Source organism: Pseudomonas sp. 3A(2025) (genome assembly GCF_054589175.1).
The window spans coordinates 90744-147911 of the sequence record NZ_BAAILM010000010.1 but is presented as its reverse complement, the minus strand read 5'-3'; the positions used below and the strand labels follow the sequence as shown (position 1 = coordinate 147911).

General features: G+C 61.9%; 47 protein-coding genes and 3 pseudogenes. 27 read left to right on the top strand and 23 right to left on the bottom strand.

Annotated features, from left to right (window positions below; all coding sequences use genetic code 11):
- Positions 1-78: 78 nt before the first annotated feature.
- A pseudogene (locus ACYP2A_RS04310) lies at positions 79-444 on the top strand (RES family NAD+ phosphorylase); the annotation flags it as partial.
- A gap of 288 nt (positions 445-732) precedes the next feature.
- On the top strand, positions 733-1353 hold the full coding sequence (locus tag ACYP2A_RS04305; RefSeq protein WP_459743067.1) for a glycoside hydrolase family 19 protein: 621 nt from the start codon (positions 733-735) through the stop codon (positions 1351-1353).
- A gap of 95 nt (positions 1354-1448) precedes the next feature.
- Here ACYP2A_RS04305 and betA read toward each other — a convergent pair whose 3' ends face one another.
- Positions 1449-3203: a choline dehydrogenase gene (gene betA / locus ACYP2A_RS04300; protein WP_459743065.1), complete on the bottom strand. Its 1755-nt coding sequence runs from the start codon at positions 3201-3203 to the stop codon at positions 1449-1451.
- Positions 3204-3352: 149 nt separating this feature from the next.
- Complete coding sequence (gene betB / locus ACYP2A_RS04295) at positions 3353-4825, bottom strand: betaine-aldehyde dehydrogenase (protein WP_459743063.1); 1473 nt, start codon at positions 4823-4825, stop codon at positions 3353-3355.
- Positions 4826-5181: 356 nt separating this feature from the next.
- Between betB and ACYP2A_RS04290 the strand changes: the two genes are divergently transcribed.
- Positions 5182-7185 carry a BCCT family transporter gene (locus ACYP2A_RS04290; RefSeq protein ID WP_459743062.1) on the top strand — a complete coding sequence of 668 codons (2004 nt, stop codon included), beginning with the start codon at positions 5182-5184 and terminating at the stop codon, positions 7183-7185.
- 6 nt (positions 7186-7191) lie between these two features.
- Here ACYP2A_RS04290 and ACYP2A_RS04285 read toward each other — a convergent pair whose 3' ends face one another.
- A complete protein-coding gene (locus ACYP2A_RS04285; RefSeq protein ID WP_459743061.1) occupies positions 7192-8349 on the bottom strand; it encodes an alpha/beta hydrolase family protein in 1158 nt (385 codons plus the stop codon).
- 277 nt (positions 8350-8626) lie between these two features.
- Between ACYP2A_RS04285 and ACYP2A_RS04280 the strand changes: the two genes are divergently transcribed.
- The 3 genes from ACYP2A_RS04280 to ACYP2A_RS04270 are packed head-to-tail and all read left to right on the top strand — an operon-like array spanning position 8627 to position 11821.
- Entirely contained in the window at positions 8627-9046 is a 420-nt protein-coding gene (locus ACYP2A_RS04280) for a hypothetical protein (protein WP_459743059.1), read from the top strand.
- Positions 9043-10398, top strand: a complete 1356-nt coding sequence (locus tag ACYP2A_RS04275; RefSeq protein WP_459743057.1) for a ParA family protein — start codon at positions 9043-9045, stop codon at positions 10396-10398. The genes ACYP2A_RS04280 and ACYP2A_RS04275 overlap by 4 nt, the downstream gene beginning before the upstream one ends.
- Positions 10382-11821: a hypothetical protein gene (locus ACYP2A_RS04270; protein ID WP_459743056.1), complete on the top strand. Its 1440-nt coding sequence runs from the start codon at positions 10382-10384 to the stop codon at positions 11819-11821. Before ACYP2A_RS04275 ends, ACYP2A_RS04270 begins: the two co-directional genes overlap by 17 nt.
- 57 nt (positions 11822-11878) lie before the next feature.
- Here the strand turns inward: ACYP2A_RS04270 and ACYP2A_RS04265 are convergent, their stop codons facing one another.
- The gene (locus ACYP2A_RS04265) at positions 11879-12817 is read right to left on the bottom strand and encodes a LysR family transcriptional regulator (RefSeq protein WP_459743054.1); all 939 of its coding nucleotides are present in this window, start codon (positions 12815-12817) and stop codon (positions 11879-11881) included.
- Positions 12818-13046: 229 nt separating this feature from the next.
- Between ACYP2A_RS04265 and ACYP2A_RS04260 the strand changes: the two genes are divergently transcribed.
- The 11 genes from ACYP2A_RS04260 to ACYP2A_RS04210 all read left to right on the top strand — a co-directional run bounded on the left by ACYP2A_RS04260 (position 13047) and on the right by ACYP2A_RS04210 (position 26263).
- Positions 13047-13988 (top strand): VOC family protein, encoded by a 942-nt coding sequence (locus ACYP2A_RS04260; RefSeq protein WP_459743052.1) that lies wholly within the window; start codon positions 13047-13049, stop codon positions 13986-13988.
- A 3-nt stretch (positions 13989-13991) separates the two neighbouring features.
- Positions 13992-14339, top strand: a complete 348-nt coding sequence (locus tag ACYP2A_RS04255; RefSeq protein WP_459743050.1) for a Rieske (2Fe-2S) protein — start codon at positions 13992-13994, stop codon at positions 14337-14339.
- Between the two features lie 135 nt (positions 14340-14474).
- Positions 14475-15599, top strand: coding sequence for an FAD-dependent oxidoreductase (locus tag ACYP2A_RS04250; RefSeq protein ID WP_459743049.1), 1125 nt, complete (start codon positions 14475-14477; stop codon positions 15597-15599).
- 56 nt (positions 15600-15655) lie between these two features.
- A complete protein-coding gene (locus ACYP2A_RS04245) occupies positions 15656-17326 on the top strand; it encodes a DUF1302 domain-containing protein (protein WP_459743047.1) in 1671 nt (556 codons plus the stop codon).
- 14 nt (positions 17327-17340) lie between these two features.
- Complete coding sequence (locus ACYP2A_RS04240) at positions 17341-18708, top strand: DUF1329 domain-containing protein (protein ID WP_459743046.1); 1368 nt, start codon at positions 17341-17343, stop codon at positions 18706-18708.
- Between the two features lie 49 nt (positions 18709-18757).
- On the top strand, positions 18758-19819 hold the full coding sequence (locus tag ACYP2A_RS04235) for a WD40/YVTN/BNR-like repeat-containing protein (RefSeq protein ID WP_459743044.1): 1062 nt from the start codon (positions 18758-18760) through the stop codon (positions 19817-19819).
- Between the two features lie 4 nt (positions 19820-19823).
- Positions 19824-22298 (top strand): efflux RND transporter permease subunit, encoded by a 2475-nt coding sequence (locus ACYP2A_RS04230; RefSeq protein ID WP_459743043.1) that lies wholly within the window; start codon positions 19824-19826, stop codon positions 22296-22298.
- Positions 22299-22313: 15 nt separating this feature from the next.
- Entirely contained in the window at positions 22314-23516 is a 1203-nt protein-coding gene (locus tag ACYP2A_RS04225; protein ID WP_459743039.1) for an MFS transporter, read from the top strand.
- Positions 23513-24505: a fumarylacetoacetate hydrolase family protein gene (locus tag ACYP2A_RS04220; protein WP_459743038.1), complete on the top strand. Its 993-nt coding sequence runs from the start codon at positions 23513-23515 to the stop codon at positions 24503-24505. Before ACYP2A_RS04225 ends, ACYP2A_RS04220 begins: the two co-directional genes overlap by 4 nt.
- On the top strand, positions 24496-25491 hold the full coding sequence (locus tag ACYP2A_RS04215) for an NAD-dependent epimerase/dehydratase family protein (RefSeq protein WP_459743036.1): 996 nt from the start codon (positions 24496-24498) through the stop codon (positions 25489-25491). Before ACYP2A_RS04220 ends, ACYP2A_RS04215 begins: the two co-directional genes overlap by 10 nt.
- Complete coding sequence (locus ACYP2A_RS04210; RefSeq protein WP_459743035.1) at positions 25478-26263, top strand: cyclase family protein; 786 nt, start codon at positions 25478-25480, stop codon at positions 26261-26263. Before ACYP2A_RS04215 ends, ACYP2A_RS04210 begins: the two co-directional genes overlap by 14 nt.
- Here ACYP2A_RS04210 and ACYP2A_RS04205 read toward each other — a convergent pair.
- From ACYP2A_RS04205 to ACYP2A_RS04195, 3 genes and pseudogenes are all read right to left on the bottom strand, one after another.
- A pseudogene (locus tag ACYP2A_RS04205) lies at positions 26255-27415 on the bottom strand (MFS transporter); the annotation flags it as partial. The gene ACYP2A_RS04210 and the pseudogene ACYP2A_RS04205 overlap by 9 nt on opposite strands.
- A 1-nt stretch (position 27416) precedes the next feature.
- Complete coding sequence (locus tag ACYP2A_RS04200) at positions 27417-29423, bottom strand: TonB-dependent receptor (RefSeq protein WP_459743033.1); 2007 nt, start codon at positions 29421-29423, stop codon at positions 27417-27419.
- 112 nt (positions 29424-29535) lie between these two features.
- A complete protein-coding gene (locus tag ACYP2A_RS04195; protein ID WP_459743031.1) occupies positions 29536-30441 on the bottom strand; it encodes a helix-turn-helix transcriptional regulator in 906 nt (301 codons plus the stop codon).
- 147 nt (positions 30442-30588) lie between these two features.
- On the opposite strand from ACYP2A_RS04195, the gene ACYP2A_RS04190 reads away from it, so the two are divergent.
- Complete coding sequence (locus ACYP2A_RS04190) at positions 30589-31776, top strand: FAD-dependent monooxygenase (RefSeq protein WP_459743029.1); 1188 nt, start codon at positions 30589-30591, stop codon at positions 31774-31776.
- On the opposite strand, the gene ACYP2A_RS04185 is transcribed toward ACYP2A_RS04190, so the two are convergent.
- Positions 31751-32389, bottom strand: coding sequence for a helix-turn-helix domain-containing protein (locus ACYP2A_RS04185; RefSeq protein ID WP_459743027.1), 639 nt, complete (start codon positions 32387-32389; stop codon positions 31751-31753). The genes ACYP2A_RS04190 and ACYP2A_RS04185 overlap by 26 nt on opposite strands.
- Positions 32386-32553 carry a hypothetical protein gene (locus ACYP2A_RS04180; protein WP_459743025.1) on the bottom strand — a complete coding sequence of 56 codons (168 nt, stop codon included), beginning with the start codon at positions 32551-32553 and terminating at the stop codon, positions 32386-32388. The genes ACYP2A_RS04185 and ACYP2A_RS04180 overlap by 4 nt, the downstream gene beginning before the upstream one ends.
- Before the next feature lie 235 nt (positions 32554-32788).
- Between ACYP2A_RS04180 and ACYP2A_RS04175 the strand changes: the two genes are divergently transcribed.
- From ACYP2A_RS04175 to ACYP2A_RS04160, 4 genes are read left to right on the top strand one after another with little or no spacing between them, the layout of a single operon-like run.
- Positions 32789-33454: an amino acid ABC transporter permease gene (locus tag ACYP2A_RS04175; RefSeq protein ID WP_459743023.1), complete on the top strand. Its 666-nt coding sequence runs from the start codon at positions 32789-32791 to the stop codon at positions 33452-33454.
- On the top strand, positions 33435-34094 hold the full coding sequence (locus ACYP2A_RS04170; RefSeq protein WP_459743021.1) for an amino acid ABC transporter permease: 660 nt from the start codon (positions 33435-33437) through the stop codon (positions 34092-34094). The genes ACYP2A_RS04175 and ACYP2A_RS04170 overlap by 20 nt, the downstream gene beginning before the upstream one ends.
- Positions 34091-34873 (top strand): amino acid ABC transporter ATP-binding protein, encoded by a 783-nt coding sequence (locus ACYP2A_RS04165; RefSeq protein ID WP_459743019.1) that lies wholly within the window; start codon positions 34091-34093, stop codon positions 34871-34873. Before ACYP2A_RS04170 ends, ACYP2A_RS04165 begins: the two co-directional genes overlap by 4 nt.
- 27 nt (positions 34874-34900) lie before the next feature.
- Entirely contained in the window at positions 34901-35797 is an 897-nt protein-coding gene (locus tag ACYP2A_RS04160; RefSeq protein ID WP_459743017.1) for a transporter substrate-binding domain-containing protein, read from the top strand.
- 115 nt (positions 35798-35912) lie between these two features.
- Here the strand turns inward: ACYP2A_RS04160 and ACYP2A_RS04155 are convergent, their stop codons facing one another.
- The 7 genes from ACYP2A_RS04155 to ACYP2A_RS04125 all read right to left on the bottom strand — a co-directional run bounded on the left by ACYP2A_RS04155 (position 35913) and on the right by ACYP2A_RS04125 (position 42464).
- Positions 35913-37148 carry an allantoate amidohydrolase gene (locus ACYP2A_RS04155; RefSeq protein WP_459743015.1) on the bottom strand — a complete coding sequence of 412 codons (1236 nt, stop codon included), beginning with the start codon at positions 37146-37148 and terminating at the stop codon, positions 35913-35915.
- On the bottom strand, positions 37145-37636 hold the full coding sequence (locus ACYP2A_RS04150) for an L-2-amino-thiazoline-4-carboxylic acid hydrolase (RefSeq protein ID WP_459743013.1): 492 nt from the start codon (positions 37634-37636) through the stop codon (positions 37145-37147). The genes ACYP2A_RS04155 and ACYP2A_RS04150 overlap by 4 nt, the downstream gene beginning before the upstream one ends.
- A 55-nt stretch (positions 37637-37691) precedes the next feature.
- Complete coding sequence (locus tag ACYP2A_RS04145) at positions 37692-38843, bottom strand: branched-chain amino acid ABC transporter substrate-binding protein (RefSeq protein ID WP_459743011.1); 1152 nt, start codon at positions 38841-38843, stop codon at positions 37692-37694.
- 94 nt (positions 38844-38937) lie between these two features.
- Entirely contained in the window at positions 38938-39654 is a 717-nt protein-coding gene (locus ACYP2A_RS04140; protein WP_459743009.1) for an ABC transporter ATP-binding protein, read from the bottom strand.
- Complete coding sequence (locus tag ACYP2A_RS04135; protein WP_459743007.1) at positions 39647-40420, bottom strand: ABC transporter ATP-binding protein; 774 nt, start codon at positions 40418-40420, stop codon at positions 39647-39649. Before ACYP2A_RS04135 ends, ACYP2A_RS04140 begins: the two co-directional genes overlap by 8 nt.
- Positions 40417-41517 carry an ABC transporter permease subunit gene (locus ACYP2A_RS04130; protein ID WP_459743005.1) on the bottom strand — a complete coding sequence of 367 codons (1101 nt, stop codon included), beginning with the start codon at positions 41515-41517 and terminating at the stop codon, positions 40417-40419. The genes ACYP2A_RS04135 and ACYP2A_RS04130 overlap by 4 nt, the downstream gene beginning before the upstream one ends.
- The gene (locus ACYP2A_RS04125; RefSeq protein WP_459743003.1) at positions 41514-42464 is read right to left on the bottom strand and encodes a branched-chain amino acid ABC transporter permease; all 951 of its coding nucleotides are present in this window, start codon (positions 42462-42464) and stop codon (positions 41514-41516) included. The genes ACYP2A_RS04130 and ACYP2A_RS04125 overlap by 4 nt, the downstream gene beginning before the upstream one ends.
- Before the next feature lie 169 nt (positions 42465-42633).
- On the opposite strand from ACYP2A_RS04125, the gene ACYP2A_RS04120 reads away from it, so the two are divergent.
- Positions 42634-43536 (top strand): LysR substrate-binding domain-containing protein, encoded by a 903-nt coding sequence (locus ACYP2A_RS04120; RefSeq protein WP_459743001.1) that lies wholly within the window; start codon positions 42634-42636, stop codon positions 43534-43536.
- Here ACYP2A_RS04120 and ACYP2A_RS04115 read toward each other — a convergent pair.
- Positions 43508-44476: a LysR substrate-binding domain-containing protein gene (locus ACYP2A_RS04115; protein ID WP_459742999.1), complete on the bottom strand. Its 969-nt coding sequence runs from the start codon at positions 44474-44476 to the stop codon at positions 43508-43510. The genes ACYP2A_RS04120 and ACYP2A_RS04115 overlap by 29 nt on opposite strands.
- Before the next feature lie 88 nt (positions 44477-44564).
- Here ACYP2A_RS04115 and ACYP2A_RS04110 point away from each other — a divergent pair, with 88 nt between their 5' ends.
- Positions 44565-45629 (top strand): Gfo/Idh/MocA family protein, encoded by a 1065-nt coding sequence (locus tag ACYP2A_RS04110; protein WP_459742997.1) that lies wholly within the window; start codon positions 44565-44567, stop codon positions 45627-45629.
- A 19-nt stretch (positions 45630-45648) separates the two neighbouring features.
- Here the strand turns inward: ACYP2A_RS04110 and ACYP2A_RS04105 are convergent, their stop codons facing one another.
- The 6 genes and pseudogenes from ACYP2A_RS04105 to ACYP2A_RS04080 form a co-directional block, all read right to left on the bottom strand.
- Positions 45649-46692 (bottom strand): type VI secretion system protein TssA, encoded by a 1044-nt coding sequence (locus tag ACYP2A_RS04105; protein ID WP_459742995.1) that lies wholly within the window; start codon positions 46690-46692, stop codon positions 45649-45651.
- Positions 46693-46724: 32 nt separating this feature from the next.
- On the bottom strand, positions 46725-47831 hold the full coding sequence (tssA, locus tag ACYP2A_RS04100) for a type VI secretion system protein TssA (RefSeq protein WP_459742994.1): 1107 nt from the start codon (positions 47829-47831) through the stop codon (positions 46725-46727).
- A 2768-nt stretch (positions 47832-50599) separates the two neighbouring features.
- Positions 50600-51472: pseudogene (locus ACYP2A_RS04095) on the bottom strand (type VI secretion system protein); the annotation flags it as partial.
- A gap of 176 nt (positions 51473-51648) precedes the next feature.
- Positions 51649-52416 carry a DotU family type IV/VI secretion system protein gene (locus ACYP2A_RS04090; protein WP_459742993.1) on the bottom strand — a complete coding sequence of 256 codons (768 nt, stop codon included), beginning with the start codon at positions 52414-52416 and terminating at the stop codon, positions 51649-51651.
- A 23-nt stretch (positions 52417-52439) separates the two neighbouring features.
- Positions 52440-53771 (bottom strand): type VI secretion system baseplate subunit TssK, encoded by a 1332-nt coding sequence (gene tssK, locus ACYP2A_RS04085; protein ID WP_459742991.1) that lies wholly within the window; start codon positions 53769-53771, stop codon positions 52440-52442.
- A 33-nt stretch (positions 53772-53804) separates the two neighbouring features.
- On the bottom strand, positions 53805-54275 hold the full coding sequence (locus ACYP2A_RS04080; protein WP_459742989.1) for a type VI secretion protein: 471 nt from the start codon (positions 54273-54275) through the stop codon (positions 53805-53807).
- A 162-nt stretch (positions 54276-54437) separates the two neighbouring features.
- On the opposite strand from ACYP2A_RS04080, the gene tssB reads away from it, so the two are divergent.
- The 3 genes from tssB to ACYP2A_RS04065 all read left to right on the top strand — a co-directional run bounded on the left by tssB (position 54438) and on the right by ACYP2A_RS04065 (position 57159).
- Complete coding sequence (gene tssB / locus ACYP2A_RS04075; protein ID WP_459742987.1) at positions 54438-54998, top strand: type VI secretion system contractile sheath small subunit; 561 nt, start codon at positions 54438-54440, stop codon at positions 54996-54998.
- Between the two features lie 34 nt (positions 54999-55032).
- Positions 55033-56595 carry a type VI secretion system contractile sheath large subunit gene (gene tssC / locus ACYP2A_RS04070; protein WP_459742985.1) on the top strand — a complete coding sequence of 521 codons (1563 nt, stop codon included), beginning with the start codon at positions 55033-55035 and terminating at the stop codon, positions 56593-56595.
- 63 nt (positions 56596-56658) lie between these two features.
- Positions 56659-57159, top strand: coding sequence for an Hcp family type VI secretion system effector (locus ACYP2A_RS04065; RefSeq protein WP_459742983.1), 501 nt, complete (start codon positions 56659-56661; stop codon positions 57157-57159).
- The last annotated feature ends 9 nt before the right edge of the window (positions 57160-57168 follow it).

Sequence of the window (57168 nt, the reverse complement as noted above, 5' to 3'; positions counted from 1 at the left end):
GGGCTGGTTTTGAGTCTATGGATTCATTATTTCGCTGTACGACACCTTCCGGCGCATCGATGCGCTGCGGGGTGGGCAATGGTGATGCCCGCTGAGCTGGCCGAATGCCCGGACCAGGCGCTGCAAGCGCATCGTCTGGTCAACTCGCGTTTTCCGCCCATCGATCTGTTCAACGACGTGGCCGATGCAGCCGAGTTTGAGGCGTTGTATCAGATTCAGGCGCTGACCAACCCGCGCGTGCTCAACGAGGTGGGGCGCATCGAATTGATCGCCTTGCAGGAGATTTCTTTCGCAATTGCCGGCTGCTCGTATGCCACCGCCCCGTTTACCCACGTCAACCCGGCCGGGTCGCGTTTCAGTAATGGCAGCTTCGGGGTGTTGTATCTGGCCGATGAAGTGCAAACAGCCGTCGCAGAGGTGCGTTATCACCAGCAGAACTACTATCCGGTAGGTTTCCAGCTCCTGTACTTGCATGGCGTCGATCACGCAACGAGGTCACGTGGCAGTGAGTGTCAGGCAGTTTTGAAAACAGGGCGAATATAACCGGTAGGAAAAATAATTTTCTCGATTGATTTGAATGATGCAGAGCGTTTGCTACGCTGCCGCTTTCGGCAACGTATTAAAATATCAAAGCAGTAAACATCGAGAGTAACAGTCAACTGTACTGACGTGTTTGTTCGACAGGCCAGCGCTGCCGATTATTTTTCATGACGATCGTGTTCAGGAGTTTTCATGGGCATCAACAGGGATTTTTTCTTCGACCATATCCGTGAGTCTTTATTCAAGGGCTCGCTCATACAGGGGCAGCGCGATGGGCTGAATGCGATCCTTGACAAGTGGGAGGCGGAGTCTCCTGAGGGGGATGATCGATGGCTGGCCTACATGCTTGCTACGACACACCACGAGACCGGTAGAACCATGCACCCCGTCCGTGAAACCTTCGCAGCCACGGACGACGAGGCTATTAACCGGCTTGAGAAGGCTTGGGCCGCCGGTAAATTACCGTGGGTTAAAACGCCCTATTGGCGGCGCGATGCTAACGGTGACTCATGGCTGGGGCGAGGGTTTGTCCAGCTCACGCACAAGGCCAACTATCAAAGGGTGGGGGCGATTATCAAGGTTGATCTCATCACTCATCCCGATCAGGCAATGGCGCTCGATACGGCACTTAAAGTGCTGTTTGTAGGCATGCGCAGTGGTCTCTTCACTTCTGCAAAGCTCTCTGACTTCTTTAACGAGTCCAAGAGCAACTGGGTGCAGGCGCGCAAAATTATCAACGGGCTGGAAAGTGCCGATCTCGTGGCAAGTTACGCAAAAAGCTACTATGCCGCGATTAGCTACACGGTCGGCTGAGTGGGGTAAGCGGCGTTGACTTGTTGACCACGCTGTCGAGTTCATCGACAGCGTGGGTAATTCCATCAGGCCATGCGACCCTGCAGGCTGTTATATCAATGAGCAACAGGCTCGAGCGGGGCTTGCACCGGCAGCACTTGCGCCGCCGCCAGGCCTTCGGTGTGCTCGGTCGGGCGCATCGGAGCGCGGCGTACCGGGGCGCCGTTGGCCTTGAAGTACTTGGCATTGCTGCGCGCCAGCGGGGCGCGGTTGCGAATGCGGTCGGCGATCTTCTCGGCGATCATGATAGTGGTGGCGTTGAGGTTACCGGTGATGATCTCCGGCATGATCGACGCATCCACGACACGCAGCCCTTCCAGGCCATGCACACGGCCCTGGCCGTCGACCACCGCCAGCGGATCGGTGCCCATCTTGCACGAGCACGACGGGTGGTACGCGGTTTCGGCATGCTCTCGTACGAAGGCGTCGAGTTGCTCGTCGGTCACAGCGTCCAGGCCAGGGCTGATTTCACGGCCGCGATACGGGTCCAGCGCCGGTTGGGCCATGATTTCGCGGGTGATACGGATGCCATCGCGAAACTCTTGCCAGTCCTGCTCACTGGCCATGTAGTTGAACAGGATGCTTGGATGGTCGTGCGGGTCCCTGGACTTGAGCTGTACCCGCCCACGGCTGGGTGAGCGCATCGAACCAACGTGCGCCTGGAAGCCATGCTCCTGTACGCCTTTGCTGCCGTTGTAATTGATCGCCACCGGCAGGAAGTGGTACTGGATGTTCGGCCACTCGAACTCAGGCCGCGAACGAATGAAACCGCCCGCTTCGAACTGATTGCTGGCGCCGATACCGGTGCCGTTGAACAGCCATTCGGCACCGATGGCCGGCTGGTTCCACCACAGCAGCGACGGGTACAGCGACACCGGCTTGGTGCAGGCGTACTGGATGTACACCTCCAGATGGTCCTGCAGGTTTTCACCGACGCCGGGCAGGTCGTGAACCAGCGGCACATTGTGTTTTTTCAGCAGTTCGGCAGGGCCGACACCGGAGCGTTGCAGGATCTGCGGCGAGGCGATGGCGCCGGCGCTGAGCAGCACTTCCTGGCGTGCTTTGGCTAGTACGGGCGTGGTCGAATTGCCCACCAGATAGCTGACGCCCACGGCGCGCTTGCCTTCGAAGACGATGCGGTCGGTGGTGGCGTGGGTAACGATGGTCAGGGTGTCACGCTGTTTGGCAGTGTCCAGGTAACCGCGTGCGGTGCTGGCGCGGCGGCCATTCGGCGTAACGGTACGGTCCATCGGGCCGAAGCCTTCCTGCTGATAACCATTGAGGTCGTCGGTGCGTGGGTAACCGGCTTGCACACCGGCTTCGACCATCGCGGCGAACAACGGGTTGTTATTGGCTTTAGGCGTGGTCACGCTCACCGGTCCCTGGCCGCCGTGCCAGTCGTTGGGGCCGATATCGCGGGTTTCAGCCTTGCGGAAATACGGCAGGCAATCCGGGTAGGCCCAGTCTTCAAGGCCTGGCAGTTTGGCCCAGCCGTCGAAGTCCATGGCGTTGCCACGGATGTAGCACATGCCGTTGATCAGCGAAGAGCCGCCCAGGCCTTTACCGCGACCGCATTCCATACGGCGGTTGTTCATGTGCGGCTCGGGATCGGTCTCGTAGGCCCAGTTGTAGCGGCGACCTTGCAGCGGGAAGGCCAGCGCCGCCGGCATCTGGGTGCGAAAATCGAGGCGATAGTCCGGGCCACCGGCCTCCAGCAGCAGGACAGTGACGCCTGGATCTTCGGTCAGGCGGGCGGCCAGGGTGTTACCGGCGGAACCGGCACCAATGATGATGTAATCGAACTCAGACATAAGGGGACTCCTTGCGGAGCGCCCCTCAGCGACAAGCTGCAAGTGATGAGCTGCAAGCTTGTCGGGGGTGCTCCTGATAATGCATGTATTCAAGACGCCGCAGCTTCAAGCTTGAAGCTTGCGGCTCATAACTTGACGCTGCCGTCTTCCTAGAAGACGGACGCGTAATCGCCCAGTTCGACCTGGATCGATTTGACCCGGGTGTATTGGGCCAGCGACAGGATGCCGTTCTCACGGCCCACGCCCGATTGCTTGTAGCCGCCGACCGGCATGGAGGCGGCCGATTCGCCCCAGGCATTGATCCAGCAGATACCGGCTTCAAGCTGGTGAATCACGCGGTGGGCGCGGGTCAGGTTCTGGGTGACGATGCCGGCAGCCAGGCCGTAGTCGGTGTCGTTGGCGCGGCGGATGGCTTCTTCTTCAGTGTCGTAGCTGAGAATGCTCATCACCGGGCCAAAGATCTCCTCACGCACGATGGTCATTTCATCGGTGCAGTCGGTGAACACCGTCGGTGCTACATAAGCGCCTTGCGCCAGTGCGCCCTCGGTCAGGCGTTCGCCGCCGTGCAGCAGGCGTGCGCCTTCTTCCTTGCCCTTGGCGATGTAGCCCAGCACGCTTTCCATGTGCGCGAAGCTCACCAGCGGGCCGAAGTTGGTGTTTTCGTCAGTCGGGTCGCCAATGCGGATGCGCTTGACGCGCTCCAGGATCTTGGCTTCGAAGGCTTCTTTCAGCGCGCTCGGGATAAACACGCGGGTGCCGTTGGTGCACACCTGACCGGAGCTGTAGAAGTTGGCCATCATCGCGATGTCGGCGGCTTTATCCAGGTCGGCATCGTCGAAAATGATCAGCGGCGACTTGCCGCCCAGCTCCATGGTGACTTCCTTGAGGCTCGACGCCGAAGCGCTGGCCATGACTTTCTTGCCGGTACTGGTGCCGCCGGTGAACGAGATTTTTTCGATCTGCGGGTGTTCGGTCAGGGCGGTACCCACGTCGCGGCCGCTACCGGTCAGCACGTTGAACACACCATCGGGCAAGCCTGCGGCGGTGAAGATTTCCGCCAGCTTGAGGGTGGTCAGCGAGGTGACTTCACTCGGCTTGAAGATCATTGCGTTGCCGGCCGCGAGCGCCGGGGCCGATTTCCACAGGGCGATCTGGATCGGGTAGTTCCAGGCGCCGATGCCGGCAGTGATGCCCAGCGGTTCGCGGCGGGTGTAGACGAACGAGGTGTCGCGCAGCGGAATCTGCTCGCCTTCGATGGCGACCGCCAGGCCTGCGTAGTATTCCAGCACATCGGCGCCGGTCACGACGTCGACATAACGGGTTTCCGAATAGGCCTTGCCGGTGTCGAGGGTTTCCAGTTGCGCCAGCTCATCGTTGCGCTCGCGCAGAATATCGACGGCGCGACGCAGAATGCGCGAACGCTCGACGGCGGTCATGGCTGCCCAGACTTTCTGACCTTTCTCTGCGCTTTTGACGGCACGCTCCACGTCAGCCGCAGTAGCGCGCTGGACCTTGGCCAGCACTTCGCCGGTGGCAGGGTTGATCGCGTCAAAGGTTTCTGTGCCGCTGGCGTCAACGTAACCGCCATCGATATAGAGTTTTTGCGTTTCAAAACGGGCCATAGGGTTCTCGCAAGTGCATAGGTGGACTAAAACTAGCCTACTTTATTTATGTTGAACGCTCAATCAGTAAAGAATAAGCTCTGCGACAATCTGCCACCCTTGACAGGTTTTCGGACCAGTCAAGGGTGTGTAGAAAGGCGTCCTGTAAGGTTTGTGACAGAGCATGACGAAAGACGTTCGCGCTTTTTCGTTACATCTGGGCAAGGGTTCATGCACTTTTGTGCAAAAGCTCCATAGAGAGACGAGCCTGCGGCGTTGCCTGACGCCCACACGCCGATCGGTGCTGACACACAGGCGGCAGGCCTGAAACACGGGTCTGCTCACTTTCTACCGCTCTGCTTTGGAGCATGCGTGCAATGAGTTCTGCCTCCCTCATAAAGGCTTCCACCGAGAAGCCGACCGTCAACCGCGTCGTATTTTTCACCTCGGCGCTGTTGGTCCTGTTATTGACTGCCCTGCTGATCGCTGTCCCCGAAACCGCAGGCCGCGTCCTGAGCCAGGCTCAGGCGTGGCTGTCGCGAAGTTTCGGCTGGTACTACATGTTGATGATCGGAGCCTACCTGGTGTTCGTCATCGGCATTGCCTTCACCTCGTTCGGCAAACTCAAGCTGGGCAGCAAGGACGACCGCCCCGACTTCAGCTACGGCGCCTGGGCCGGCATGCTGTTCTCATCCGGCATCGGTATTTCGCTGCTGTATTTCGGCGCTTCCGAGCCGCTGGACCACTATTTCAATCCGCCCCAAGGCGCGCCGGCCAGCCTGGAATCGGCACGCCAGGGCCTGCAACTGACCTTCCTGCACTGGGGCCTGCACGGCTGGGCGATCTATGCGCTGGTCGGGCTGTCGGTGGCCTATTTCGCCTACCGCCACAGCCAGCCGCTGGCCCTGCGTTCGGCGCTGTATCCGCTGATGGGCGAGCGCTGGGTCAAGGGCCTGGCCGGCAACACGGTGGACATCTTCGGCATGTTCGTCACCTTGCTGGGGCTGGTCACCAACCTCGGCATCGGCGCCATGCAGGTGGCCTCCGGGCTTGAGTACCTGTTCGGCATCGAGCACAACAACACCAACCTGCTGATCGTCATTCTGGTGATGAGCACGGTGGCGACCATCGCCGCCGTGTCTGGTGTCGAGAACGGCATTCGCCGCCTGTCGAACCTGAATATCGTGCTGTTCAGCGGCCTGCTGCTGTTCGTGCTATTCAACGGGCCAACCCTGCATTTGCTCAATGGCTTCGTGCAGAACCTGGGCGATTATCTGGACGGGGTCATACTCAAGACCTTTGACCTGTACGTGTACGAAAACACGCCGGCCAGGTCCGAGCGCTGGCTGGGCCTGTGGACCGTGTTCTATTGGGCGTGGTGGATTTCCTGGGGCCCGTTCGTGGGCATGTTCATCGCGCGTATCTCCCGTGGCCGCACGGTGCGCGAACTGGTCGCCGGCGTGTTGCTGATCCCGCTGGGCTTCACCCTGGCCTGGCTGTCGATCTTCGGTAATACCGCGCTGGACCTGGTGATCAACTCAGGCGCGACCGAGCTGGGCCGCATCGCGGTGGAACAGCCGTCGATGTCGATCTACAAGCTGCTCGAATCCTACCCTGGCGCCAAAATCGTGGTGGGTGTAGCGATTTTCGTCGGCTTTGTGCTGTTCCTGACCCCGGCCGACTCGGGTGCGGTAATGATGGCCAACCTGTCGTGCAAGGGCGGCGGTGTCGATGAAGACGCCCCGCACTGGATGCGTATCGTCTGGTCGGCGATCATCACCCTGGTGACCATCGGGCTGTTGTTCGCCGGCAACTTCGAAGCGATGCAGACCATGGTGGTGCTCGCCGGCCTGCCGTTCTCGCTGGTATTGGCGGTGTTCATGTACGGGCTGTACAAGGCCATGCGCCAGGACCAGTTGCTGGAGCAGACCCACGCCGAACTTGCCGCTCGCGGCCGTCGCGGGTTTGCCGAGCGCCTGAGCCAGCTCGACCTGCAACCCAACCAGGCCACCGCGCAGTGCTTCATGGACCAGCACGTCAGCCCCGCGCTCAAGCAGGCCGTGACGCAGTTGCAGGGCAGAGGCTTCGAGGTGCTGAGCCGGGTCGGCCAGTCGCGCTCGATGATGGGGCTGCGCATCGAAATGGAGGAGGGCAACCCCTTCGTTTATGAAGTCAGCCTGGACGGCTACCTGGCCGCGCCCGACGATGTCACCCGTGAAGGCGACAACGAAGTGCGCCGGCGCTTCTACCGCGCCGAGGTCTACCTGTACAACGGCAGCCAGGAATACGACCTGATGGGCTTCAGCGAAGAACAGATCGTTCAGGATGTCCTCGATCAGTTCGATACCCATCAGCACCGGCTGGACCGGGTTTACACCTGAGGGTAATCAGCGCGTGCGGCCACCCAGCGTTTCAGCGACCCAGTCGGCAATGAATTGCCCGGCGTTGATGCTGTTATCGAAGCTGGAATGCTGCACGCCGCCTTCGCGTTCGGTGAAGATCTTCAGCTCGCGTTTGGGGCTGTTGACCAGTTGTTCATAGGTGCGATGCGCCCATTTCAGCGGGATCTGCGAGTCCTTTTCACCGTGGGTCACCAGGAAGGGCACCTTGATACGGTCGAGTACGCCATCCAGGTGCACGTTTTCTGCAATGCTCATGAACTCATCGACATCGCTGGCGCCCCACACCCAGCACACGTGGGCCCAGTAGTGCGGCACCGGGAAGTCGCCTTCCTTTTCCAGGCGGCGCTTCTGCACGTCGCGCCAGTCATGGTTGGCGCCCCAGACCACGCCGCAGGCAAAACGCGGCTCGAAGGCCACGGCGCGCGGACAGTAATAGCCGCCCAGTGACACACCTTCCATGCCGATGCGCTTGGCGTCGACGTCTTCACGGGTTTCGAGCCAGTCCACCACGCGGCTGGCCCAGTGTTCGCTGTCGTAGCGGGCGGTCAGGTTGTGCAGGCGCAACGCTTCACCGGTGCCGGGCTGGTCGATGATCAGCGACGACACGCCGCGTCTGGCCAGCCAGGCTGGCAGGCCCACGCGGTATTTCATCTCTTTGGTCGAATCCAGGCCGTTGACCTGCACCAGCAGCGGCGCTGGCCCTTCAACGCATTCAGCGCGTACATACAGGCCGCTCAGGTGCGTGCCTTCATAGGGGATTTCGACCCGCTGGCAGTTCTCGTTCGACAGCGCGATGCCCTGGGCAAACGTCTGCAGAAAACGCTGATACAACGCCTCGCGCCCCGGTGCACCGTGAGCTTGCAGGCGTTCGCAGGTCAGGTAATAGGTGGCGGCGCGGTTGTATTTCTCGCCTGCCGACAACAAGCGCCCGGCCGCCTCGTCCTCTTCGGCCAGGCCGCACAGCTTGTCGGCCATTTTCGCCCAGGTCTCGCGAAAGGCACGGGTGCCGGCGGCGTCGGGCTGTCTGGCGGCCTCTTGCAGCGGCGCACACATCTCCTCGATCTCGCCCATACGGGCGCCCATTTCGATGGCCAGGTCCACCGAGAGATTCCAGACGTAATTGGTGGGGAAGTAACGGAACATTTTTTATTGTCCTTGTGCTGTCGAAAGATCCGGCGTCCATCAACAGGCAGGACGCGTACCCGGTGAAGGTACGCAGGCACAACACGGTATGGCCAATCGCGACGGGGGATGCGAGGTATCGCCAAACGCGATGGCCGCCGGGTAATCGAGCAACTGAGGTACACTGCTCGCCGACCTTCCGGCGCAGTTGCGCCCATGCCGAGAGACTTAATCGAACCAGCCCTGATGTGCGTCGAGACTGTGATGAAAGGCGACACATTCCGAGTGGAGCAATGCTTTGGATTACGATCAGAACCCCTCAGGATCTGCCCGCCGCCATTTGACGGCAGCCCTTGAGCTTCATGCCGTCACCGATAGTGGCAAGCAGCCGGGGTGCAATGCCGTTGCCGGCTATTTGTTTGGACTGGCGGGAGAACTTGCCGTCAAAGCAATGATGCTGGACAGCGGTATGCGTCCTGCCGAACCTCGTAAAGGAAATGCCTTCTTCGAGCATTTTCCAGCCCTCAAGACCGTCCTCAAAGATCAACTTCACGGCCGTCGAGCCGGTGAGCTGATGCAGATTGCTGAAGATGGCGCCTTGTTCGACGCTTGGCATACCAATATGCGCTACTCATCCACTGTCAGAATCAATCCATTAAAAGTCACCGCCTGGAAGTCTAGTGCGCAACAGTTAATCGCTCGGATGGATAACCTATGACTTCACAGATCACTTTCGACCAAGCGCTCCCTTTGCTGATCTCGACACTGGCCGATCAGGCCGGGGCTGAATTTGCGCAATGTGGAGTCATCGTTAGAGATGCATCTGGCCGACTGGCATTCGTCTCATCGCGGCTGGCACAAAGCGACTCTGAAAATGACGCGCTTAATGCAAGCGTTGCTGAAAAACTGGGTGGCTATGCACGACAAGGAGGGGCTGTACGGTTCTCTGATGGCCCCGGTGCGCAAGCCGTGCTTGAGGCGTCTGATGCAATACCCATCCGCGTTGAAGATCAGTTTTACACGCTGCTTGACAGGCGTATCGTTGGGTCTGGCTGGCTCAACGCCCCTGCTGCCGAAGTGAGCCATCCACCGCGCTTCGTCTTTGCCACGCTCAAGGGCGGGGTTGGCCGCTCAACGGCGCTGGCTGTCGCCGCCGCAGATTTGGCGCGGCGCGGCCGTAACGTGTTGGTCATCGATCTCGACCTGGAAGCACCTGGCCTGGGCGAGCTATTGCTGTCAGATGATCGAACCCCCAAATATGGTGTGATCGACTATCTTGTCGATAACGGCATAGTGGGTATACCCGCTAGTCGCCTCGGCGATTTCATCGGTACCAGTGACCTTACTACAGCAGAAGGCGGGCGCGTTGATGTCATGCCGGCACTCGGCACTGCCTCCGATCACTATCCCGAAAATGTGCTGCCCAAGCTTTCCCGAGCAATGACTGAGGATATCGACAGTGCCGGTGTGGTCACCGTGGATCGCCAAATCTCTCGCATGATTGACGCCGTGACCCAGCGTGACCAGTACGATGCGGTGCTGATTGACAGCAGGGCGGGTCTATCTGAGTTGGCGGCGCCCGCTGTGTTGGGACTGGGGGCTACGGTTTTTTTATTTGGCACGGCTCAACGGCAAACGTACCAAGGTTATCGCAAGCTGTTCGCAGCCTTTCAGTTGCTGGCGCAGCGAGACAAAGCCGCCGGTGGCGATGCCGAGTGGCGATCCACATTGCGCCCGGTCTACGCCAAGGCGAGCATGAATAAAGACGCCATCGCGCTTTTTTCAGAAGAAGTCTTCGAGTTGTTTTCTGAGCATATATACGATGAAGAGGACCTCTCGGGAGAGGTCGGCGATGCGCTTCGTTTCGCTCAGGATGATTTGACAGCACCTCACCAGCCGTTAATGATCCCATTCACACAAAACTTCCTGGACTTCGACCCTCTTCTACGTCCAAGTCAACTAGAGAGCGCTTTCTATGAACAAACGTATCGTCCATTTTTGAATAAAGTTGATGAACTAATAGAGTCGAGCATGACCGATCACGAGCGCCCCAATGACAACCCTCTCTGACTTTTCGCACATTCGCGCTGCCATGGCGGCGTTTGACCCTGCCCCCCGGGTCGAGCCGAACCAGGAAATCGATGTCAACAGCGCCTTCTTGCCTAAAGGGCATCGAAACGTACTGGATCTGCGGCGGCAGTTGGTGGTCGGTAACCGCGGAGCCGGAAAAAGCTTTTGGACGCACGCACTGCTGCAACCCTCCTTGCGGCAACGGCTTGCCAATGTTTATGGCTTTCGTCAATTGGAGAAAGCCAACGTCGTGGTGGGCTTCAACGGCTCTGTTAAAGTCAGTGCTACTGCGCCAACCGTTGACGAACTGGCGTTTTTTATCAAGCAGGGAATTCCCGCTGAGCTCATATGGCGGGCAGTACTGACAAGAATTGCGTCAGTCTATAACATGTCTGGACAGTCCTTTTCCTTAGAGGACACCATCGCCAGGCTTTCAGCCGATCCGCAACTCTATTCCCATGAGCTGTCTCTTTTGGATGACACGCTCGCCGCCTCGGGTTCAGTGCTGGTCATTGTTTTCGACGCCCTCGATCGAATACAGGGTGATTGGAAACAAATCAGCGATATCACTCGCGCCTTGTTAATTCTGGCGGTAGGCCTTCAATCGTTCACGGCCATTCGCGCCAAAATATTCATGCGTGTGGATCAGTTTTCTGACCAGGAGCTTTTTCGCTTCCCAGACAGTTCGAAAATCAGAAATGACCATGTCAATCTCGTGTGGCGACCCTCAGAGCTTTATGGTTTGCTGCTTTTTCAATTATTGCTGGATAGCCAATCGCGGAACCCCATAAAAGCATTGGCTCAAAGCATCCAGGCTACCCAGGCTTTACCCCAACAGGGCGTGGATACCACGGATATCGATGCGCAGGAGCATCTAATTAACGCTATTGCCGGCGCTTTTATGGGCGCCAACAAAAAGCGTGGTCGCGTCTACAGTTGGGTACCTCTGCATCTGAGCGATGCGGCTCAAACGTGCTCACCTCGTAGTTTTCTTGTCGCTTGGAAAAAAGCTGCGGAACATGATCCGGCGCCGTCAGGCAAGGCAGTGGATCACCTTGGCTTACAGGATGGTGTTCGCTCTGCCTCGACCAGCCGCCTTGCCGAGCTTTACGAGGACTACCCGTGGATTCAACCGGCCCTTGAGGCCTTGCGCCGCCAGTTCGTGCCCATTGAAGAAGATCAGCTTTTTGCGCTTTGGGAACAGGCAGGAGTAAGGGCCAGGATTACAAGTGATCCCAAACCTCACGCCACTCCTGTGCGTTTCTTATCTGGCGACGAGCCCTCAGCCTTGCTGTCTTCGATGCGCGACGTTGGCGTAATGGAAGTTCGCAAGAACGGGAAAATCAATGTGCCGGATATTTTTCGAGTGGAAGCGGAAATTCTCAGGAAAGGCGGTGTTGCAGTGCCCAAAAGGGTTTTCTAGAGCCTGTCGCCATTGCCCGGTGTTGCTTGAGCCGGGCAAAGACATTCTATCTATGGTCTACCCCACCGCCCGCAACGCCTCGGCAGGCTGATCGACGCTCTGGATAAACTCGCGAATCCGCTCGCGCAGCCAGCGGTGCATCGGGTCGCCTTCCATGCTTCGGTGCCAGAGCATGTATTCGCGCATCACCGGAATTTTCACCGGTGCCGGCAATATCCGTAGCGGCAGATAGCGCGCATACAGCTCGGCCAGGCGGCGGTGCATGGTCGCCACGCGGTGGGTGCCGACCAGCAATTGCGGCAGGGTATTGAAGTCGTTGGTGATCACTTCCAGGCGGCGATTGAAGTTGTACTGGCTCATGAACCAGTCCTCGATGCTCAAATGCCGGTTGCGCCCGAAGCCCACCGAAATGTGGCCCATCTGCATGTACTGCTCCATCGTCAGGCTCTGGCCAACCTCGGGGTTGTCGCGCCAGACCACGCACACGTGCTCTTCTTCGAACAACAACTGCGCCGGGTGACCTTCAATGATGTAGCGCTCGGGCGCGATCATCATGTCCACCTCACCACGCAGCAGCAGTTCGGCGCCGCTGTCGCCGGGGCTGAGCATTTCGAAGGTGATCGACGGGGCGGCATGGTGAATCTTCTGGATCACCTGGGCGAACAGCACGCTGATCAGGTAATCGGACGTCACCAGGCGAAAGTGACGCTTGCTGGTGGCCGGGTCGAACACCGGCTTGGCGGTGATCGAGGAGCGAATGGTCAGCAGCACTTCGCGCACCGGCGCCGCCAGCTCCAGGGCATAGGGGGTGGGTTGCATCTTGCGCCCGACCTGCACCAGCAACTCATCTTCGAAAAAGGTCCGCAAGCGGCCGAGTACGCCACTGGTAGCCGATTGGGTCATGTGCAGGCGTTCGGCGGCGCGGGTGATGTTCTGCTCTTCGAGCAGTACGTCCAGGGCGACCAACAGGTTCAAGTCCAGGTGGTTGAAGCGCACGGTGATACCTCGAGGTTCTTGTAGTTATTTTGTCGATACCTTGTCCCGACATTTTTGCTACGTCAATCCCGGGCAACCGTCACTGGCCGGTAAACGCCCACTGTCATGGACCGGCCTTCAGGTATCGCGATTGTCGATGCCTCACATCCCTACACACGATTGGTCAGCGGGCCATGCCTGCCATCAACCTTCTCGGCAACTCAATAACAAATCGAATGGAGTGCCCGCCATGAACATCCTTGGACTCGATGCCCTGATCTTCGGCGTCGACGATATCCAGGCCTGCGCCGCTTGCCTGCGTGACTACGGCCTGAACGCCACCCACCTGGACGCCGACGGCGGGCGTTTCGAAGCCCTCGACGGCACGGCGATTGTCATTCGCCACGGCCATGACCCTGAACTGCCACCGGCGATTGGGCCGACCCCGTCGCTGCGCGAAACCGTGTATGGCGTGGCCTCCAGCAGCGATCTTGATGCCATTGCGGACGAACTGGGCCGCGACCGCGACGTGCGCCGCGATGCCGAAGGTGTGCTGCACAGCGTCGACGACCTGGGCTTTGCCATTGCCTTTCAGGTCACCTGCCGCCGCGCATTCCAGGCACCGGCCGACCTGACCAACGCGCCCGGCAGTGAGCCGCAACGCCCGCTCAACCAGTTGGGCATCACCGCCGACATGCAGGCACTGCCACGCACGCTGTCGCACGTGGTGTATTTCGTGCCGGATGCGGCCAAGGGCGAAGCCTTCTATCGCGACCGCCTGGGCTTTGTCACCACCGACAGCTTTATCGGTGTCGGGCCGTTCATGCGCACCGCCGGAATGGACGATCACCATTGCCTGTTCATGATCCAGACCCCGCCGCACATGCAGGGCTGCGAGCACTTCACCTTTCATATGGGCAGCGGCACCGAAGTGCTGTTGGCCGGCACACGCTTCCAGCACAAGGGCTGGACCAGTTTCTGGGGGCCGGGCCGGCACATGCTGGGTTCCAACTGGTTCTGGTACTTCAACTCGCCGCTGGGCTGCCACATCGAGTACGACGCCGACATGGACCGCCATGACGACGAGTGGGCCGCACGCCAGGCGCCGATGTCGGCGGACAACTCGCAGTTGTTCCTGTTTACCTCGCGGGAAAAATGGGCACCCGGCGGCCCGCCACCGAAAAAGGACTAAGCGGTGGCGTGCGCAACGCTGTGCCGGCTCGATGAGTTGACCGAGGGCCAGGCACGCGGCTTCGACCCGCAAGGGCGCGGCGCCGACAGCCTGTTTGCCGTGCGCCATGCCGGCAGCGTGCGGGTGTTCTTGAACCAGTGCCCGCACCTGCACACGCCGCTGGAGTACCGCAAGGACCGTTTTCTCAGCGCCGATGGCCAGTGGGTGGTGTGTTACGCCCACAACGCCCGCTTTCGCCCCGATACCGGCGAATGCGTGTACGGACCGTGTCTGGGGCAGGCATTACGGGCTTTGCAGCATCAAGAGCAGGACGGCTGGCTGCTAGTGCCGCTGGCGCTACTGGGCGACTGAGGTATCGCGACGCGTGATAGCTCGCATCCACTGACACGATTGGTAAAAGCCCGGCCACACCGGGAAGCTGTGCCCAGGCACAGGAAGGCCCGCATTTGAAATGCGGAAATAACAAGAACAAAACGGAAAAATGCCATGAATACGGTGAGCAACGTGTTGATCGTCGGCGGCGGGATCGGTGGGCTGTGCGCCGCCATTGCCCTGCGCCGCAAAGGAATTGCAGTCGAGCTGGTCGAGCTGAAAACCGAATGGACGGTCTACGGCGTCGGCATCATCCAGCAAAGCAACGTGGTGCGCGAAATGCACCGTCTGGGCTTGCTTGATGCCTACCTCGATGCGGCCTTCGCCTTTGAAGACGTCGCCATCTACTCAACCGCCGGCCAGCAGCTGGTGCGCATTCCAGGCCAGCGTCTGGCAGGCCCCGAGTACCCCGCCAACGTTGGTATCTCGCGCCGGGCGCTGCATAAAGTCCTCAGCGAAACTGCCATTGCACTGGGTACCCAGGTGCATCTGGGCTCCTCGATCGAAAGCTTTACGCAAGACGGCGAGGGCGTCGATGTGCTGTTCAGCGATGGCCGCCAGGGCCGTTACGACCTGCTGGTCGGCGCCGACGGGCTGTTCTCCAAAGTGCGCAGCCTGGTCTTCGGCGACCGCTACCAGCCGCATTTCACTGGGCAGTCGGTGTGGCGCTACAACTTCAAGCGCAGCGGCGGCCTCGATCACCTGGCCAACTATCAGGGCCCCGCTGGCAACGCCGGCCTGGTGCCGCTGGCCGATGACCTGATGTACCTGTTCACCACCTCTCACGAGCCGGGTAACCCGTGGAAAGACCAGGCCGGCCTGGCCGCTGAACTGCGCGAGCGGCTGGCCGGTTTCGGCGGCCTGATCGGTGAGTTGCGCGAGCAGATCACCGATTCTGCCGAGGTGGTCTACAAGCCGCTGGAAGCGGTGTTCGTCGACGAGCCCTGGTATCGCGGCCGCGTGCTGCTGATCGGCGATGCCGCCCACGCCACCACGCCGCACCTGGGGCAGGGCGCCGGCATGGCCATCGAAGACGCCGTGGTGCTGGCCGAAGAATTGACCGCCGGCGGCACGCTGGACGCGCAGTTGCAGCGCTTCATGGGCCGGCGCTTCGAGCGCTGCAAGTACATCAGCGAGATGTCGCTGCTGGCCGGCGCCAAAGAGGTCGAGCGCGACCCGTCGTTCGACCGCATCGGCCTGGTCAAGCAGATGCTCGAGGTCACCGCCCGGCCGATCTGAACCCCGGTATTGCTTGTTCGCACACACGTACAAAAACAATAAAAGAGGTGTTCCCGATGTTGACTCACCACCGTGCACACTGGCGCGCGCTGCCGCCGCTCAAACCCTTGGCCATGACCCTGCTGGCGCTCACCGCCGGCCAGAGTCAGGCGTTTGAAATCGACACCGGCGTCCCCGACCTGCGGGTGCGCTGGGACAATACCCTGAAATACAGCGCCGCCTGGCGCACTCAGGAACCAAGCAGCCGGCTCACCGAGGGTCAGACCTCGTTGAACCTGGACGACGGCGACCGCAATTTTCGCAAGGGGCTGATTTCCAATCGTCTCGATCTGCTGTCGGAGATGGACATCACTTACGGCAACGTCGGCGCCCGGGTCAGCGGCGCGGCCTGGTACGACGATGCCTATAACCGTGGCACCGACAACAACGACCCGAGCCGCAGCAACAGTACCTCGGTGCGTTACGACCAGTTCACCGACGACACCCGTACGTTGCACGGGCGCAAGGGCGAATTGCTCGATGCGTTCATTTTCGGCAAGACCGAAATCGGCGACATGCCGGTGTCCGGGCGCGTGGGCCGTTACGCCATGCAATGGGGTGAAAGCCTGTTCTACGGCATGAACGGCATTGCCGGCGGCATGGCGCCTATCGATGTGGTCAAGGGGCTGTCGGTGCCCAACACCCAGTTCAAGGAACTGATTCGTCCGGTGCAACAGATGTCCGGGCAGATGCAACTGACCCCTGATGTCTCGATCGGCGCCTACTACCAGTTCAGTTGGGAAGCCAGCCGCCTGCCGGCCGCCGGCAGCTATTTCTCCAACGACGACTTCTTCGGTGACGGCGCAGAACGGTTGTTCGTGGGCGCTCCGGTGATGCCGGGCGGTCAGCCGCTGGCCTTCTACCACGGCAAGGATAAAAAGGCCAAAGACTCGGGCCAGGGCGGCCTGCAACTGCGCTGGCGCACCGAAACCGTGGACTGGGGCCTGTACGCCATCCGCTTCCACGACAAGGCGCCGCAGCTCAACGTGCGCACCGACTTTGCCAACCTCAACCCGGTCACCGGCAAGGCGGGCGAGTTCTACTGGGTCTACCCCGAAGATATCTCGGCACTGGGCGCGAGTTTTTCGACCACGCTGGGCAACTTCAACGTCGCAGGCGAGCTGTCGACGCGCTGGAACCAGCCACTGGCCTCGACCAACCAGCACGCGCTGGCGCCGGACGAAGCGATCAACAACAGCGACAACCCGATTTACGCCACCGGCCGCACACTGCACGCCAACCTGTCGTGGCTGGCCAGCCTGGAGCCGAGCTTCGTTGCCCGTGAAGCCAGCTTTATCGGTGAAATCGCCTGGAACCGCGTACTCAGTGTCAGCAAGAACCGCGACGCCTTCGACCCCAATGCCGATCGCGACGCGACCAGCCTGCGCCTGGTGTACGAACCCATGTACCGCCAGTTCATCCCGGGCCTGGACCTCTCGGTGCCGGTCGGCGCCAGCTACACCCAAGGCGCATCGGGTGCATTGGGCACCGGTTTTGGCATCGACCACGGCGGCGACCTCAACATCGGGGTCAAGGGCAACTACCTCAACACCTGGAACCTGGGCCTGACCTACACGCACTACTACGGCCCGCAAAACACCTTTCTCGATGCCAGCAACAACTACACCTTCGAACAGTCGCTCAAAGACCGCGACTTCATCGCCTTCACCGTCAGCCGCAGCTTCTGACCCAGGACAGCCCGATGAAACACAACTACAAGATCGTCTCGTTAATCAGCGCCGTCAGTGCTGCCCTGTTATTCGCCCATGGCGCCATGGCCGCCGTGTCGGCCGAAGATGCCGCGAAGTTAAAAACCAGCCTGACCCCGCTGGGCGCCGAGCGCGCCGGCAATGCCAGCGGCACGATTCCGGCGTGGACCGGCGGCTATACCCAGGCGGACCCGGCCTATAAACCCGGCGGCAAGCGCGGCGACCCGTTCGCCAATGACAAGCCGACCCTGACCATCACCGCGCAGAACATGGCGCAATACGCCGACAAGCTGACGCCCGGCGTGCAGGCGATGCTCAAAAAGTACCCCGACAGCTACCGGGTCGAGGTCTACCCGACCCATCGCAGCGCCGCCGCGCCGCAAGCGGTGTACGACGCCACCTTTGCCAACGCCACCCAGGGCAAGCTGGTCGAAGGCCCGGCCGGGGCCATGCCTGAAGGTGCGTCCGGCGGTATTCCGTTCCCGATTCCGCAAAACGGCGTCGAAGCCATCTGGAACCACCTGCTGCGCTGGCGCGGGGCGTCCTGGCAGGCCAACTTCACCCAGTACCTGACCACCGCCGACGGCAAGCATGTGCTGACCAATGACTCGCGCGCCGACCTGCAAATGCCGTGGTACTTGCCCGGCGGCTCGGGTGAGAAGGGCGTGTTCTGGTCGATCCGCATGATCAACGACGGCCCGCCACTGCGTGCCGGTGAAGCCATCACGGGACTGGAAAACCTCAACGCCGACAAGGCCGCCGTGTGGACCTACCTGCCGGGCCAGCGCCGCGTGCGCCGCCTGCCGAACGCCTGCTGCGACACGCCGACACCGGCCACCGCCGGCGTCATGAGCTTCGACGAACTGTACGTGTTCAACGGCCGCACCGACCGCTTCGACTGGAAACTGGTAGGCAAGAAGGAGATGTACATCCCCTACAACGCCAACAAGGTGTTCACCGCACCGACCGCCGAGTCGCTGCTCGACGCCCACCACCTCAAGTCCGATGTACTGCGCTGGGAGCTGCACCGCGTCTGGGTGGTCGAGGCGACCCTGAAAAACGGCCAGCGCCACGTGATGCCCAAGAGCACTTACTACCTCGATGAAGACACCTGGGCGGCAGTGCTTGGCGAACGCTACGACGCCCGTGGCCAACTGGCCAAAGTGGTCTGGACATCCCCTGTGGTGCTGCCCGACCTGCCAGGGGTCGTGACCCTGACCAACGGCTTCTACGACCTGCTGTCGGGCGCGTGGTTTGCCGGTGACCTGTTTGCCGGCGAGGCCGAGCAATACCGCATCGTGCCGCCGTTCAAGGATTCAGTGTTCACCGCCGACGCCATGGCCGGCGAAGGCGTGCGCTAAAGCACCTTTCATCGGCTCCCCCATAACAAGAAAATAAAGGTGGCGTGCAATGAACAAGCTATTTACCCGCTGGCTGCTGGCAACCTGTTGCTGCCTGACGCCAGCCTTTGCAGCACACGCCACGGATGCGTTGCAACAACCCGCCGTGCAAGGCCCGCAAGCCTTGCGCGCGGTACTGCAAGACGTCACCCGCGCCGGCAATCGTCTGGTCGCGGTGGGCGAGCGCGGTGTGGTGCTACTGTCCGATGACAACGGTCAGCATTGGCGCCAGGCCATGGCGGTGCCGGTCAGTGTCAGCCTGACCGCCGTGCAGTTTGTCGATGCGCGCAACGGTTGGGCGGTCGGTCACGCCGGTGTGGTGCTGCGCAGCGAAGACGGCGGCGAGCACTGGGTGTTGCAACTGGACGGTGTGCGTGCCGCGGCGGTGGAGTTGCGTGCCGCCGAGGCGTCTGGCGACAGCGAGCGCATCGGTGCCGCCAAACGCCTGGTCGCCGATGGCGCCGACAAACCGCTGCTGGCCGTCAGTTTCAGCGATGCTGGTCACGGCCTGGTGATCGGCGCCTACGGCCTGGCCTTGGCCACCGCCGATGGCGGGCGTACCTGGCAATCGCAATCGGCCCGGTTGCCCAACCCCGGCGGCCTGCACTTGTATGCCATGGCGCGTCAGGACCGCGACCTGTACATCGCCGGCGAACAAGGGCTGCTGCTGCGCTCCGCTGATGCCGGCGAGCATTTCGAAGCGCTCGAAGGCCCGTATGAAGGCAGCTATTTCAGCATGGCCGTGTTGCCCGACAAGCGCCTGCTGGTCGGTGGCCTGCGCGGCAAGTTGTTTGTTTCCCGCGATCAGGGCCAAAGCTTCGAGGCGCTGGCCAATCCGATACCGGCCTCGCTCAACGCCATTCGCGTGACCCAGGACCAACTGCTGCTGGCCAATCAGGCCGGCCTGCTGTTGCGCAGCGGCCTGGGCGAGTTTTCAGCCAGACCGCAAGCGGTGTCCGAAGGCCTGCCACTGACGGGCGTGATCCAGGCCGCCGATGGCGCGCTGATCACCGTGGGCATGGCCGGCGCACGCCGTCTGACGCCTTTATCCTCTTCATCTTCGGCGGACTGAGCCCATGCACGTTTCGACTTCCCCGGCGCCGTCCAGCGGCCGCCTCGACGACTTCGACAGCGCCTCCGGCTCCTTGCTGGAACGCGCACTGTTCAACCACCGTACCCTTGTTGTGCTGCTGTGCCTGGTGGCGACTCTTTTACTCGGCTGGCAGGCCACGCGCCTGACCCTGAATGCCAGCTTTGAAAAAACCATCCCGCACCAACACCCGTTCATTCACAACTATATGGAGCATCGTCAGGAACTGGCCGGGCTGGGTAATGCGGTGCGCATCGCGGTGGCCAACCCGCAAGGCTCGATCTACGCCAAGGATTATCTGCACAGCCTGCAACAGCTCAACGACGAGATTTACCTGCTGCCCGGCGTCGACCGTGCGGCGATGAAATCGCTGTGGACGCCATCCACGCGCTGGACCGGCGTGACCGAAGAGGGCCTGGAAGGCGGGCCGGTGATTCCTGATGGCTACGACGGCGGCGCGCAGAGCCTGCAGGCGCTGCAACGCAACATCGAGCGCTCCAACGAGATCGGCCAGCTGGTCGCCTTCGACCAGCGATCGAGCATCATTTACGTGCCGCTGCTGGACAAGACTCCGGATGGCCAGACCCTCGACTACACCGCATTGGCCCATGAACTGGAAACCCTGCGCGCCAAGTACCAGGGGCAGGGCGTGGACATTCACATCACCGGCTTCGCCAAGGTGGTCGGCGACCTGATCGATGGCCTCAAGCAGATTTTGCTGTTCTTTGCCGCCGCCATCGTCATCACCGGCGTGGTGCTTTACGGCTACACCCGCTGCCTGCGCAGTACCGCGCTGGTGGTGGTCTGTTCGCTGGTCGCGGTGGTCTGGCAACTGGGGCTGTTGCCGTTGCTGGGTTATGAGCTGGACCCGTATTCGGTGCTGGTGCCGTTTCTGGTGTTCGCCATCGGCATGAGCCACGGCGCGCAGAAAATGAACGGCATCATGCAGGACATCGGCCGCGGCATGCACCGGCTGGTCGCGGCGCGCTTTACCTTTCGCCGGCTGTTCTTTGCCGGCTTGACCGCGTTGCTCTGCGATGCGGTGGGCTTTGCCGTGCTGATGATCATCAAGATTCCGGTGATCCAGGACCTGGCAGTGATCGCCAGCCTGGGCGTGGCGGTGCTGATCTTCACCAACCTGATTCTGCTGCCGGTGCTGCTGTCGTACATCGGCGTCAGCCCGGTGGCGGCCAAGCGCAGCCTGCGTGCTGAAGAGGCCGAGGCGGGCGGGGCAGAAAAACCTGCGCTGTGGCGCGCCCTCGACCTGTTCACCCAGCGGCGTTGGGCAACGCTGTGCATCGTGGTGGCGGCGCTGATGGCGGTCGGCGGCTTTGCCGTGAGCCTGCACCTGAAGATCGGCGATCTCGACGCCGGCGCCCCGGAGCTGCGCCCCGACTCGCGTTATAACCGCGACAACGCCTTCATCACCGAGCATTACGGCGCCAGCAGCGATATTTTCGCGGTGATGGTACAAACCCCGCCCGGCGGCTGCTCGGCCTACGACACGCTCAAGCGCGTCGACCAACTGGACTGGCAACTGCGCGGCCTGGCCGGCGTCGACTCGACCAATTCGCTGGCACTGCTCAACCGCCGCGTGCTGGTGGGCCTGTCCGAAGGCAGCCCCAAATGGTACGAGCTGGTCAACAACCAGGCGACCCTGAACATGGTCACCGCCGGCGCCCCGCGTGGCCTGTACAACGACGACTGCAGCCTGCTGACGCTGTACGCCTACCTCACCGACCACAAGGCCGACACCCTGACCCGCGTGGTCGACAGCGTGCAGGCGTTTGCCAGACAGAACGACAGCGAACAGGCACGCTTTGTCCTCGCCGCCGGCAGTGCCGGCATCGAGGCGGCGACCAATATCGTGGTCAAGCAGGCCAACCGCGACATGCTCTGGTGGGTCTACGGCGCGGTGATCGTGTTGTGCCTGGTGACCTTCCGCTCGTGGCGCGCGGTGGTCTGCGCGGTGCTGCCGCTGGTGCTGACCTCGATTCTGTGCGAAGCACTGATGGTCGGCCTGGGCATGGGCGTCAAGGTCGCGACCTTGCCGGTGATTGCGCTGGGCGTGGGCATCGGCGTCGATTATGCGCTGTACGTGATGAGCATCGTGCTCGCCGAAATGCGCAAGGGCGCCAACCTGTCGCAGGCCTATTACCGGGCGCTGCTGTTCACCGGCAAGGTGGTGATGCTGACCGGCGTGACCCTGGCCATCGGCGTCGGCACCTGGGTGCTGTCGCCGATCAAGTTCCAGGCCGACATGGGCGTGCTGCTGGCCTTCATGTTTGTCTGGAACATGGTCGGCGCGCTGGTGCTGCTGCCGGCGCTGGCCTACTTCCTGTTGCCGCAGCGCGTGGCGCTGGCCGAAAACCCTGTCGTCGAGCCTGGCTATAAGGCGCAGCGTGAAACCGACAGCCCATCCACGGCCAGCGTTCGCGATGGCAAGCCGGTTCAGGCCTGAGAAGAGGAGTCAGCGATGAATACACACGCTCATGCAGGCCGCGCCCAAGCCGCCTTGCTGTTGTTCTGCAGTTGCCTGCCGGTGTTGGGCGCGGTGCTGATCGCCCCGGTATTGCCGCGCATGCAGGCGCATTTTGTCGATACGCCGGGGGCGGCGGTGCTGGTGCCGATTGCCCTGACCCTGCCGGCGCTGGTGATCGCCTTGCTGGCGCCACTGGCCGGGATTCTCGCTGACCGCATCGGCCGGCGTCGTTTGCTGTTGGGCAGCATGTTGCTGTACAGCCTGTGCGGCGTGCTGCCGCTGTGGCTCGACTCGTTGCACCTGATCGTCGCCAGCCGCGCCAGCATCGGCCTGGCCGAGGCGGGGATCATGACCTGCTGCACGACGTTGATGGGCGACTACTTCGACGGCCGGCGCCGCGAGCGGCTGTTTGCCTTGCAGATGGTCGTCACCTCGCTGTCGGCGGCGCTGTTCATGGGCCTGGGCGGCGCGCTGGGCGAACACGGCTGGCGCACGCCGTTTGTGCTGTATGCCGCAGGCCTGGTGTGCCTGCCGTTGCTGGCCCTGTTGCTCTGGGAGCCACAAGTACAGATCAAGGCTGTTGGCCACAGCACCGAGCGCTTTCCCTGGCGCGCGTTGAGCCCGCTGTATGTGCTGACTTTTCTGGCCGGCGTCAGCCTGTTCATCGTCCCGGTACAGGCCGGTTATCGCCTGCAAATGCTCGACATCCACGCCCCGCAGCAGATCGGCATGGTCATGGGCGCTAATCAGTTGGGCGTGCTGCTGGGGGCCTTGAGCTTTCGCTGGTTTTCCCGTCAGCCGGCCCCACGTGCTCTGGCACTGGGCTTTGTCGTTGCAGGTCTGGGCGGTGCGCTGATGGCGCAGGTGGCCAGCCTGGAATGGATGGCGCTGGCGGTAATGATCAACGGCCTAGGCATCGGCCTGCTGCTGCCGACGCTGATCACTCAGGTCATGGCCCAGGTCGGCTTCGAACAGCGTGGCCGCGCCACGGGCGGATTCACGGCGGCCATTTTTGCCGGCGAGTTCGTCAGCCCGTTACTGGTGCTGGCGATCACCGCCGGCAGCACCGCACAACTGCCCACGGCCTTGCTGGTGATCGCCGGCGTGCAACTGCTGCTCGCGCCGCTTTGCCTGATCCTGCTGCAGCGTCGCCAGCCCGACAACGTCCAGCCACTGATTGAAAGGAACACACCATGAAACTGGCCACACTCAATGACGGCAGCCGCGACGGTTGCCTGCTGGTGGTGTCCCGCGACCTGGGCCGCGCCGTCAAGGCGACGGACATCGCCGCCACCTTGCAAACGGCGCTGGAACACTGGGCAAGCGTCGAGCCTGCGCTGCAACACCTTTACCGGCAACTGAACGCCCATCAGGCCGCGCACGCCTTCGATCTGGACATCGCGCAACTGGCCGCACCCTTGCCGCGCGCCTGGCAGTGGCTCGACGGTTCGTGCTTTCTCAGCCACGGCGAACTGATGCAAAAAGCCTTCAACCTCGACCCCATCGACGGCGCCGAGCGTATTCCGCTGATGTACCAGGGCGCCAGCGATGATTTTCTTGGGCCGCGTGCCGATATCCCGCTGCCCAGCGAAGCGCATGGCATCGATTTCGAGGGCGAGTTCGCCGTGCTGCTCGATGCCGTGCCGATGGGCTGCCCGGCTGAAGCGGCGCTGGATCATGTGCGCCTGGTGCTGCAGCTCAACGATGTCAGCCTGCGTGCGCTGGCGCCCAGAGAGATGCGCACCGGCTTTGGTTTTCTCCAGGCCAAGCCTGCCAGCAGCTTTGCCCCGGTGGCGGTGACCCCGGATGAACTGGGCGATGCCTGGCGCGACGGCCGTGTGCATCTGCCGCTGCAGGTCGAATGGAACGGCGAGTGGTTCGGCCATCCGCACGGCGGCGCGATGCATTTCGGCTTTGATCAGTTGATCGCCCACGCGGCGCTGACCCGCCGGCTGTGCGCTGGCACGCTGATCGGTTCGGGCACCGTGTCGAACGCTGACCGCTCAGTGGGCTCGGCGTGCATTTCCGAGCGGCGCGCCATCGAGATGATCGAACACGGCCAGCCGCGCACCGGCTTCATGCGCTTTGGCGACCGGGTGCGCATGGAAGCGCGCGGCGCGGACGGCGAGGTGCTGTTTGGCGCCATCGATCAGCACGTGGTGCAGGGGGGCTGGCCATGCGCGTGATGGTCACCGGCGCCAACGGCTTTGTCGGTCGTGCACTGGTGCGGCGTTTGCTCGGCGAGGGCACGTTGCGCGGTCGTCGTATCGACGCATTGTTGTTGCTCGATCAACAACTGGACGATGTGCCGGACGACCGCCGCGTGCGGCGTCACCCCGGCAACCTGTGCGATGCTGCCTTGCTGCGCCGGGTGCTGGCCGACGGCGTCGATGTGGTGTTTCACCTGGCTTGCTTGCCGGGTGGTGCTGCCGAAGCCAATTACGAACTGGGTTATCAGGTCAACCTGCAAGCCAGCCTGGAACTGCTGCAACAGCTGCGCAACCACGAACGCCCGCCGGTGATTGTCTACGCCAGCACGGTTGCGGTGTATGGCGGCGAGTTGCCCAGGCGTATGGACGAACAGCATCTGCCGCGCCCGCAACTGTCGTATGCCGCGCACAAGCTGATGATTGAAACCGCGCTGCAAGACCTGACCCGCCACGGCCTGCTCGATGGCCGCGCGTTGCGCCTGCCGGGCCTGGTCGCCCGGCCCCGGCAGCCGAACGGCTTGCGCTCGGCCTTCATGAGCGACCTGCTGCATGCCTGCGCAGCCGGTGAGGCCTACACCTGCCCGGTGTCGCCACAGGCCACGGCGTGGTGGATGTCGGCACGCTGCTGCGTCGACAACCTGCTGCATGCCGCGCAACTCACTGATCCTGGTGAACAGCGCGTCTGGCAAGTGCCGGTGTTGCAGTTGTCCATCGAGCAAGTGCTGGATGCACTGACCGCCTGCTTTGGCCCGCAATGCCACGAACGAATCGGCTTTGAGCCCGACCCGGCGCTTGAAGCCTTGTTCGGGCGCTTGCCGCCGATGCACACGCCCATCGCCCGCGCCCTGGGCTTTCGCCACGACGGCTCGGCTGCCGCCTTGCTGCGCAACGCCCTCGACATTCAACCGCGCCGCCGCCGTGCGACGCCTGTTAAAGGAATGGCCCTGCATGAACCTCACTAAACGCCGTTTGCTCGACCTCTCGGTGACTCTGGACAACAACCCTTACACCGACCCGCCGCCGTTGCTGCCGAAAATCGACTACATGGACCACCAGCAAGGCTGGCCGGAAATGGCCGCGATGTTTCCCGGCCTGCGCATGGAAGACCTGCCGGGTCAGGAGTCCTGGGCCGCCGAGCGCTTGCAGATCACCACCCACAGCGGCACCCACATGGACGCACCCTGGCACTACGCCTCGACCACCGACGGCGGCAAACCGGCCTTCGGCATCGACGAGCTGCCACTGGAGTGGTGCCTGCAACCGGGGGTGAAACTGGACTTTCGGCATTTGCCCGACGGGCATCTGGTCACTGCCGCCGAAGTAGAAGCCGAGCTGGCGCGCATCGGCCACGACCTGCAACCGCTGGACATCGTGCTGGTCAACACCCGCGCCGGCAGCCTGTTCGGCCAGCCCGGTTATCTGGATGCCGGCATCGGCATGGGCCGCGAAGCCACGTTGTACCTGCTCGAGCGCGGTGTGCGTGTGGTCGGCACCGATGCCTGGAGCTGGGACGCCCCGTTCAAATACACCCGCGAACGCTTCGCCGAAACCGGTGACGCCTCTCTCATATGGGAAGGGCATAAGGCCGGGCGTGATATCGGCTACGGGCAGATGGAAAAACTCGCCAACCTCGACCAGTTGCCAGCGAGCGGATTTCTGGTCAGTTGCTTCCCGTACAAGATTCGCCATGCCTCGGCAGGCTTCGTCCGCGCCGTGGCGATTTTAGAGGCGTAGGCATAACCACCGCGCCGGCCACAGGCAGGCGCAGGCGATTGCGGCCAGGCCGTACAGCAGTGGCGCATAACCCAGGTGATGCGCCACCTGCAGGGCGGCAATCGAGGCGAGCATGGCCACGGCTGCATCGGTCGATTGCAGCAAGGCGTAATCGGTGGCTGGCTGGTGCGGGCGTACTTGCCCCATCAGCAGGTTGTACAAGGTCACAAAGCCGATGGCGGCGGCGATATTCACCAGCGCAAACAGCGCCAGCCACAGGTGCAGATTCACTATTCGGGCGCCCAACGCCGCCGCCAGGGCAATGCCGGCGTGGATCAGCATGCTTGGCATCAGGCAGCGCCACATGCCGAGGCGCCTGGCCATCCAGCTACCCAGCACAATCCCCACACCGCTGGCCAGCGTGCCATACAGCGTAGTCACCAGCCCCAACTGGCTGAAGTCCAGGCCGTTGTCCAGCAGCATCACGGTTTGCACCGCCATCAGCCCGCGCATCGCCAGGTAATAAATCGCCACCAGCGCCAGCGCCGGCCACAGTGCCTTGATCGTTTGCCGATCCAGCCGCGGCGGCGCGGCGTGCGACAACGGTGCGCGGCTGGCCGGTAGCCAGGCCAGCGGCAGCAACAGGCTCAGGGACAACAATGCCATGGCGATAAATCCGCCGCGCCAGCCCCAGTATTCAGCCAGATATAGAAACGCCAGGCTGCCGAACACCACGCCCAGGTAACTGCCGCCCACTTGCGCGGCATTGGCGAACGGTCGTTCATGGCTGTCGCAGGTGGTGATGGTGATCGCATCGGCATACACGTCGTGAGTGGCCGACAACAGCGCCAGCAGCATCAACGCCAACAGGATCGGGTACAGCGAATGCGCAGGCGAAAGGGCACTGATGACCAGCAGAATCACGGCCATGCCCAGTTGCAGCATCACCAGGCTGCCCAGATAACGATTGCCGCGCAGGCCCAGGCAATGGCGCTCACACCACGGTGCCCAGAAGCATTTGCCCACCCACGGCAAAAAGGTCAGCGACAACAGGCTGAGACTGGCCAGGTCCAGGCCCTGATGGCGGAAGTAACCCGTGACCCCTTGCAGCATCAAGGCGGTGAGCATGCCTTGGTGCAGGTAGTAGGACCAATAGGGCACATAGCGGCGCACCTTAGAACGACGCCTTGACGCTCAGGCCCAGTTCGCGGCCGGTGCCCGGCTGGGCAAACTGCTGGCCGGGCGCCGACTCATAGGCGTAGGTGCGGTACAGCTTGTCACCGAGGTTATTGCCGTACAGCGCCAGTTCCAGATCAGGCTGGGGCAGCCAGGCGAGGCGGGCGTCGAGCAGGGTGTAGCCGCTTTGTGCGACCTGGTTGTCGACATCGAAATAATGCTTGCCGGTGTAGCTTGCGCCCACGCCGGGACGGATTTCACCGGGCACACCTGCAAAGAACAGACTGTGCTCAGCCGACACACGCAGCGTGCGTTGCGGGGTAAAGGTCAAGTGATTGCCCTGGCGGGTCGAGTCCAGCAAGCGGTTGCGGTTCAGGGTGCCGGCCAGGCGCAGGCGGGTGGCATCGTTGGCTTGCCAGTCCACAGATAATTCCGCGCCCTCGCTGCGTGCCTTGCCGATATTGGCCAGCGACTGGGTGCCGGTGCCGGCATCGCCGATAAACTGCTGCACATCGTCGATATCGATGCGGTACAACGCAGCATTGAGCCACACGCGCTTGTCGAGCAGGCTGGCTTTGACCCCGACTTCCATGTTCAGGGATTTTTCCGGTGAGTACGCCACCGCATCCGGGGTAATGGCGCCAATGCGGTTATAGCCGCCGGCCTTGAAGCCTTTGCTCAGCGAAGCGTACAGGCGCGCATCGGGCGTCGCCTGCCAGCCCAGCGCGACTTTGGGCGTGGTGCTGGTGAAGGTGTCGTTGCCGTTGTAGTCGAAGCCCGGGGTGTACAGCGCGTTTTGCTGCACGTAGCGGGTCTCGGCCTTTTCTTCGCTATGGCGCGCGCCGAGGGTCAAATCCCAGCGCGGCGCCAGGTGCCAGGTGAATTCGCCGAACACGGCTTTCTCGGTGTTTTCGATACGGCTGTCGGCCTGACCGTACACGCCGAACAACGGCGCGCTGCTGTCGGGTTGCCGCTGCGAATGGCTTTTGCTGTTTTGCCAGTACAGCCCGGTCACCAGGTCCCAGGCCCGCTCGGCGCCTTGCGTCGACAGGCGCAACTCCTGGCTGACGGTGCGCTGGGTCTCCGGCCACAGAAAACCCAGGTCGCCGAACAGCCGCTCATGCCGGTAGCTTTGCAGAGCACTGACAGCGGTCAGGCGCCAGCTGTCATTCAGGCTCCAGTCCAGCGTCGCGCTGCTGCTTTCGACGCGGCGTACGTACACCGACTCCAGCAACGGCACGCTGGCTCGGCGCTTGCCGTAGGTGGCGTCGGCCAGGTATTGCTCGTTGTACGAGCGCAGTTTGTCGCGGGCATAGGCCAGGCGCAGGCTCAGGTCGTCGGTGGGCTTGAACAGCAGGCCAACACGGCCGCCGCCGTTGTCGCTGTCGCCGTGGTGCTCACTGCCGGTCAGGTCGCCGTCGGTGTCGTCGCGGTACACCGCGCCTTGTACATACAGGCGCTCGCTGACCAGCGGCGCCGAACCACTGACGGCGACTTGCTGGTGCAGGTTGCTGAAGCGGCTTTGCACGGTGGCGGTCGGGGTGTCGTCGGGCTGGCGGGTGGTGATGTTCAGCGCCCCGGCATGGGCGTTGCGGCCATACAGCGTGCCTTGCGGGCCCTTGAGCAGTTCGATCTGTTCGATGTCGAGCAATTGCTGGTTGAAGGTACCCAGGTATTGCGGCACGCCATCGACATAAATGCCCACCGGCGCATTGTACGGGTCTGAGGACGAGATGCCGCGCAGGCTCAGGCTGGGGAACACATCGGCACCGGTGTTGCGCACCAGCAGTTCAGGAAACACCCGCTCCAGCTCGCCGCTGCGGTAGACATTGGCCTGCTCAAGGTCTGCTTCGGTGGCCACGGCCAAGGCCAGATCGGTCTGGTTCTGGGCCTGCACCCGCTTGCTGGCGGTCACCTGTAAATCAGGCAGGGTCAGGGCCGAGTCGGCGAACGTGCAGGGGCTGATAGCGAACAGCACCGCAAGGCTGAGCAAAGAGCGTTGCATGGCAATAACCTGAGGCAGAAGAGATGGCCAGATGGTCGCGTTACGGCGCATTGCCTGCGCGCGCGATCAGGGTGGTCACGCGCGTGATCGGGTCATTTGTTGATAGTCATTATCATTTGCCGGGCGATTCGCAGCGATTGCGGTACTCGCTGGGCGCCACACCGTGATGGCGCCGAAACACTTTGGCGAAGTGGCTGGGGTTGGAATAACCGACCTCCAGCGCCGCATCCACCACCCGTTCGCCGCGTTGCAGGCGCTCGGCGGCCCGCTGCATGCGCACATCCTGAAGCAAGGCGTAGGCGCCTTTGCCGTACACCTGGCGAAAGCCCTGTTTGAGTTTGCGCACATTCAGCGTTACCGCGTCGGCCAGGGCTTCAAGGGTCCAGGGTTCGGCGGGGCGTGCCTGCAATAAGCCATGGGCCTGCTCGATACGTGCCCGATCGCGCGCACCGACCGCCGGCTGGCTGTGGGCGCTTTGCAGGTAGCCGACCATCTCGCCAAGCATCTCGAACGCCTTGCCGCGCAAAAAGATGTCCCGCGCCACGCCCTGCAACGGGCAATCGAGCATGGCCATGCCGACCTTGCGCAGCACGGTCGGGGCCGGGAACTGCACCATTCTGGCCAGGCCGTCACCCGAAATACGTCGTTCCCACAGCCCGGCCTGGTCGAGCAGATGCCGATCGATGCCGATACGGCTCAGCACCTGCGGGGCGAAGCTGATGTTGACCCCACGCACGCGGGTATTGGCCGCCAGCAGGCCTTCACCCTGAATCGCCACGCTGCCGTGGTACAGGCAGCAAGTGTCGGGGCTCAGCAGCATGAACGGGGTATCGGCAAACTGTCGCCAGCCGCCGCCCTGGGCGTAGTAGGCAATCGACAGCGACGGCTCGCTGTTGGCCTGAATATGACAGTCCTGGGTCGGTTGTAAATCCAGCACACGAATATCCAGTTCTTCATCGGCCAGGTTGGCAAAGGTCGGGGACAGCGGCTGATCGGCGACGTAGTGGTTGATGGACATTGGACAGGCCCCTGAGTATTCAATGGCCAAATGATAACACTTGTCATTAAAGGGCTGATCACGCGCATTTGATGCCTGATCGCGCGCGCGTCATCGCCGCCATGGCGACAACCTTGCCCGTCATCGTCGATGCACAGGACACCTCTCGTGACAGCAAAGATTCTGATTCAAGGCGCCGGCATTGCCGGGCTGGCGGCCGCCTGGTGGCTGAAGCAGCGCGGCTTCGCACCGACCCTGGTCGAAAAGGCGCCTGACCTGCGCTGCGACGGTTTTGTTCTCAGCCTGGGCGGCAGCGGTTATCACATTGCCGGGCAGATGGGCATTCTCGAAGGCCTGCAAGCCAAGGGCGTCGAGCTGGGGCGCACGCAGTTTCGCGACAGCCAGGGCCGCGATGTATTACTGATCGATCATCGCAAACACCTGCGCCAGACCAACCTGCTGCCGGTGTGTCGCGATGATCTGGTGCTGGCGCTGCACCGGGCACTTGGCGATCAGGTGCCGATTCACTTCAATACCCAGGTGCACACGCTGGAGCAACAGGCCGACGGCGTGCAGGTGATCTTCGACAACGGCGAGCAACAACGCTTCGATTTTGTGGTGGCGGCCGACGGTTGTTTCTCGACCCTGCGCCAGCGTTACTTCGCCAGTGACGAGCAGTGCCTCAAGTCGCTCGGCTACAGCGCGGCGGCGTTTACCCTGCAAGGCCAGCAGGCGCGTGGCGGCGAGCGCCATGTATCGTTCTCCGAACCCGGTTACACCGTTGAGCTGTACGGCATGCGCAAGGATCTGCTGGCAGCGCTGTTTGTCTGGCAAGACCACGAACAGCGCCGCGTGCCGCGTGAGCAACGCGCCGCCTGGCTGCGCGAGGTGTTTGCCCATGCGCATGAGGATATTCAGGCCGCCCTGGCGGCGCAGCCCGACAGCTTCTATCTCGACCATTTGATGCAGGTGCAGTTACCGAGCTGGCATCAGGGCCGGCTGGTGTTGCTGGGTGATGCGGCGCATTGCCTGACCCTGGCGTCGGGACGCGGGGCGAGCATGGCCTTGACCGGTGCCTGGTTGTTGGCCGAAGAGTTGTCGCGCAGTCAGGACACTGCCGCTTTAGGCCGTTATGAAGCGCGCTTGCGCCCGGACATCGACCTGCTGCAGGCGCTGGCGCCGCGCATGGCCAACTGGTACGTGCCCACCACCCGATTGAGCTGGCACAAGCGCAACCTGTTCATGCGCTTCACCCCCGACTGGCTGGCCGCCTGGATGCTGCGCCGCACGTTTGCGCAACTCGATCGCAGCGCGTTGAGCGAGGCGGTGCTTAATCCAGCCGTTCAGGGTGGGTAATCACCAGATACGCCACCGCGTCGCTGTCGGCCGGGTTGCGGTAGCGATGCGGCTGGTCGGCGTAAAACAAAATCGAGTCACCGGGGGAAAGCAAGTAGCGCTCTTCATTGACGCTGATTTCCAGCACGCCCTGAGAAACCACCAGGTTTTCCTGCACGCCGGCTGCGTGGCCCTGAGAGATTTCCTCGCCCAGCGCGCTCAGGCGGATTTCATAAAATTCGGTTTGTCGCGAATGATCGAAAGGAAACAGCGCACGGCTGACAAAGCTGCCGTTCGGGCTGACCAGGCGCTTGCTCTGTTGCACCGGCAGCAGTTCCACGCCCTCAAAGGCGCGGGTTTCCAGAAAAGCGGCCACCGAGACTTTCAGGCCTTTGGCAATCTTGCACAGCACCTTGATCGAGGGCACGCTGCGCCCGGACTCGATCTGCGCCAGCATCGCCCGGCTGACCCCGCTCAAACGGGCAAGGGCATCCAGCGACAAGTAACGTTTGCTGCGCAGGCGTTGCAGGTTCTGGGCGACGCGTTCACCAATCAGATCGTCATCAGCGGTTGCGCACTCGGTCGCCGGGGGCTGCACATCCTGTGCCGCCGCCGCGGTACGCAACAGGCTCATGGACGAGCCTTGGCGAAATCCGGGTTGTTCTCGGCTTGAAACAAAGACCACATGGTGAGATTTGCCCGGGCGCTGTACATCGCCCACATCAGCTCGGCCTGGCGCTGTGCTTCACGGCGTTTGCGAAAGCGGGTGAGGTCGAGGATTTGGGCAGTGGCTTGCATGGCAGGCTCTCGGTACGAGGTAAGTGGGCCTACAGTAGCGATTTAGCGTTAGCGCTAGAAATACTGAATTGACATTTGGTAATTCCATTTCGAGCTTAAAAACCTGATGCTCCATTTCAGGGCGTTTTGCGCGGAAAACACTATGCTTATTCAATAAGGTTATTTATTGACAGGCGATTGGCTCAATTAGGCTATATAGAACTGGCCACAAGCCAAGCCTTATTAAGCCTTAGTAATGACCCTCGACTACGCATTTATCCTTACCACCCTGCCGGCGTTTCTCAAGGCGGTGGGCGTCACATTGCAGGTGGGCCTGATCGCGATCTGCACCTCCTTAATCGTGGCGCTGGTCAATAACGTCATCCTGATGTTCCGCACCCCGGTGCTGTATCGCCTGATCGGCCTGTATGTCGAACTGGCGCGCAACACGCCCTTGCTGATCCAGCTGTTCTTTATTTATTTCGCGCTGCCGACCCTGGGCATCAAGGTCTCGGGCTTCAGTGCCGCGATCATCACCATGACCTTTCTCGGCGGCGCCTACCTGACCGAAGTGCTGCGGGCCGGCATTGAGGCGGTGCCGAGCGCGCAACTCGAATCGGGCCGCTCTATCGGCCTGTCGGACTGGCAACTGCTGCGCCATGTGATCCTGCCGCAAGCGGGCATCCTCAGTTTGCCGGCGCTGTTCGCCAACTTCATCTTCCTGCTCAAGGAAACCACGGTGGTGTCGGCCGTGGCGGTGCCCGAGATTCTCTACACCACCAAGAGCTACATCGCCCTGTACTACAAGACCTACGAGATGCTCACGGTGCTGACCCTGATTTGCGTGTTGCTGTTCCTGCCGTTGTCGCTGCTGCTCAGCCGTCTGGAAAGGAGGCTGCAACATGGCCAGTTCGGGTCTTGAACTGCTCTGGGTGTCGCTGCCGCTGCTGGGCGAAGGCGCTGCCCGGACCTTGTCGATTTCGGCGCTGGGCATCCTGTTCAGTACCGCAGGCGGTCTGTTGTATGGCTCGCTGAGCACGCTGGGCATTACCTGGCTCAATGTCGTGTTGCGGGTTTACCTGGAGCTGTTCCGGGCGATCCCGGTGCTGGTGTGGCTGTACCTGCTGTTTTTCGGCCTGCCGATCTTCTTCGGCCTGAGCCTGTCCAGCTTCTGGTGCGCAGTCCTGGTGTTGAGCCTGTGGGGCGCCAGCGAAGTGGGCGAGGTCGCCCGTGGCGCCCTCAAGTCGCTGCCGCGTGGCCAGCGTGAAGCCGGGCTGTCGATTGGCCTGTCGGCGTTGCAGTTGTACGGTTATGTGCTGGTGCCGCAGGCGCTCAAGCGCATGACGCCGCCGACCATCAATATCTACACGCGGATCATCAAGACCAGCTCGCTGGCGGTGCTGATCGGCGTGGTCGATGTGATCAAGGTCGGCCAGCAGATCATCGAGCGTACCTACGAATCGGTGCTGATCTACGGCGCTCTGTTCCTGTTTTTCTTTTTCATCTGCTACCCGCTGTCACTCGCCTCGCGGGTGCTGGAGCGGCGCTGGACACAAGCATGAGTGCATTGATCGAGTTCAAGGGCTTCAACAAGTTTTTCGGCAGCAACCAGGTGCTCAAGGCCATCGACTTACAGGTCGAGGCTGGCGAGGTCATTGTCGTGCTCGGTCCCAGCGGCTGCGGCAAAAGTACCCTGTTGCGCTGCCTCAACGGCCTGGAGCAGGCGCAAGGTGGCGAGCTGAACTTTGACGGCCAGCAACTGCTGGCGCCGGGCACCGACTGGCGCAAGGTACGCCAGGACATCGGCATGGTGTTCCAGAGCTATCACCTGTTCCCGCACATGACCGTGCTCGACAACATTCTGCTCGGCCCGCTGAAAGTCCAGCGCCGCCCGCGCAAGGAAGCCCTGGCCCAAGCCGAAGCGCTGCTGGAGCGAGTCGGGCTGGCGGACAAGCGTGATGCTTTTCCGCGCCAGTTGTCCGGTGGCCAGCAGCAACGCATCGCCATCGTCCGCTCGTTGTGCATGAACCCCAAAGTCATGCTTTTCGATGAAGTCACCGCCGCCCTGGACCCGGAAATGGTCAAGGAAGTGCTGGAAGTGATCCTTGATCTGGCGCGCGGCGGCATGACCATGCTCATCGTCACCCACGAAATGGGCTTCGCCCGCGCCGTGGCCGACCGCATCGTGTTCATGGAAGCCGGAAGCATCCTTGAACAAAGAACCCCCGAGTCTTTCTTCAACGACCCTTCGAGCGCACGTGCGCAGCAGTTTCTGGAGAAGTTCTCTTATGTAGAAAGCCTGCCGGGCAAGCACACCGCGCCCAAGGCCGCTGTTATCTAAAAGCCATAGAGCCCTTTAGGAAATCACATGACTACTGCCTCGTTTAAAACTGCTCGATCACTGCTGTTGTTGCCTTTGCTGGGGCTCGGTCTGCTGTCCGGCTGCGGCAATGGCGACAAACCTGCCAAACCGGCCGCCGCTGCACCGACCGCCGCAGCGCCGGCCAGCTATCTGGACAAGATCAAGGCCCGCGACAAGCTGATCGTCGGCGTCTTCACCGACAAGCCGCCGTTCGGTTTCGTTGACGAGAAGGGCAAATACGTCGGCTTCGATACCGACATCGGCCGCCAGTTTGCCAAGTCGCTGCTGGGCGACGAGAACAAGGTCGAGTTCGTTGCTGTCGAGCCGGCCAGCCGTATTCCGTTTCTGCAAAGCGACAAGGTCGACATCATCCTCGCCAACATGACTGTGACGCCGGAGCGCAAGGAAGCGGTGGAATTCACTAACCCCAACCTGAAAGTCGCCGTTCAGGCCCTGGTGCCGGACAACAGCCCGGTGCACAAGCTCGATGACCTGGCCGACAAGACCATCATCGTTACCACCGGTACCACCGCCGATGTGTGGCTGACCAAGAACCACCCGGACTGGAAGCTGCTCAAGTTCGAGAAAAACTCCGAATCCCTGCAAGCCCTGGCCAACGGTCGCGGCGATGCCTACGCGCAAGACAACCTGGTGCTGTTCAGCTGGGCCAAGCAAAACCCCGGCTACCGCACCCTGCCGGAAAAACTCGGCGGCGAAGCCCCGATTGCCCCGGCGGTGAAGAAGGGCAACATCGAACTGCGCGACTGGGTCAACACCGAACTGGCCAAGCTGGGCCAGGACAAATACCTGCTCAAGCTCTACGACCAGTACGTGCGCAAGGAACTGGCCGCCGACACCAAACCTGAAGACGTGATTGTCGAAGGCGGCAACTGGAAGGGTTGATCGGCTGGCACCCCGCATCCCCCGTAGGACCGGCTTTAGCCGGGAAACAGGCACCACAAATCTGCGGTGATGTCTTTCGCGGCTAAAGCCGCTCCTACGAGAGGGGGCGGCGGCGTTATTTTGTGGTTTTCGCCAGCATCGCCTGCAGCAGCACATTCGCCCCGGCTTCGGCCCAGTGCGGGTGGATGTGCTCCGCTTCGTTATGGCTCAATCCCTCCACGCATGGCACAAAAATCATCGAGGTCGGCGCCACGCGGTTCAGGTAGCAGGCATCGTGCCCGGCGCCTGAAATCATGCGTTTGTAGCTATAGCCCAACTCAACCGCCGCGCGCTCGACGTGCTCGATGCAGTCAGCATCGAAATTGATCGGCGCGTATTGAAAGATCTGCTTGAGGCTGTGCTGCAAGCCGCCCGCCTGGGCAATCGCCTCAACTTCATCGCGCAGTTGCGCATCCAGCCGTTCCAGCACGTGTTCATCCGGGTGACGAAACTCGACGCTGAACGCCACCCGTCCCGGCACCACGTTGCGTGAATTGGGAAACACCTGCACCCAGCCCACAGTGGCGCGGCCTTCGTCACCTTCGGCTACACCGATTTTATTCACCGCTTCAACCACCCGCGCCAGGCCCAGCAAGGCATCGAGGCGGTGGTTCATCGGTGTGGTGCCGGCGTGGGCGCTGCGGCCCTTGAGCTCGATATCGTACCAGCGCTGACCTTGTGCGCCCGTCACCACGCCGATGTCGAGGCCTTCGGCTTCAAGAATCGGTCCTTGTTCGATGTGCAGCTCGAACGCCGCATGAATCTCCCGGTTGCCCATCGGTTCGCTGCCGGCATAGCCGATGCTTTGCAACGCCTGACCGATGCTGATGCCCTGTGCGTCGGTGCGCGACAGGCCGTATTCAAGATCGAAAACCCCGGTATAAACGCCGGAGGCGATCATCGCCGGGGAAAAGCGCGAGCCTTCTTCGTTGGTCCAGTTGACCACCTCGATACTGCGCTCGGTTTCAATGCCGTGGTCGTTGAGGCAGCGGATCACTTCCAGGCCCGCCAGCACGCCATAAATGCCGTCGAACTTGCCGCCGGCGGGTTGCGAGTCACTGTGCGAGCCGGTCAGAACCGGCGCTTTGCTGTCATCGCGGCCGGGGCGGCGGGCGAACTGGTTGCCCATGGCATCGATCTTGACGCTGCAACCCGCTTCGATGGCCCAGCGTTTGAACAGCTCGCGGCCCTGACGGTCTTCTTCGGTCAGTGCCAGGCGCGACACGCCGCCATTCGGGGTCGCGCCGATCTGCGCCATTTCCATCAGCGAGTCCCACAGGCGCTGACCGTTGATGCGCGGCAGCGTGCTCATTGTCCGGACTCCGGGTGCTTGACCTTGTAGCGGAAGTTGCAGTGTGAATCGCCCTGCATCAGGGTCTGGGTGCGGGTCAGCTCGACATTGGGGTCGTAGCCGACGATAAACAGCTCGTCGCGGTTGCACGACAGCAAGTGGCCGATCTCGCCCAGGCCCATCTCGCGGTACATCTCGGCGTAACGGCAGCGGTGTACGTCGTAGTCGTAGTGGGTGGCGTCGCTGGCGATGATCTCGACTTTCAGCGCATCGTCCTGCTCCCACAGGGTTTGCAGGGCGACGAAGCCTGCGAGGTCCGGGCCGTTCGGCTCGCGCTCGGCAAAGTACTGACCGGCCTTGACCGCTGCTTGCGACACCGCCTCACCGATCACGACCTGCGCCTGTTGCTTGCCGTACTCGCGGACCAGAATCTCGTAGATCGGCTTGATGATTTCGGCTTCGATTCGCCGCCGGGCCAAAATACCCAGTTCGCCTTGGACTGCGCTCATGTCGGTTCTCCTCATTCACGGTCGGGGCGGGTTGGCCGCCCCGTTTCATTCATGTTCAGGGCTTGCCGCCGGCCACACTGACGGGCTGCCACGTGTTGGCTTTCACTTGATACACGGTGAAGGTCGGGTTTTTCAGGTTGCCCTGTGCATCGAATGCCAGGGTGCCGGTCACGCCCTGATACTCGCTAGTGCGCAGCACCGGCAGGTATTTTTTCGGGTCGGTGGAGCCTGCCTTTTCTAGGGCGGCGATCAGCACGCCGACGCCATCGTAGGCAAACGGCGCGTGCAGTTCGATCGGCTGCTTGTAGCGTTCTTTATAAGCTTGCTCGAAGGCCTTGCCGCCCGGCATTTGCTCGACCGCCAGGCCCGGCTCCAGAGCGATCACGCCTTCGCCGTCGTTTTGCGCCAGGGTCAGGAAGGTCTGGCTGACAAAACCGCCTGCGCCCATCAGCGTGGCCTTGATGCCCAATTGCTTGAGGCGCTTGGCCAGCGGTGCGGCCTGGGCGTCGACGCCGCCGAAGAAGATCAGGTCCGGGTTCTTGCTGCGGATGCTGGTCAGCACGGCACTGAAGTCGATGGTCTTGTCGTCGACGTATTCGCGCGCCACCACCTTGCTGCCGCCGGCCTCGATGGATTTGACGAACTGATCGGCCAGGCCCTGGCCGAACGCGGTGCGGTCATCGAGTACGGCGATGCGCCTGGCCTTGAGGGTTTGCAGCGCGTACTGGCCGGCGACCTGGCCGCCGTCGTCGTCATGGCCCATGACCCGCAGGCTGGTTTCAAAGCCTTGCTGGGTGTAGCCATGGCCGGTGGCGACCGGCGCCACTTGAGCAATCCCGGCGTCGTGATAAACCCGTGCAGCGGGAATGCTGGTGCCGGTGTTCCAGTGACCGACCACACCCACCACACCGGCATCGACCAGACGCTGGGCTACGGTGACGGCGGTGCGCGGGTCGGACTGGTCGTCTTCGGACAGCAGCTTGTAGGTCACCGCCTCGCCGCCGATTTTCGGATGGCGGGCGTTGGCCGCGTCGATGGCCAGTTGCGCGCCGTTTTCCAGGTCCTTGCCGATTCGGGCAGAAGGTCCGGTCAACGGGCCGGCAAGGCCGATGAGTACGGTCTGGTCGGCCTGGGCAATGGCTGAGGCCAGGCTGGAAAGCAGCAGGCCGGCGAGGGTGGCGCGTTTGATCAGGGCAGGGTAATGCATGCTGTGGATCCTTAGGCTTATTGCTATGAGGTACACGCCGGAGGCCCGGTGGCGTCGGATTTTTATAGAACGATCGGTCGTGAATCGGTGTTGTTCATTCACCCAGATACGCCGCGCGGACTTGCGGGTTGTCGAGTAACTGTTGCGAGGCGCCTTGCAGGCTGATCCGGCCGCTGTCCATCACGTAGCCGCGCTGGGTCACTTGCAGCGCCAGGCGGGCGTTCTGTTCCACCAGCAGCAGGGTCATGCCGGTTCGGCAGACGTCTTCAATCACTTGAAAGATCTTCTCGACCATCACCGGCGCCAGGCCCATCGACGGCTCGTCGAGCACCAGCAGGCGCGGGCGTGACATCAGGGCGCGGCCTAGCGCGAGCATCTGTTGTTCGCCGCCGGACATCAGCCCGGCCGGCTGCTGCAAGCGCCGGCGCAGGTGCGCAAAGCTGTCGAGAATCCGTTCGATATCGTCATTGATCGCTGTCGTGTCGTGGCGCAGATAGGCGCCGGCTTGCAGGTTTTCCAGCACGCTCATGCGCGCAAACACGCCACGGCCTTCGGGGACCATGGCCAGACCGAGCTTCAAACGCTCGTGCGCGGGTAGGTCGTTAAGCGGCTGGCCGGCAAAGTGCAGGCTGCCGGCGCTGGCCGGAATCAAGCCGGTCAGCGCCTTGAGCGTCGAGGTCTTGCCGGCACCGTTGGCGCCGATCAGCGTCACGTGTTCGCCGGCGTCGACGTGCAGGTTCAGCGATTTCACCGCTTCGATAGCGCCGTAATGCACGCTCAGGTTGCGGATTTCCAGCAGGGCTTCAGGCATGTGCGCCGGCTCCCAGATAGGCTTCGATCACCAGTGGGTCATGGCGCACCAGCTGCGGCGTGCCGTGTGCGATGACCTTGCCGTGGTCGAGTACGGTGATGCGGTCGCACAAGCCCATAACCAGTTTGACGTCGTGTTCGATCAACAGCAGGGTGCGGCCGTCGTCGCGAATCTTCGCCAGCAGGGTGCGCAGTTGCTGTTTTTCCGTGGCGTTCATGCCGGCCGCCGGCTCGTCCAGCGCCAGCAGGCGTGGCTCGGTGGCCAGGGCGCGGGCGATTTCAAGGCGCCGTTGATGGCCGTACGACAAGGTATCGGCGCGCTGTGCCGCCAGTTCACCGATGCCGACATACTCCAGCCACTGCTGGGCGATGCGCCGGGTCTCGGCTTCTTCGCGGCGGGCGCGGCCATGGCGCAGCAAAGCAGCCAGCAGGCCGTTGCGGGTGCGTACATGGCGACCGACCATGACGTTTTCCAGCGCGCTCATGGCTTTGAACAGGCGAATATTCTGAAAGGTGCGGGCGATGCCGGCACGCGCGACTTCATGCACCGACGACGGTTTGTATGCCTGGCCCTGCAACGCAAAGTGGCCGCTGTCGGCCTGGTACAGCCCGGTCATCACGTTGAAAAAAGTGGTCTTGCCCGCGCCATTGGGACCGATCAGGCCGTGTACTTCGCCGGCCTGGATCTGCAGATCAACGCCTTGCAGCGCGGCGACGCCGCCGAAGCTTTTATGCACGCTATGGATGTGCAGCAGGGGCGTACTCATGGGCGCTGCTCCCGTTGCGCGGGCCATAGACCGGTCGGTCTGAAATGCATTACCAGAATCAGCGCCAGCCCGTAGACCAGTTGGCGGATCACTTCCGGGTCCACCAGCACTTCGCCAAACAGCGCCAGTTGCAGGCTGCTCATGCTCGCGCGCAACACTTCCGGCAAGGCGGCCAGCAGCACACAGCCGAGAATCACGCCGGGAATGTGGCCCATGCCGCCGAGTACTACCATGGCCAGCACCGCCACCGATTCGTTAAGGGTGAACGATTCTGGCGAAACAAAACCCTGGAACGAGGCAAACAACGCGCCGCCAATGCCGCCAAAGGCTGCGCCAATCGCGAACGCCAGCAGCTTCAGGCGCTTGGTGTTCAGGCCCATGGCCGCTGCGGCTTCTTCGTCTTCACGAATCGCCATCCACGCCCGGCCAATGCGCGAGTCTTGCAGGCGCAGGCAGGCGAGCATGATCAGCACCGCCAGCGCCGCGAAAAGATAGTAATAGAGGTACACCGACGGCAGCTTGAGGCCGAAGATTTCCTGGGTACGGGCCAGATTGACGCCAAACAACTGCACCGGCTCAATCGAAGAGATGCCTTTCGGGCCATTGGTGATGTTCACCGGACGGTCGAGATTGCGCATGAAGATGCGGATGATCTCGCCAAAGCCCAGAGTGACGATGGCCAGGTAATCGCCGCGCAGGCGCAGGGTCGGCGCACCCAGCACGATGCCCAGCCCGGCGGCGAGCAAGGCGGCCAGCGGCAGGATCAGCCAGATCGAGGTGTGCAGGCCATCGGGCAGTAGCGCGGCCAGTGCCGGAAACTGGGTCAACAAGTGCGGCGACGACAGCAGCGCCGCCAGGTACGCGCCCAGTGCGTAAAAGGCAATAAAGCCAAGGTCCAGCAGTCCGGCATAGCCGACCACGATGTTCAGGCCCAGGGCGAGCATGATGTACAACAGGGCAAAATCCAGGGTCCGCACCCAGGCATTGCCGCCGGTGTAACCGGCGATCCACGGCGCCAGCAACAGGGCGGCGGCAAACAGCACCAGGCCCAGTTTCGGGCTGGCTGCGCGTTTGAGGTTCAAGGCCAGGCTGATCATGCGCGCACCGCCAGCCGCTCGCCGAGCAGGCCCGAAGGGCGCAGCACCAGCACGGCGATCAGCACCATGAAGGCAAACACGTCCTGATAATTGCTGCCGAACACACCGTTGGTGAGTTCGCCCAGGTAACCGGTGCCCAGCGACTCGATCAGGCCCAGCAGCACGCCGCCGAGCATCGCGCCCTTGAGGTTGCCGATGCCGCCCAGCACCGCGGCAGTAAAGGCCTTGATGCCCGGCAAGAAACCCATCGAGAAATGCGCGTTGCCGTAGTTGCTGGCCATCATGATGCCGGCCAGCGCCGCCAGGGCACCGCCGATGGCAAAGGTCAGCACGATCACCCGGTTAGGGTTGATGCCCATCAGGCTGGCTACTTGCGGGTTCTCGGCCACGGCACGCATGGCGCGGCCCAGCCGGGTGCGGTTGACCAGCAGCAACAGCGCGCCCATCACCGCCATGGCAATGACCACGGTGGCAATAGCCGTGACATTGGTGATCGCCGGCGCGTGCTCTTCACTGCCCGCGGTGATCTCTATCGGGTCCAGCGGCAGCAGTTGCGGAAACATCTGCGGGTTGCGGCTCCAGATAATCATCGCCCCGGTCTGCAACAGCAACGATACGCCCAGGCCGCTGATCAGCGGCGCCAGGCGCGGAGCATCGCGCAGGCGGCGATAGGCAACCCGCTCGATCAACCCGGCCAGCAGCGCACAGGCCGCCATGGCCAGAACGGTAGCAATAGCCAGGACCAGCAGGTCCGGACAGCCCGGCAGGCTGGCCTGCAACACATGAATCACCGACAGGCCGACCAGCGCGCCGACCATCAACACATCGCCATGGGCGAAGTTGATGATGCGCAGGATTCCGTAAACCATGGTGTAGCCCAGCGCGATCAGCGCATACAGGCTGCCGAGCACCAGGCCGTTGAGCAATTGTTGAATGAAGGTATCCATGAACAAGAAAGCGCCAGCAAGCAAAGGCGGCACAGTAGGTATTTATTCTGTTTTTATCAAATATCCAAAATTCATATGGTTATATGCGTGCGAATTCAATTGTTGAATTTGTTTTGTTCCAGTAAATAGTGGGTTCTTGAATTCGGCTAATTGGCATTAAGCTCAATACATGAATAATTTAGAACAGTTGCACAGCGACCCACCGTTGCGCGCCGTGCGCACCTTCGAAGCTTTCGCCCGTCACGGTGGTGTCAATGCCGCCGCGCGTGAACTGGACGTCTCGGCCTCGGCGATCAGTCATCAGTTGCGCCTGCTGGAAGAGTTTCTCGGCCAGCCGCTGACCTCGCGCCAGGGCCGTAACCTGATCCTCACCGATGAGGGCCGCGAGTATTACCGGGCCATTCGCTCGGCCTTCGCGGTACTGCGCAGCGCCACCGACCATGTGCGTGAACAATCGGCCACCCGCCAGATCACCATCAGTCTGATCCCGATGTTCGGCATCAATCTGTTCATTCCCCGACTGGCTGAGTTTCTCGCCGAAAACCCCGGCGTCGACGTCAACGTCACCTACGCCAACCACCGCAGTTATCCCAGCGATGCGGCTGACATCTCGATTCGTTTCGGCACCGGTCACTGGCCCGGTTATCACAGCGAACCGCTGATGTCCGGCGCCGTCACGCCGTGGTGCAGCCCGGCCTTTTTGCAGCGCCACGGCCCGCTGGATTCACTCCAGGCGCTGACCGAACTGCCGCTACTTCACGACGAAGAACGCGGCACCTGGGCCCAATGGTTTCAGGCCGCCGGGCTGCGTCATCCATCGGCGCTGCAAGGCTTGCTATTCGAAGACGGTCAGTTGGCACTCACGGCCGCGTTGACCGGGCTTGGCGTGGCCTTACTGCGCGAACCGTTGATTGGCGGGCTGCGGGATCGCGGTGAATTGGTGAAGCTGGCCGATCATTCGCTGGATGACGGCCGTGCGTATTGCCTTTGTCGGCGTGCGGAAGGGCAGTTGTCCAAGGAGGGCCTGAACCTCTACAGCTGGCTCAAACGCGGGTTAGTGCAGGGGGAGTGACGATCCCGCGCAACGCATGCGGCCCCTCGCTCAACTGGCGACTGAGAAAGTCCAGGCACACCCGGATCTTTTCCGATTCCGAGCCGCGCACGGTGGTCACCGCCGAAACATCGGCGGCCTGGCGCCAGGCTGGCAACAGGCGCACCAGTTTGCCGGCCTCAAAACTGGGCGCCACATCCCAGGCCGAGGCGAGGATGATGCCGAAGCCATCGTGTGCCCATTCCCGCACGATATCGCTGTTATTGGCGGCCATGGGGCCGGTGACTTTCACGCTTTGCATGCCGCTGGGGCCTTCAAGCCGCCACAGGCCAAAACTGCTGTCGCGGTCGCGAAACAGCAGGCAGTCGTGGCGGGTCAAGTCGGCCAGTGAGGCGGGGTGGCCGCGTTGTTCAAGGTAGCTTGGCGCGGCACACAGAATGCGCTCGCTGCTGACGATCCTGTGCGCGATCAGGTGCTGTTCGCTGATCTCGCCGACGCGAATATCGATGTCGAACTGTTCGCCAATCAGGTCAGTGCGCTTGTCGGTCAGTTCCAGCCACACGTCGAGTTTCGGGTAGCGCTTGCGCAGCAAGGCCAGCACCGGCGCAACATGAAAACGCCCCAGTCGCTGGCTGGTGGTGATGCGCAGCAGGCCCTTGGGTTCGACCTTGTCGCCGTGGGCGGTGTCGAGCATGGTCTCGACGTCTTCAAGAATTTTGCGCGCCCAGACCAGCATCGCTTCGCCTTCACGGGTGATCGACACCCGCCGCGTGGTGCGGTTGAACAGCTTGCAGTTGAGGGTGTGCTCCAGAGTCGCCAGGCGCTTGCTGACATGCGCTGGCGAGATGCCTAGCTCGGCGCCGGCACTGGCGAAACTCGAACGTTTGGCGATGGTGACGAACAACAACAGATCCCTGAGAAACGGGTCATTGTTCGTTATTGGAGAATTCTGACTTTCCATGGGGGCTGATTATGCTGATTCGGGGAGAGAGTAGGCTGGATCGTAGCAGTACTCACCGACAACAATAAAACCCCGTGAAGAACACACCATGTCTGAAAAAATCAAAATCGCCGTGGCTGGCGTGGGCCTGATCGGCCGTCGTCATATCGAACTGGTGCAGGCCAGTGCATCCTGTGAACTGATCGCCGTGGTCGATCCTGTGGCGCTGCCGGCCGACTACCTGGCCAGCCTGGGTGTCGCGCAATACGCCGATCTGCCGGCATTGTTCGCCGCAGGCAAACCCGATGGCGTGATTCTGGCGACGCCCAATGCGCTGCATGTCCTTCAGGCCTTGCAATGCATCGAGGCCAATGTCGCCGCCCTGATCGAGAAGCCGGTCGCGCTCAGCGTCGAGGAAGGAACAAGGCTGCTGGCGGCGTCAGAGGCAAAAGCATCGCGTTTGCTGGTGGGGCATCACCGTGCACACAGCCCGCTGTTGGCCCAGGCGCGGGAGGTGATTGGCGAAGGTGTTCTGGGCGATATCGTCGCTGTGCAGGGCAGTGCGCTGTTCTACAAACCCGATGATTATTTCGAGGCTGCGCCGTGGCGGCGTCAGGCCGGCGGCGGGCCGATCCTGATCAACATGATTCATGAGATCGGCAACCTGCGTTCGCTGTGCGGCGAGATTGTCGCTGTGCAGGCCATGCAATCGAACGCGGCGCGCGGCTTTGCTGTCGAGGACACGGTGTGCATCGGCCTGCGTTTCGAGAACGGCGCGCTGGGCTCGTTTCTGCTGTCGGACTCGGCCGCGTGTGCGCGCAGTTGGGAGCAGACCTCGCAAGAGAACGCCAGCTACCCGTCGTATGACGACGAAGACTGCTATGTGATCAGCGGCAAGAACGGCTCGCTGGCGGTGCCGACCTTGCGCATCAAGCACTATGGTTCGCAGCCGCGTTCCTGGTTCTCCCCGTTCCAGGCAGCAGTGGCCCAAGTCGAACGGCGTGACCCGCTGGCGCTGCAACTGGAGCATTTCTGCCGGGTGATCCGTGGGCTTGACGCGCCGCTAGTCACGGTACGCGACGGGTTGCGTAACCTGATCATTACCGAGGCCATCAGCGAGGCTGCCAGGAGTGGGGCCATTGTGTGCACCGGGCCGGCATCTACTTCAACCTGAGCCTGCCCGGCGACCTTCGTCACGATGGCGTGTGCGGAAAAATACCTAGCCCTGACCACAGGTCCTGATGGTCAATATTGCTTTTGGCCAGTTGTTCCAGCAATTGATGCAAGGGCATGCTGCCCCACTCGACGCCACGGTTGATCAGATACGGCACCGGGCTGTGCGGTTCGATAATGGCCAGGTACTCGGCGATCGACTGCAGTTGCTGGTAGGCCGCTTCCCGTGAAGCCGGATGATTGCGCGGGGCATCGGGGGCAAGCGTGATTTCAGGGAGAGTGGCCGGTGGTGCCTCTACGATAGCAGGGCGTTTGTCGAGCAGGTCCTGATAGAAATCGCACAATTTATCCAGGGCGTTCTGCAGCTCTTGCAGTCTTGGTTGCTCACCCGGCAGATGTTCAAGGCTCGCGCTCGCCAAAGCCTGCAAGGACGGTGAGGCGTTTCTCAGTGCCTGGATGGATTCGATAATATGGCTGTCAGGTAGCACGTCAACAGCAGCCTGATACTGCACCACCAAGCGTTGGCCCTGCACGACACTATCTTGCTGATAGCCCGCTCCGGTTGCGAGGTTATGCATGGAGATCCAGTTCGACAATGTTATGGGGTTGGAAAAGGAGCCTTGAACGCCCAGCAAGGGCGTGTAATAAAGCAGGGTGCTTGCGTAGGTGCTTGCTGCCCAGCTTAGAGCGATGGTGAGCCGTTGGGTGCTCTGGGCATCGTCTGGATCGCGCGGATAAAGCTCTGTAGAAAATGCCTTGCACAGGCCCGTCAGCAGGTCCAAAGCAAGTGGCAGCCCTGCAGCGCCGTGATGCATCAGCCATAGATGCCCCAGTTTGGCGGCAATCATCAAATCCTTGGTCCTGTTGCTCAGCAGATCATAGGCATCTGATTCAGCATCCCAGCGTCCATTTCTGATAGCACCTTCATATTTGCTTTCAAAGTGATAGTCGAGACGAGTGTGGGATATAGGGTTGCCCGTGGGTTTCTGTTCTCTGATGGGCTGGAAAAGCGCGTGTAGATGCTCCCGCAGTTCGGAAGGGTTAAGTGTTTCGATGCCGAACATGATCAGGCTCCACTGACGGTTGAAAATAGCAGTTAAGGCAACACCCCCAACACCGACCAGATCCTGCGCGTATCCACATCGGCATTGACCAGTTCACCGAGCAAATCGCGCAGCGGTTTATTGCCCCATTCGATGCCGCGATCGATCAGGTACGGCACCGGGCTGTGCGGTTCGATCTTGGCCAGGTATTCGGAAATCACCTTTAACTGCTGATAAGCCGCTTCGCGCGATTGCGGTGTGCCGGCCGGCAGTTGCGCAACCGGTGCGGGGGCGGCTGCCGGGCTGGCGACGGCGGCGACAACCGGGGCGGCAACCGGTTCCGGCTCAGGTTCCGGGACAGGTTCAGGGTGCATGGAGAGAAATTCCTGCTGGGCCTGGCGCTGAAGTTCCAGGGCGTGCTGCAAGGCAATGAAGCTGGGGGCTTCTTCGCCCAGGTGCTGGTCGCTCCAGCGATTGAGGCGTTCCAGGTTGACCAGGCAAGCGTTCAGCACCTGTATCTGTTGGGCGATCTCGCGCGCCGGTATTTGCAGCACCGACTCTGCCCACTGGCGCAGCAGGTCTTCGGCTTGCTTGGCCTCGGCCTGGATGCGTTTGTTTTCGCTGGTGTTGCGCCGCAGCTTCTGTGCATGCATCCACTGGGCGTGGGTCAGGCCTTCAAAGTCGCGGGACTCTGATACCAGCATCGGCATGCGCACATTGAGCACTTCGCTGTAGTTGCGCGCTGCCCAGGCCAGCGGCGGGGCCAGCCAGCCAGGGTCTTCATCTTCCGCACGCGGGTAGAGGTGGCCGCCGTAACGCTCGCCCAGTTCGGCGAGCAGTTCCAGGGCCACGCACAACCCCACCAGCCGGTAGCGCTGCAACCAGGCCTCGCCCAGCCAGACCGCGACCATCAGGTCTTTGCTGCGCTGGCGCAACAGTTGGGTGGCGAGCGCTTCGACCTTGGGCCAGTTGCTGCGCTTGAGGTCATGCTCCCACACGCCGCGTGGCAGGCTGGCGTCGTCTTCACGGCGCGCCTCGCGCAGCCGGTCGACTTCGTGAGAGTCCTTGAGGCTGTGCCCCACCGCGTGGTCGCCGGGAATCGCGGCGAGCAGATCCGGCAGTGCCTGGCGCAGGCTGTCAAGGGTGATGGAATCGGTCATGGTGTGAACTCGGCAGTGGTCGTCAGCGCGGGCAGCGGATCGATGGTCGGGTAGGGGGACGGCGGCACGCGCACCGGCAGTTCACTCAAGGTCAACGGCTGTTTGCCGCCAATCGCCTTGAGCGAAAAGCGCAGGAACATCAAGGCGCCGGCATTGCGGCTCTGGGTGCGCAGTGGCAGTTGCAGGGCCAGCGGTCGGTCGCCGTCGCCCTGGGCGGTGAAGTGGTTGATCGCCTGATTGGCGCGGATCATGCGCAGCAACGCCCATGGCCCTTCGTACCCCCAGCTGGCGCTCAGGTCGGTGACGGCCAGGGCGGTCTGGCGCGGGTCGTCCAGTGGCCGCTGATTGCTGCCCTGTGCCCAGCGCAGGGTCAGGTTTACCGGTTCGCCGACGGTCCAGTTGGCGTGGCTGATGGCTTCGGCCGGGTAGCTGACCTGACGCGGGCCGGTCTCCAGGCTCCATTCGATGATCTGGTCGGCGCCGCGTTCTTCTTCGCGGTCGCTGCGCCAGCGCACTTCCAGGTCCAGGCCGCGCAGACCCTCTTTGTCGCGAATCAGGATCGGCCCGAGCCAGGCACGGGCCTTTTGCAGGTTGAACAGAAACTCGGCCGCCGCACCGCTGTTGCTCGACAGGCTGTCCGGCAGGCCTTTGTAGGCATCGGCCAGGTACTTGTCGATCAGCTCAAGAAACTCGCGGACCCGGTCGGGGTTGGCGTCTACCGCGCTTTCTTTGTTGCTGAACGGAAAGCGGCCCGCCAGATAGGTATTGAAGTACACCGACATCTGTTGCCAGGCCACCGCCGAGGTGTAGTTCTGCAGGGCCGAGCAGCGCTGGCGGGCTGCATCCCAGGAGGTACGCGCCAGCACCGAGAAACGCCCGCTTTCTTGCGGCAGCAAAGATGTCGTGAGCAGCTTGTTGCAGTTGCTCATGTCCATTTCGTTGAACTCATGCGTCACCAGTTGCTGGTACATCAAGGCGGGGCTGGTGGGGTTTTGCTCGCTGAACTTTTTCATCGAGCGCACGGTGTCGCCAATACTGTCAATCAGGTCCAGGTCGCTGCCGGACAAGAAATCGCGCTGGCTGGTCAGCCATTCAATCGATGGATTGACCTGGCTCAAGGCGTCGATGATCAGCGTGTACTGACGGCTCATCGACTGCTTGAGCGAGGCCACATCGGGCTCGCGATAGCTGCGCAAGGCCAGGTTGCGGGTGCCGTCCCAGCGACTGAAGTCGATGGGCGAACGCAGCACCGGCAGGCTTTGCAGGTCATTGACCGTGCGGCGCAGCTCACTCAGGGCGCGGCTGTTGAATTCCTGACGCAGCAGTTCGACCTGGCGGTTATCGCCGACATCGGCCACGGCCTGCAGCAGTTGCAGGGCTTTGTCCAGCGGCAGGTCGAAGGGCTGGCTGGCGTTGTTGAGCCAGCTTTGCGGGGTGTCGGCGCGTGTCGTCAGGCGTTGCCACATGGCGACGTCCACTGCCCAGCGGGCCGAGGCGATCAGGCCCTTGCGGTACACCGGCGGCAATTCGGCCACTTGCTGGGTCAGGAAATTCTGGTAGCTGGCGTAGTACTGCAAGACCGCCACCAGGCCATTGTTGTCGATATTGCGCAGGCCGTCAGAGGTTCTCGGCAACAGGCTGGTCTGGTTCATCGCCGCCTGAATGAACTCTTCGCGCATCAGAATCTGAATGCTCTGGTCGAGTTTTTCCAGGTTGCTTTGCAACTCCAGGGTGCCGCCGCTTTGCTGGCGCAGAACGCTTTGTTGTTGATCGCCGCGCTCCAGCCAGCGGTCATAAAACGTGCGCTTGGTGGTCTTGGCGTAGTTTTCGATCTGATCGACGACGGCCGGGCCGATCAGGCTGCTCTGCCGGGCGCGTTGCATGACCTCCTTGTAGCCGGCGGTCAGTTCGGTCGAGGTGTTCTGGCTCCAGGCCGCGTTGGTCTGGGCGATCAGCAGGCGCAGGCGGTCGATGGAGGCATCGATTTCTTCAAGCTCGGTCAGGCTGGTGCGCTGGCCGGCTTGCAGCTTGCTCAAATGGCTGTTGAGGATGGTGGCGAGCTGGCTGAAATCGGCGCTGGCAAACAGCGTGTCGAGCCACAGGCGCGTGGCGGCCAGATAACGCTGCGCCACCTGATTCTTGATCGGGGCCAGATCCAGCGAGGCGGCCAGCGGTAGCTCAGGATCGTTGAGCATGCGTTGGTACTGCTCATCGAGCGACAGGTTTCGCGGTTGCAATGCCAGGCCGAACAGCTCGTTGGCCAGCAGGCTGGCCTCGTCCAGCGGTCGTTCGCTGACTTCGATGCCTTGATTGAACAGGTTGCTGCGCCGCTCCAGTTTTTGCGCGTCGTCGACGATGCGCACCGCTTGTTGCCAGGCCTCGTCACTGTTGGCCGTCGTGCTTTGCGCAGGCTGGGCTGTGCCGAGCTGGTTCCTGTCGTTTTCCAGGCGTTGCCTGATGGGGCTGAACAGTTGCTCGCGGGCGCGTTGCTGCAGGGTTTGTTCCAGGCGTTGATCCAGGCCGTAGAAGCGCGAGCCAGGCAGCACGGCGGTGCTCAGTTGCCAGCGCGGTGTGGCGCTCAGCAAGTGCCAGAAGCCATTGATGCGTTGCCGGGCAATTTCATCGTCCTGGCCCTGGGCGACCAGCCCGTTGTTGTCGTTGAGCAAGCGTGCCAGGCGTTCTGCATCCTGAGTGCGCACGTTCCACATCCAGAGCATGCCCAGCAGCCAGATCAGCCCGAGGGCCAGTGCGCCCAGGCCCAGCATGCGGTGCCAGCGCTGACGCAGTTGCAGGATTCGGCTGATCGGTTGCGCCAGGCCTTGTTCGGCGACGATGCGCTGGCGCCACAGGCGCCGGGTAAACAGCGGTGGTTCGCTGCCTTGTTCACTGTCTTCGGCAAACGGATCGAAGTCGGCCGGCAGCTCGCGGTGCAGCACGGCGTTGCCGGCCACGGTGAAATACACCCCGCGCAAGCGCGGTGCTTCACCCAGGGCATTGCCCTGAAACACCGGGTCGCAGAGGGTTTGCAGCGGGTCATGCAGGGCTTGCAAGTGGTGCGGCAACTGGTAAAGGTCGGCGTCCGTCTCGCCACGCAGGGTACCCAGTTCAACGATCAGGCCTTCGATCGATTGCTGCATCTGGCTGACCGCCTGGGTAATCCAGCTCGGGTGCCAGGCGGTCTGAGCGGTGTACGGCGAGGTCCAGCCCAGCGGCAGATCATAGGTGCTGGTGGGCAGCGCATTGATCAGGTTGACCAGGCCCGGTACGCCTTCGCCACCACTGAACACCATGTACACCGGCAGGCTCAGGCCCAGACGCTGTTGCAGGTCGATGAACTTGCGCCGTGCGGCCTGGGCGGTGACCACGCTGTGCTGGTCATCGAGCAGGTGCTCGACAGTGCTGAGCCAGATCACCGCATCGAGTGGCCGGCGTGCGCGGCTCTGGACCAGCAGGCCGAGCAACTGGCGCCACAGCTTGAGTTGTACGCTGGCGTTTTCGCCATGATTGAACAAGGCGCCCGGTACGACCAGTACCGCGCCGTCGGGGCCATACCACCAGCGGCCGAACCAGGCCGGGCGTGTGGTGCTTTGCAGGCCCCAGCCTTGCAGCAGGGGCGTGGCCAGCGCGTCGTCACCGACCATCAGCAGCCAGGGCGTTTCGTAGCGGTCGTTAACCCCCAGGTTCAGTTCCCACTCGCGCACGGCCTGATAAAAACTGCGGCTGGCCCCGCTCAGGTGTACGGCGCAGAACCTCCAGACAAAAAACACCACAATGACCAGCAGCAGCACGCCGGCCACAACCAGGTCCAGATAATTCATCAATGGCTCTGCTCCGTCGCGGGCTGCGTCAGCCTGAGGGTCAGGCTGGGGTCAATGTGTTGTTCGATGCTCCACCACAGGCCCTGGCCCAGGCCGATGAGCAAGATCAATCCCAGGCTCAGCGCCAGCGCCAGCCGGTAGCCATCGGGCAGGCTGCTGCGTTGCGGCATCTGCTGGGCGGGGCGTGCGCCCAGTTGCTCCATTTGCGTCTGCACTTCATCCAGCGACGGCGGGCGCCGGTAGATGAACGTGAACAGGCTGCGGCGCCATTTTTCATGCAGGCCCTTGCCGTTACCGTTGCGCAAACGACCCTGAAAGCCCAGGTTCAGGCACAGCAGATACACCCGCGCCAGGTCGCGCTGCGCCGGGTCGCGGGTGTCGAGCAGTTTCTTGATTTTCACCGGCAAGTGGTCGCCGGCCATGCGGGTCTTGAACAGCCGGCTTTCCATCGGTTGTTCGATCCACTGTGTTTGCCCGGCCCAGGGATTGAACAACAGAAACTCATCGACCAGCGCCACGAACGCCGACAGCGTGTCCTTGGCCTGTTCGCCATGCGCTTCGCCAACTGCGGCATAGGTGCTGCGCCACAAGCGGCGGGCGATCAGGCTCACTTGCTCGGCGACCCTGGCCACCTGGTCGTCGGCCGGCAGGGTGACGGGCAGGTCCTGCCAGAACAGCAGCCATTCGCCCCAGGCCCTGTTGAGCGCGGCGCTCAGCGGTGCGCTCTCGACGTTCGCGCCGTGCAGTGATGAGTCGTTCTCAAACATGTGCGGTCGATCCCTGAGACGGTTCAGTCCGGTTGGCTTTTGTCGAGCATGATGACTTCTACGGGCGCCGCCTTGTCGCTGTTGGGCGGCATGTACAGGCACAGTTCGTGATCGGCCCGGAACCATCCACCTTGCGCGTCGACCATGAACAACTGGGTATTCTCATCGACCCCGTAAGCCACTTGATCCTTGCGTTGCAGCGGCTTGAACGACAAGCCACCACCGCGCTGACGCTGCAAGGCGGGCAGGTGCTCGCGTGAGGCGATGTTGGCCTGCTGTAGCCATTCGCTTGCAGCTTGCGGGGCGGAGCCTGCCGGCATGCGCAAACCGATGACCAGTTGCTGGGCCGCTTTGCCGGTGTCGGTCAGGGTGATGAAAAATACGTTCTGGGTCTTGCTGAACGGGCGCCGGTCATAGCCACTGCGAATCAGCTTGACGCGTAACTCAAGCCATTGCAGGACTTCATCGAAGCCGCTTTGCAGGTCTTCAAAGTCCAGCGGCGAAAAGGCCCGCACACCAAGTTCCGGTTGCAGGCTGGCCACGGCGCCAGCCATGCCGGTCAGTTGCAGGTACAGCGAGGCCGGGGTCGCGACGCCGGTCTCCAGGTTGGCTTGCAACTCTGGCAAGCGTGCCCACAGGGCGCTCATCTGCATGCGCAGTTCGGCGCTTTCGTTGTTCTGCCCGGTGTCGTGGGCCTGGCGCCAGCGCCCGGCGAGGTATTTGCACTTGTCGCGTACCAGTTGGCACAGCTCTGCGATGCGCGCACCAATCGGTGAATCAGGCAGCAGCAGGGGGCAGGGCGGTGTGTAGGGCAGCAGGCTGATGGTGTTGTCTTCACAGCCCAGACGCAGCAGCGGCAGGTGCACAGAGTCTGAGCGGCCCGCAGCCAGTACCAGACGCAGGTGCGGGCGCCAGACCGTGACGTTTTCAGGGTGTGAGCCGGTGCTCAGGTCGAGCACGCCGGTGGTGTTGTCCGAGCGCAGGCGACCCACCAGCGACACCAGTTGACCTGCGCTCCACAAGGGGTCAACCGCCAGATACACCAGCAGGCTGCGCTGGTCGCCGAAATCCTGCGGGGTGACTTTCAGTTGCGGGACAAAATCCTTGTCTTTGATCGGGTCGAAATCCACCGCCAGCCCGTCGGGCAGCACCGCACTGAGCGCCTTGATCTGCACCAGCCCGGCACCGAGCGCCAGCTTGTCGATTTGTACCGTTTGCACGCCCCAGTACCAGGGTCTGGCATTGGCTGCCAATTGGGCGCTCAGGCTTTCGGCGCGCAGGCTTTGCAACTGGAAATGCTGGGGCAGCAAGTGCATGCCATCGTTCCAGCAAACTGCATCCGGGGTACTGCGCATCCTCGACTCCTGGCCATCCTGAAAAAACTGCGTTTATTGCCCCTTGGCATCGAGCAAGCGCATTTCGCGGTTGCCCAGTTTCAGCCAGATGCTGTGTTGCTTCTGAAGCAGCAGGCGGTGTGCGCCCGGTGTGCTGTAGCGGGCAAAAATCAACAGCCCCTCGGCCTTGCGGCCATGCAGCGGGATGTTGTTCACATCCAGCAGTTGTCCGGGCACCACCTCCAGGCTCCAGATCCGCACGCCGCCCGGATAATCGCGTTGCAGTTGCTGACGCTGTTCGAACCACTGGCTGGCCGTGGTGGCCTTGAGGCGTTCAAACATTGCGGCATCGCTGGCCGCGACAAAGTCCAGTGCCACCGGTGTGTCATTGTTGGCTTTGAGTTCAACATCGATCCGCACCGTATTTAATTCCACGCTGGGCGCAAACAGGCTGCAACCGTTTATCAGAAAAGCGGTCGTCATCACAAGCACTGTTTTGAATGTAGGGAACTTTATTAAATACATACGATTCCAATACAAGTTTTGTAAGAAATGTCTTGCATTCTTATAGCCTTCTTCTAATGTTTTGCACAGCCAGCTTTCCTACGGGAGTTCCGCCTGGCAGTCAGAAATTGTCGACAGTGTGCGCCTGGCGCCTTCCCGGCGAGGCCACCAAAGGAGTAAGGCATGGCAGCGAAACCGGAAAGCAAACAGCATTATCTGGGCCGCAATCGGCCGCCGCGGGTGCAGATTACCTACGATGTAGAAATTGGCAACGCCCTTGAAAACAAAGAATTACCGTTGGTGGTAGGAATTCTTTCCGACCTGTCTGGCGACACATTGGATGGCAAGCTTTCACTGGATAAACGCGGCTTTGTGGATATTGATCGCGACAGTTTCAACACCGTATTGGAGAAGATCAAACCGACCCTGGATTTCAAAGTTTCCGACAGCGACACCGGTTCCATCCAGCTGACATTCAACCGTATTGAAGACTTCAGCCCGGAAAACATTGTGGGCCAGGTCGATGATTTGAAAGCCTTGTTCGAGAAGCGCCGGGTCTTGCAGGATCTGCTGATCAAACTCGATGGCAACGAAGCACTGGACAACAGTCTGGGGCTGGGCTTGTCCAGCATCGAGCAGATCGCGCAATTGCAGGGCGATCAGCAGGGTGAATTGCCTGCGCCGCCTGCCGATGTCACGGATGTCACGGACGACAACACTGACACGCCTGCCAAACAGCCCTAATCCCGATCCGCGTCCGTCCACGGAGGAATAATCCATGCCCAATGAGTCTTCTGCTTCATCCACAACCACCCAGACGCAAAGCGAGTCGCTGCTGGCCAACATCGTCTCCAACATGACCATGTCTGCCGACACTACCCAGCGCGAGGCGGAGCAGGTTCAGGCCCGCGAGATGCTGGAAGTGCTTGCTACCGAGGTCAAGGCCACCAAGCCTGCGCCCGGCCAGGATCCACGCCATTACATCAGCGAGCGGATCAAGGAACTCGACGACCAGATCAGCGCCCGGCTCAACCTCATTCTGCACAACAAGAAACTGCAGAAGCTTGAAGCGTCCTGGCGCGGCCTGCACCAGTTGGTCTCCAACACCGAGACCAGTTCTTCGCTGAAACTGCGCCTGCTCAACGTCAGCAAGGCCGAGCTGGCCAAGGATCTGGAAAAAGCCATCGAGTTCGACCAGAGCGCGCTGTTCAAGAAAGTCTACGAAGAAGAATACGGCACCTTCGGCGGCAACCCGTTCAGCGTGCTGATGGGCGATTACGAGTTCGGCCGCAGCGTGCCCGACATCAAGCTGCTGACCAAGCTGTCGAACGTCGCCGCCGCCGCACACGCCCCGCTGATCACCGCCGCCAGCCCGTTGTTGTTCGACCTCAAGAGCTTCGCCGACCTGGGCGTGCCACGCGACCTGACCAAGGTGTTCGAAAGCACCGCGCTGATCGAGTGGAACAAGTTTCGTGAGACCGAAGACTCGCGTTATGTCTCGATGGTGCTGCCGCACTACCTGGCGCGCCAGCCATACGACCCGGTCAATGCCCCGGTGCCGGGCCTGGCCAGCTTCACCGAGAACGTCCACCTGGGTGAGGACGATGTCACTCGCCAGAACGGCGAAGTCATCAAGTTCTCCGACCTTGGCCAGCACAAGACCGACCCGGATAAATTCCTCTGGGGCAATGCGGCCTGGCTGCTGACCCAGCGCATCACCGATGCGTTTGCCCACTACCGCTGGTGTGCCGCGATTCGTGGGCCTGAAGGCGGTGGCGTGGTATCGGACCTGCCGCTGTACCAGTTCCTGACCACCGCAGGCGATCAGGCCATCAATTGCCCGACTGAAGTGGCGATCACCGACCGTCGCGAGAAAGAACTCGACAGCCTGGGCTTCATCGCCCTGTGCCATCGCAAGAACAGCAACGACGCGGTGTTTTTCGGTGGCCAGACCACCAACAAGCCACAGGCCTACAAGACCTTCGATGCAAACGCCAACGCGCGGGTATCGAGCATGCTGCCGTATGTGCTGGCCGCTTCGCGGTTTGCCCATTACCTCAAGGTCATCATGCGCGACAAGGTCGGCAGCTTTTCGACCCGCGACAATGTTCAGACCTATCTGAACAACTGGATCGCCGACTACGTGCTGATCAACGACAACGCGCCGCAGGAAATCAAGGCGCAGTACCCGTTGCGTGAAGCCCGTGTCGATGTCACCGAGGTGCCTGGCCGTCCGGGCAGCTACCGCGCCACGGTGTTCCTGCGCCCGCACTTCCAGCTCGAAGAGCTGACCGCCTCGATCCGCCTGGTCGCAGCCTTGCCGCCATCGGCTGCAGCCTGATTGCCTGGCCCGCCGTTCGCGGCGGGCCATCACCCCTATACGCCGTACTAAGGAATACACCCGATGGATGCAATCATTCTGGACCTGGGCAGCACGATCAAAGGTGACTCGCTGATCGAAGGCTATGTCGACAAGATCGAAATCATGTCCTACAGCCACAACGTGGCCCTGCAAGTCACCAACGACGTCAGTAACTCGGAGCGGACCTCGGGCAAGCCGCATGTCGGCGAATTCGTGCTGACCAAGTTCATCGACTCCTCGACCCCTGACCTGAACATCTACTGCTGCTCGGGCAAGCCGATCACCGAAGCCAAGATCACCATCGGTCGTAACGCCTCCGAAGAGAGCGGCCAGATCATGGCGTTCATCGTTTACACCCTGACCAACGTGATCGTCTCCAACGTCAGCGTCAGTGGCGGTACAGGCGGCAAACCGGTAGAAACCCTGTCGCTGAATTTCACCAAGATCAAGTGGGAACTGACCACCCAGAAAGACGACGGCACCAAAGAAGGTACCGCAGCCACCACCTGGGACCTGGCGTCCAACAAAATTATCAAGGCTTGATAAAAAGCG

Bases quoted from the DNA above. Each gene is read 5' to 3' on its own strand.
- ACYP2A_RS04170 (WP_459743021.1), top strand. From the start codon at position 33,435: ATGGCCAGTTCGGGTCTTGAACTGCTCTGGGTGTCGCTGCCGCTGCTG.
- ACYP2A_RS04115 (WP_459742999.1), bottom strand. From the start codon at position 44,476: ATGGAAAGTCAGAATTCTCCAATAACGAACAATGACCCGTTTCTCAGG.
- ACYP2A_RS04155 (WP_459743015.1), bottom strand. From the start codon at position 37,148: ATGAGCACGCTGCCGCGCATCAACGGTCAGCGCCTGTGGGACTCGCTG.
- tssA (WP_459742994.1), bottom strand. From the start codon at position 47,831: ATGACCGATTCCATCACCCTTGACAGCCTGCGCCAGGCACTGCCGGAT.
- ACYP2A_RS04215 (WP_459743036.1), top strand. From the start codon at position 24,496: ATGCGCGTGATGGTCACCGGCGCCAACGGCTTTGTCGGTCGTGCACTG.
- ACYP2A_RS04175 (WP_459743023.1), top strand. From the start codon at position 32,789: ATGACCCTCGACTACGCATTTATCCTTACCACCCTGCCGGCGTTTCTC.
- betB (WP_459743063.1), bottom strand. From the start codon at position 4,825: ATGGCCCGTTTTGAAACGCAAAAACTCTATATCGATGGCGGTTACGTT.
- ACYP2A_RS04305 (WP_459743067.1), top strand. From the start codon at position 733: ATGGGCATCAACAGGGATTTTTTCTTCGACCATATCCGTGAGTCTTTA.
- ACYP2A_RS04285 (WP_459743061.1), bottom strand. From the start codon at position 8,349: ATGTTCCGTTACTTCCCCACCAATTACGTCTGGAATCTCTCGGTGGAC.
- ACYP2A_RS04160 (WP_459743017.1), top strand. From the start codon at position 34,901: ATGACTACTGCCTCGTTTAAAACTGCTCGATCACTGCTGTTGTTGCCT.
- ACYP2A_RS04135 (WP_459743007.1), bottom strand. From the start codon at position 40,420: ATGAGTACGCCCCTGCTGCACATCCATAGCGTGCATAAAAGCTTCGGC.
- ACYP2A_RS04065 (WP_459742983.1), top strand. From the start codon at position 56,659: ATGGATGCAATCATTCTGGACCTGGGCAGCACGATCAAAGGTGACTCG.
- ACYP2A_RS04140 (WP_459743009.1), bottom strand. From the start codon at position 39,654: ATGCCTGAAGCCCTGCTGGAAATCCGCAACCTGAGCGTGCATTACGGC.
- ACYP2A_RS04165 (WP_459743019.1), top strand. From the start codon at position 34,091: ATGAGTGCATTGATCGAGTTCAAGGGCTTCAACAAGTTTTTCGGCAGC.
- ACYP2A_RS04245 (WP_459743047.1), top strand. From the start codon at position 15,656: ATGTTGACTCACCACCGTGCACACTGGCGCGCGCTGCCGCCGCTCAAA.
- ACYP2A_RS04130 (WP_459743005.1), bottom strand. From the start codon at position 41,517: ATGATCAGCCTGGCCTTGAACCTCAAACGCGCAGCCAGCCCGAAACTG.
- ACYP2A_RS04110 (WP_459742997.1), top strand. From the start codon at position 44,565: ATGTCTGAAAAAATCAAAATCGCCGTGGCTGGCGTGGGCCTGATCGGC.
- ACYP2A_RS04090 (WP_459742993.1), bottom strand. From the start codon at position 52,416: ATGTTTGAGAACGACTCATCACTGCACGGCGCGAACGTCGAGAGCGCA.
- ACYP2A_RS04260 (WP_459743052.1), top strand. From the start codon at position 13,047: ATGAACATCCTTGGACTCGATGCCCTGATCTTCGGCGTCGACGATATC.
- tssC (WP_459742985.1), top strand. From the start codon at position 55,033: ATGCCCAATGAGTCTTCTGCTTCATCCACAACCACCCAGACGCAAAGC.
- ACYP2A_RS04120 (WP_459743001.1), top strand. From the start codon at position 42,634: ATGAATAATTTAGAACAGTTGCACAGCGACCCACCGTTGCGCGCCGTG.
- ACYP2A_RS04270 (WP_459743056.1), top strand. From the start codon at position 10,382: ATGACAACCCTCTCTGACTTTTCGCACATTCGCGCTGCCATGGCGGCG.
- ACYP2A_RS04225 (WP_459743039.1), top strand. From the start codon at position 22,314: ATGAATACACACGCTCATGCAGGCCGCGCCCAAGCCGCCTTGCTGTTG.
- ACYP2A_RS04240 (WP_459743046.1), top strand. From the start codon at position 17,341: ATGAAACACAACTACAAGATCGTCTCGTTAATCAGCGCCGTCAGTGCT.
- tssB (WP_459742987.1), top strand. From the start codon at position 54,438: ATGGCAGCGAAACCGGAAAGCAAACAGCATTATCTGGGCCGCAATCGG.
- ACYP2A_RS04210 (WP_459743035.1), top strand. From the start codon at position 25,478: ATGAACCTCACTAAACGCCGTTTGCTCGACCTCTCGGTGACTCTGGAC.
- ACYP2A_RS04230 (WP_459743043.1), top strand. From the start codon at position 19,824: ATGCACGTTTCGACTTCCCCGGCGCCGTCCAGCGGCCGCCTCGACGAC.
- ACYP2A_RS04290 (WP_459743062.1), top strand. From the start codon at position 5,182: ATGAGTTCTGCCTCCCTCATAAAGGCTTCCACCGAGAAGCCGACCGTC.
- ACYP2A_RS04200 (WP_459743033.1), bottom strand. From the start codon at position 29,423: ATGCAACGCTCTTTGCTCAGCCTTGCGGTGCTGTTCGCTATCAGCCCC.
- ACYP2A_RS04180 (WP_459743025.1), bottom strand. From the start codon at position 32,553: ATGCAAGCCACTGCCCAAATCCTCGACCTCACCCGCTTTCGCAAACGC.
- tssK (WP_459742991.1), bottom strand. From the start codon at position 53,771: ATGCGCAGTACCCCGGATGCAGTTTGCTGGAACGATGGCATGCACTTG.
- ACYP2A_RS04275 (WP_459743057.1), top strand. From the start codon at position 9,043: ATGACTTCACAGATCACTTTCGACCAAGCGCTCCCTTTGCTGATCTCG.
- ACYP2A_RS04145 (WP_459743011.1), bottom strand. From the start codon at position 38,843: ATGCATTACCCTGCCCTGATCAAACGCGCCACCCTCGCCGGCCTGCTG.
- ACYP2A_RS04185 (WP_459743027.1), bottom strand. From the start codon at position 32,389: ATGAGCCTGTTGCGTACCGCGGCGGCGGCACAGGATGTGCAGCCCCCG.
- ACYP2A_RS04250 (WP_459743049.1), top strand. From the start codon at position 14,475: ATGAATACGGTGAGCAACGTGTTGATCGTCGGCGGCGGGATCGGTGGG.
- ACYP2A_RS04105 (WP_459742995.1), bottom strand. From the start codon at position 46,692: ATGTTCGGCATCGAAACACTTAACCCTTCCGAACTGCGGGAGCATCTA.
- ACYP2A_RS04220 (WP_459743038.1), top strand. From the start codon at position 23,513: ATGAAACTGGCCACACTCAATGACGGCAGCCGCGACGGTTGCCTGCTG.
- ACYP2A_RS04150 (WP_459743013.1), bottom strand. From the start codon at position 37,636: ATGAGCGCAGTCCAAGGCGAACTGGGTATTTTGGCCCGGCGGCGAATC.
- ACYP2A_RS04125 (WP_459743003.1), bottom strand. From the start codon at position 42,464: ATGGATACCTTCATTCAACAATTGCTCAACGGCCTGGTGCTCGGCAGC.
- ACYP2A_RS04235 (WP_459743044.1), top strand. From the start codon at position 18,758: ATGAACAAGCTATTTACCCGCTGGCTGCTGGCAACCTGTTGCTGCCTG.
- ACYP2A_RS04195 (WP_459743031.1), bottom strand. From the start codon at position 30,441: ATGTCCATCAACCACTACGTCGCCGATCAGCCGCTGTCCCCGACCTTT.
- ACYP2A_RS04080 (WP_459742989.1), bottom strand. From the start codon at position 54,275: ATGTATTTAATAAAGTTCCCTACATTCAAAACAGTGCTTGTGATGACG.
- betA (WP_459743065.1), bottom strand. From the start codon at position 3,203: ATGTCTGAGTTCGATTACATCATCATTGGTGCCGGTTCCGCCGGTAAC.